This is a genomic window from Pseudomonas sp. BN607 (genome assembly GCF_029871175.1).
Classification (GTDB): domain Bacteria; phylum Pseudomonadota; class Gammaproteobacteria; order Pseudomonadales; family Pseudomonadaceae; genus Aquipseudomonas.
The window spans coordinates 1-57671 of sequence record NZ_SSOE01000029.1 but is presented as its reverse complement, the minus strand read 5'-3'; the positions used below and the strand labels follow the sequence as shown (position 1 = coordinate 57671).

At 62.1% G+C, this 57671-nt stretch carries 43 protein-coding genes and 1 riboswitch (1 of these 44 running past the window's edge); of the genes, 11 read left to right on the top strand and 32 right to left on the bottom strand.

All coding sequences use genetic code 11. The features are described 5' to 3' along the window. Together E8E68_RS07630 and asd are read left to right on the top strand one after the other, a co-directional pair. Positions 1–166: the end of a rhodanese-like domain-containing protein gene (locus E8E68_RS07630; RefSeq protein WP_266032326.1), read on the top strand. It extends 644 nt beyond the left edge of the window; the window shows 166 of its 810 coding nt (coding positions 645–810); the start codon falls outside the window, past its left edge; it ends in the stop codon at positions 164–166. A gap of 9 nt (positions 167–175) precedes the next feature. Then, entirely contained in the window at positions 176–1039 is an 864-nt protein-coding gene (gene asd / locus E8E68_RS07625; protein WP_266032327.1) for an archaetidylserine decarboxylase, read from the top strand. A 108-nt stretch (positions 1040–1147) separates the two neighbouring features. Here asd and serB read toward each other — a convergent pair whose 3' ends face one another. Continuing rightward, positions 1148–2362 carry a phosphoserine phosphatase SerB gene (gene serB / locus E8E68_RS07620; protein ID WP_266032328.1) on the bottom strand — a complete coding sequence of 405 codons (1215 nt, stop codon included), beginning with the start codon at positions 2360–2362 and terminating at the stop codon, positions 1148–1150. A 134-nt stretch (positions 2363–2496) separates the two neighbouring features. Here serB and E8E68_RS07615 point away from each other — a divergent pair, with 134 nt between their 5' ends. Beyond that, positions 2497–3954 (top strand): AhpA/YtjB family protein, encoded by a 1458-nt coding sequence (locus E8E68_RS07615; RefSeq protein WP_266032329.1) that lies wholly within the window; start codon positions 2497–2499, stop codon positions 3952–3954. Between the two features lie 144 nt (positions 3955–4098). Here the strand turns inward: E8E68_RS07615 and E8E68_RS07610 are convergent, their stop codons facing one another. From E8E68_RS07610 to E8E68_RS07570, 9 genes are all read right to left on the bottom strand, one after another. Next, positions 4099–4809, bottom strand: a complete 711-nt coding sequence (locus E8E68_RS07610; RefSeq protein ID WP_266032330.1) for a PqiC family protein — start codon at positions 4807–4809, stop codon at positions 4099–4101. 172 nt (positions 4810–4981) lie between these two features. Then, positions 4982–7240: a DNA topoisomerase IV subunit A gene (parC, locus tag E8E68_RS07605; RefSeq protein WP_280340466.1), complete on the bottom strand. Its 2259-nt coding sequence runs from the start codon at positions 7238–7240 to the stop codon at positions 4982–4984. Between the two features lie 10 nt (positions 7241–7250). Further along, positions 7251–7769, bottom strand: coding sequence for a TIGR02281 family clan AA aspartic protease (locus tag E8E68_RS07600; protein WP_266032332.1), 519 nt, complete (start codon positions 7767–7769; stop codon positions 7251–7253). After that, positions 7766–8752, bottom strand: coding sequence for an esterase-like activity of phytase family protein (locus E8E68_RS07595; RefSeq protein ID WP_266032333.1), 987 nt, complete (start codon positions 8750–8752; stop codon positions 7766–7768). Before E8E68_RS07595 ends, E8E68_RS07600 begins: the two co-directional genes overlap by 4 nt. After that, the gene (parE, locus tag E8E68_RS07590) at positions 8749–10653 is read right to left on the bottom strand and encodes a DNA topoisomerase IV subunit B (RefSeq protein ID WP_280340463.1); all 1905 of its coding nucleotides are present in this window, start codon (positions 10651–10653) and stop codon (positions 8749–8751) included. The genes E8E68_RS07595 and parE overlap by 4 nt, the downstream gene beginning before the upstream one ends. Positions 10654–10688: 35 nt before the next feature. Continuing rightward, positions 10689–11297 carry a YqiA/YcfP family alpha/beta fold hydrolase gene (locus E8E68_RS07585; protein WP_110745959.1) on the bottom strand — a complete coding sequence of 203 codons (609 nt, stop codon included), beginning with the start codon at positions 11295–11297 and terminating at the stop codon, positions 10689–10691. A 136-nt stretch (positions 11298–11433) separates the two neighbouring features. Then, positions 11434–12234 (bottom strand): 3',5'-cyclic-AMP phosphodiesterase, encoded by an 801-nt coding sequence (gene cpdA / locus E8E68_RS07580; protein WP_280340461.1) that lies wholly within the window; start codon positions 12232–12234, stop codon positions 11434–11436. 85 nt (positions 12235–12319) lie between these two features. Continuing rightward, the gene (locus E8E68_RS07575) at positions 12320–12772 is read right to left on the bottom strand and encodes a DUF1249 domain-containing protein (RefSeq protein WP_016501905.1); all 453 of its coding nucleotides are present in this window, start codon (positions 12770–12772) and stop codon (positions 12320–12322) included. Then, the gene (locus E8E68_RS07570; protein WP_280340459.1) at positions 12763–13380 is read right to left on the bottom strand and encodes an NUDIX domain-containing protein; all 618 of its coding nucleotides are present in this window, start codon (positions 13378–13380) and stop codon (positions 12763–12765) included. The genes E8E68_RS07575 and E8E68_RS07570 overlap by 10 nt, the downstream gene beginning before the upstream one ends. Before the next feature lie 185 nt (positions 13381–13565). Between E8E68_RS07570 and E8E68_RS07565 the strand changes: the two genes are divergently transcribed. Continuing rightward, positions 13566–14312 carry an RsiV family protein gene (locus E8E68_RS07565; RefSeq protein WP_266032337.1) on the top strand — a complete coding sequence of 249 codons (747 nt, stop codon included), beginning with the start codon at positions 13566–13568 and terminating at the stop codon, positions 14310–14312. On the opposite strand, the gene cytX is transcribed toward E8E68_RS07565, so the two are convergent. After that, complete coding sequence (gene cytX / locus E8E68_RS07560; protein WP_266032338.1) at positions 14281–15564, bottom strand: putative hydroxymethylpyrimidine transporter CytX; 1284 nt, start codon at positions 15562–15564, stop codon at positions 14281–14283. The two genes, E8E68_RS07565 and cytX, sit on opposite strands and share 32 nt — an antisense overlap. 148 nt (positions 15565–15712) lie before the next feature. Continuing rightward, positions 15713–17593, bottom strand: a complete 1881-nt coding sequence (gene thiC, locus E8E68_RS07555; protein WP_110745964.1) for a phosphomethylpyrimidine synthase ThiC — start codon at positions 17591–17593, stop codon at positions 15713–15715. 155 nt (positions 17594–17748) lie between these two features. Then, a riboswitch (TPP riboswitch) is annotated at positions 17749–17855 on the bottom strand. A gap of 160 nt (positions 17856–18015) precedes the next feature. On the opposite strand from thiC, the gene E8E68_RS07550 reads away from it, so the two are divergent. Further along, entirely contained in the window at positions 18016–19449 is a 1434-nt protein-coding gene (locus E8E68_RS07550) for a TolC family outer membrane protein (protein ID WP_266032339.1), read from the top strand. 134 nt (positions 19450–19583) lie between these two features. Here E8E68_RS07550 and E8E68_RS07545 read toward each other — a convergent pair whose 3' ends face one another. The 8 genes from E8E68_RS07545 to E8E68_RS07510 all read right to left on the bottom strand — a co-directional run bounded on the left by E8E68_RS07545 (position 19584) and on the right by E8E68_RS07510 (position 33001). Next, the gene (locus E8E68_RS07545; protein WP_280340455.1) at positions 19584–25001 is read right to left on the bottom strand and encodes a S8 family serine peptidase; all 5418 of its coding nucleotides are present in this window, start codon (positions 24999–25001) and stop codon (positions 19584–19586) included. Next, entirely contained in the window at positions 24998–25804 is an 807-nt protein-coding gene (locus tag E8E68_RS07540) for a hypothetical protein (RefSeq protein WP_280340453.1), read from the bottom strand. The genes E8E68_RS07545 and E8E68_RS07540 overlap by 4 nt, the downstream gene beginning before the upstream one ends. A gap of 36 nt (positions 25805–25840) precedes the next feature. After that, positions 25841–26173, bottom strand: a complete 333-nt coding sequence (locus E8E68_RS07535) for a hypothetical protein (protein ID WP_280340451.1) — start codon at positions 26171–26173, stop codon at positions 25841–25843. A 61-nt stretch (positions 26174–26234) separates the two neighbouring features. Further along, positions 26235–27002: a hypothetical protein gene (locus tag E8E68_RS07530; RefSeq protein WP_280340450.1), complete on the bottom strand. Its 768-nt coding sequence runs from the start codon at positions 27000–27002 to the stop codon at positions 26235–26237. A 26-nt stretch (positions 27003–27028) separates the two neighbouring features. Continuing rightward, entirely contained in the window at positions 27029–28447 is a 1419-nt protein-coding gene (locus tag E8E68_RS07525) for an HlyD family type I secretion periplasmic adaptor subunit (RefSeq protein WP_280340448.1), read from the bottom strand. Continuing rightward, positions 28444–30588 (bottom strand): type I secretion system permease/ATPase, encoded by a 2145-nt coding sequence (locus tag E8E68_RS07520; RefSeq protein WP_266032343.1) that lies wholly within the window; start codon positions 30586–30588, stop codon positions 28444–28446. Before E8E68_RS07520 ends, E8E68_RS07525 begins: the two co-directional genes overlap by 4 nt. A gap of 236 nt (positions 30589–30824) precedes the next feature. Then, entirely contained in the window at positions 30825–32099 is a 1275-nt protein-coding gene (waaA, locus tag E8E68_RS07515; protein ID WP_266032344.1) for a lipid IV(A) 3-deoxy-D-manno-octulosonic acid transferase, read from the bottom strand. 11 nt (positions 32100–32110) lie between these two features. Then, positions 32111–33001: a LysR family transcriptional regulator gene (locus tag E8E68_RS07510; RefSeq protein ID WP_266032345.1), complete on the bottom strand. Its 891-nt coding sequence runs from the start codon at positions 32999–33001 to the stop codon at positions 32111–32113. Between the two features lie 87 nt (positions 33002–33088). Here E8E68_RS07510 and E8E68_RS07505 point away from each other — a divergent pair, with 87 nt between their 5' ends. The 4 genes from E8E68_RS07505 (at position 33089) to E8E68_RS07490 (ending at position 36608) form a co-directional block, all read left to right on the top strand. Continuing rightward, entirely contained in the window at positions 33089–33421 is a 333-nt protein-coding gene (locus E8E68_RS07505) for a multidrug efflux SMR transporter (protein WP_110745968.1), read from the top strand. A gap of 181 nt (positions 33422–33602) precedes the next feature. Continuing rightward, complete coding sequence (locus tag E8E68_RS07500) at positions 33603–34778, top strand: FAD-dependent oxidoreductase (RefSeq protein WP_266032346.1); 1176 nt, start codon at positions 33603–33605, stop codon at positions 34776–34778. Further along, positions 34775–35587 carry an aldo/keto reductase gene (locus E8E68_RS07495; protein ID WP_266032347.1) on the top strand — a complete coding sequence of 271 codons (813 nt, stop codon included), beginning with the start codon at positions 34775–34777 and terminating at the stop codon, positions 35585–35587. Before E8E68_RS07500 ends, E8E68_RS07495 begins: the two co-directional genes overlap by 4 nt. Before the next feature lie 52 nt (positions 35588–35639). Further along, the gene (locus E8E68_RS07490) at positions 35640–36608 is read left to right on the top strand and encodes a metal ABC transporter ATPase (protein ID WP_266032348.1); all 969 of its coding nucleotides are present in this window, start codon (positions 35640–35642) and stop codon (positions 36606–36608) included. A gap of 133 nt (positions 36609–36741) precedes the next feature. Here the strand turns inward: E8E68_RS07490 and hldE are convergent, their stop codons facing one another. The 3 genes from hldE to E8E68_RS07475 form a co-directional block, all read right to left on the bottom strand. After that, complete coding sequence (hldE, locus tag E8E68_RS07485; protein WP_110745972.1) at positions 36742–38163, bottom strand: bifunctional D-glycero-beta-D-manno-heptose-7-phosphate kinase/D-glycero-beta-D-manno-heptose 1-phosphate adenylyltransferase HldE; 1422 nt, start codon at positions 38161–38163, stop codon at positions 36742–36744. 130 nt (positions 38164–38293) lie between these two features. Beyond that, positions 38294–40102, bottom strand: a complete 1809-nt coding sequence (msbA, locus tag E8E68_RS07480) for a lipid A export permease/ATP-binding protein MsbA (RefSeq protein WP_266032349.1) — start codon at positions 40100–40102, stop codon at positions 38294–38296. A gap of 15 nt (positions 40103–40117) precedes the next feature. Continuing rightward, positions 40118–41293 (bottom strand): O-antigen ligase family protein, encoded by a 1176-nt coding sequence (locus E8E68_RS07475; RefSeq protein WP_280340443.1) that lies wholly within the window; start codon positions 41291–41293, stop codon positions 40118–40120. A gap of 100 nt (positions 41294–41393) precedes the next feature. Here E8E68_RS07475 and E8E68_RS07470 point away from each other — a divergent pair, with 100 nt between their 5' ends. Next, on the top strand, positions 41394–41999 hold the full coding sequence (locus E8E68_RS07470) for a toluene tolerance protein (RefSeq protein ID WP_110745975.1): 606 nt from the start codon (positions 41394–41396) through the stop codon (positions 41997–41999). Between the two features lie 3 nt (positions 42000–42002). Here the strand turns inward: E8E68_RS07470 and E8E68_RS07465 are convergent, their stop codons facing one another. The 9 genes from E8E68_RS07465 to putP all read right to left on the bottom strand — a co-directional run bounded on the left by E8E68_RS07465 (position 42003) and on the right by putP (position 52746). After that, positions 42003–43094 carry a glycosyltransferase gene (locus E8E68_RS07465; RefSeq protein WP_280340441.1) on the bottom strand — a complete coding sequence of 364 codons (1092 nt, stop codon included), beginning with the start codon at positions 43092–43094 and terminating at the stop codon, positions 42003–42005. Positions 43095–43131: 37 nt separating this feature from the next. Further along, complete coding sequence (locus E8E68_RS07460) at positions 43132–43905, bottom strand: glycosyltransferase family 2 protein (RefSeq protein ID WP_266032352.1); 774 nt, start codon at positions 43903–43905, stop codon at positions 43132–43134. Positions 43906–43970: 65 nt separating this feature from the next. Then, a complete protein-coding gene (locus tag E8E68_RS07455; protein ID WP_266032353.1) occupies positions 43971–44927 on the bottom strand; it encodes a glycosyltransferase in 957 nt (318 codons plus the stop codon). A gap of 37 nt (positions 44928–44964) precedes the next feature. After that, a complete protein-coding gene (locus E8E68_RS07450) occupies positions 44965–46368 on the bottom strand; it encodes a PIG-L family deacetylase (protein ID WP_280340440.1) in 1404 nt (467 codons plus the stop codon). Beyond that, complete coding sequence (locus E8E68_RS07445) at positions 46365–47261, bottom strand: antimicrobial resistance protein Mig-14 (RefSeq protein WP_266032355.1); 897 nt, start codon at positions 47259–47261, stop codon at positions 46365–46367. Before E8E68_RS07445 ends, E8E68_RS07450 begins: the two co-directional genes overlap by 4 nt. Beyond that, complete coding sequence (locus E8E68_RS07440; protein WP_266032356.1) at positions 47261–48391, bottom strand: glycosyltransferase; 1131 nt, start codon at positions 48389–48391, stop codon at positions 47261–47263. Before E8E68_RS07440 ends, E8E68_RS07445 begins: the two co-directional genes overlap by 1 nt. Further along, positions 48375–50132: a carbamoyltransferase gene (locus E8E68_RS07435; RefSeq protein WP_110745982.1), complete on the bottom strand. Its 1758-nt coding sequence runs from the start codon at positions 50130–50132 to the stop codon at positions 48375–48377. The genes E8E68_RS07440 and E8E68_RS07435 overlap by 17 nt, the downstream gene beginning before the upstream one ends. Positions 50133–50324: 192 nt before the next feature. Further along, positions 50325–51161 (bottom strand): 23S rRNA (adenine(2030)-N(6))-methyltransferase RlmJ, encoded by an 837-nt coding sequence (rlmJ, locus tag E8E68_RS07430; RefSeq protein WP_280340436.1) that lies wholly within the window; start codon positions 51159–51161, stop codon positions 50325–50327. A 106-nt stretch (positions 51162–51267) separates the two neighbouring features. Next, positions 51268–52746 (bottom strand): sodium/proline symporter PutP, encoded by a 1479-nt coding sequence (gene putP, locus E8E68_RS07425; protein ID WP_110745984.1) that lies wholly within the window; start codon positions 52744–52746, stop codon positions 51268–51270. Positions 52747–53102: 356 nt separating this feature from the next. Here putP and putA point away from each other — a divergent pair, with 356 nt between their 5' ends. Further along, positions 53103–57056, top strand: a complete 3954-nt coding sequence (gene putA, locus E8E68_RS07420; protein WP_280340433.1) for a trifunctional transcriptional regulator/proline dehydrogenase/L-glutamate gamma-semialdehyde dehydrogenase — start codon at positions 53103–53105, stop codon at positions 57054–57056. Positions 57057–57671: the final 615 nt, after the last annotated feature.

Here is a 57671-nt window from a genome sequence, read left to right as displayed (position 1 = left end):
ACTGGGCATCACCCCTGACAAGGAAGTGATCACCCATTGCCAGACCCACCGCCGCTCCGGCTTCACTTATCTGGTGGCCAAGGCCCTCGGCTACCCACGCGTCAAGGCCTACGCCGGCTCGTGGAGCGAATGGGGCAACCACCCGGACACGCCTGTAGAAGTTTAAGGAACCTGCATGAAATCCCGTTTGTTCATCATCAGCCAGTACCTGCTGCCGCACCACCTGCTGTCCCGGCTGGCCGGCTGCATCGCCGAGTGCCGCGTGCGCTGGTTCAAGAATGCCTTTACCGCCTGGTTCGCCAAGCGCTACCAGGTGAACATGTCCGAAGCCTTGGTCGAGGACTTGAGCGCATACGAGCACTTCAATGCGTTCTTTACCCGCGCCCTGAAACCGGGTGCCCGCCCGCTGGACGAAACCCCGGGCGCCATCCTGTGCCCGGCCGACGGCGCCGTCAGCCAGCTCGGCCCGATCGAGCACGGCCGCATCTTCCAGGCCAAGGGCCACGGTTTCAGCGCTCAGGAACTGCTGGGCGGTGATCCGGCCATGGCCGCGCCGTTCATGGGCGGCGAATTTGCCACCATCTACCTGTCCCCCAAGGACTACCACCGCGTGCACATGCCGCTGGCCGGCACCCTGCGCGAAATGGTGTATGTGCCGGGCCGGCTGTTCTCGGTCAACCAGACCACCGCAGAGAACGTCCCCGAGCTGTTCGCTCGTAACGAGCGCGTGGTCTGCCTTTTCGATACGGAGCGCGGGCCGATGGCCGTGGTGCTGGTGGGTGCGATGATCGTCGCCTCGATCGAAACCGTGTGGGCCGGGCTGGTGACGCCGCCAAAGCGCGAGCTGAAGACCTTCCGTTACGACGAAGCCAGCCGTGCGCCGATCCACCTGGAGAAAGGTGCCGAGCTGGGCCGCTTCAAGCTGGGCTCGACCGCCATCGTGCTGTTTGGGCCGGAGCAGGTGAAGTGGGCTGAAAGCCTCGGCGCTGGCTCCGCAGTGCGCATGGGGCAGTCGTTGGCGGCGCCTGCGCAGGCTTGATTACGGTTTTAGCATTGGGGTGCATGTCGGGGTTTATTTTGCGCCTGTAAGATCGAGCGCCACACGGGCGGCGCTCGATTTCACAGGCGCTGCAGATTAGACGGCAAACTAGCCCCGCGCGTCGCGGTCGCGCAGGCCCAGCAGGTACAGCACCCCGTCCAGCCCCAGGGTAGAAATCGCCTGCTTGGCCGACTGGCGCACCAGTGGCTTGGCGCGGAATGCCACGCCCAGGCCGGCCAGCGACAGCATCGGCAGGTCGTTGGCGCCATCACCTACGGCAATGGTCTGCTCCAGCTGCAAGCCTTCCTCGCTCGCCAGTTTCTGCAACAGCTCGGCCTTGCGCTGGGCATCGACGATCGGCTCGACCGCCACGCCAGTCACCTTGCCATCGACCACTTCCAATTCGTTGGCGAATACATAGTCGATACCCAGGCGCGCCTGCACCTGGCGGGCAAAGTAGGTAAAGCCACCGGACAGAATCGCGGTCTTGTAACCCAGGCGCTTGAGCTCGGCGAAAAGGTTCTCGGCGCCCTCGGTCAGGCGCAGCGATGCACCGATCTCGTCCAGCACGCCTACATCCAGGCCTTTGAGCAGTGCCATGCGTTCCTTGAAGCTCGCGCGGAAGTCCAGTTCGCCACGCATGGCGCGCTCGGTGATCGCCGCCACCTGTTCACCCACGCCAGCGGCCTTGGCCAGTTCATCGATGACTTCGGCTTCGATCAGGGTAGAGTCCATGTCGAATACCGCCAGGCGGCGGTTACGGCGGAACAGGTCGTCCTTCTGGAAGGCAATGTCGATGCTCAACTCTTCAGCCAAGGCAAAGAAATCGGCACGCAGGGCCTGGGCGTCGCTCGGCACGCCACGTACGGAAATTTCAACGGCCGCCTTACCCTTGTCGGTGTGGGCATCCAGCGCCACACGGGCCGACAGGCGCTCGATACGCTCGATGGTCAGGCCGTACTGGCTGATGACCGCACTCACCCGCTGCAGTTGCTCGGGGGTGATCTTGCGGCTGAGCAAGGTAACGATGTGGCGCGCCTCGCCATGGCCATCGGCCCAGTGCTGGTAATCCGCCTCGGAAATCGGCGTGTAGCGTGCCTGCAGGTTCAGCTCATGGGCCTTGGCCTGCACGCCTTGCAGCAGTGCGGTCGCCACTTCGTTGTCCGGGATATCGACCAGGATGCCGAATGACAAGGTGCCGTGCATGACCGCCAGGCCGATGTCGAGGATGCTCACACCGCCCTGCAGCAGGACGCCGGTGATAGCGGCAGTGAGACCTGGACGGTCCTCACCGGTGATGTTGATCAGGACGATTTCGCGCACAACCTGGCTCCGGCTTCGATGAAAAATGCGCATTCTACCGATTTTCCATGACCATCGGGCGCCAACGATACTTTGCCGACAAAACCCGGCTCGCTATACTCCCCCCACTTTCAAGCCATAAAGAGCCGAGCTCAGTGAACCGGCCCACGCCCGTCAAACCAGACAACTTCTTCCTGATGATCTATCGTGCCCTGAGTCAACGTCGCGTGCCGCTGGCACTGCGCATCGCCTGCACCAACATCTTCCTGGTGGCGCTGGCACTGGTGATCTACGCCTGTGTGATGGGCCTGCAGTTCAAGCAGGCCATGCATGAGCAGGCCGATGCCTTGGGCCAGAGCCTGACAACGCAGACGGCCACTTCGGCGACCGAACTGCTGGTAGCCAATGACATCCTCAGCCTCAATGTGCTGTTGGGCAACCTGGTGAAGAACCCATTGGTAGCCCATGCAGCGATCTACAGCGTGGACAACCGTATCCTCGCCGAGGCTGGCCAGCGCCCACGCAATGGCCTGCTGGGCGAGGCCGAAGGTGTGTACCAGACCAAAATCAGCTTCCAGGACGTGGCTGCCGGGCAACTGCGCATCAGCCTGGACATGAGCCAGTTCCAGCAACCGATGCTGATCAGCCTGCAGAGCATGGGCATCCTGGCCGCCATTCTGCTGGTGCTGGCACTAACCCTGAGCCTGCGCCAAGGCCGCCACATCACGCTGCCGTTGCTGCAGCTACGGGTGTGGCTGCGCGACCCGCAGCACTACACCCCGGCCACCGACCGCCAGGACGAGATCGGCGACATTGCTCGCCAGCTGCATGCGCGCCTGGCGCCACCACCGCCGCCGGAGCCGGAGCCTGAGGAAGAAGACGACGAGCAGTTCGACGACCTGCAAGACGCGGCCCCGGCGCCCAAGGCTGTGCCGCGCACCCGGGTAACCGCCGTGGAAGACGAAGATGACGATGAGGCCTTCGCCGGCCTGCTGGACGACGACAATGCACCAAAAGCCGCCGTGGTCGAGTCTGACGAGCCTCAATTCAGCGCCGTGCTCGCCGTACAGCTGGGTTCGCAGGAGCAACTGCGCCGCCTGCCACGGACACGCCTGACTGAGCTAACCGAGCGCTACAGCGATTGCCTGGAGCACGCGGCCTCACTCTACGACGGTGAAACCCATACGCTGAACGACGGCAGTACCCTGGTACTGTTCCATAGCCGTGTGTGTGGCGAGGACTACCTGACCAACGCCATTTGCTGCGGCGAACTGTTGCGGGCCCTGGGCCATGCGCTGCAAATCGAGGTGGCTGACAGTGGCATCACCTTGCAACTGCAGCTTGGTCTGGCGCTGGGCAACGACCTGCACGGGCTGGAACTGGTCGACCTGCTGATGGCAGAGAAGGCCCAGGATGCCTTGGCGCTGTCGCAGCACAGCCGCAACCTGTTGCTGGTGGAGCGCCCGATCAGCGATGACACGCTGATTCGCCAGCGCGCGCGTATCCGCCCGATTGCCAGCCCGGAGGGTGCCTGCTGCGTCGAACGCCTGATGGAGCCCTACCCATCGATGCTGGAACGCCAGCTGGCGCGGATGCACGAGCGTAGGGCCTGAGGTAGTCAGCCTGGGGCCGCTTAGCGCCCCATCGTCGGCAAGCCTGGTTCCCGTACAACTGGCGATGGCTGCACAGCAGCCCCGGCACTTTCAGAAAGCCACAAAAAAGCCCGCATCAATGCGGGCTTTTTTGTGGCACTTCGATCAGAACCGATAGACTTCCATGTCGGTACGGATCGGCGAAGCCATCGGAATCTTGGACTTCTCCGGCGCCTTCTTCACCTGCACCGGAGCAGCGGGCTTTTTAGGCGACTCCTCGGCAATGGCCGGCTGGTTGGCCAGCGGCTTCAACGCCGTGCTCAGTTGCTCGGCCAGTTTTTGCAGCAGTTGGCCCTGGGCCTGCACCTGCGACGACTCACTGCCCTCGTGCGGCTGCTCAAGGTGAACGATACGGTTGTCACGCACATGGCCACGACGGTCCAGCAGACGCCACTGGGCGTCGAGGATGGCCGGCTGGTCCTTGCCCGAGTCCAGGCGAGTGATCGACAACAAGACTTGCACGTCGGGGCTAAAACCAGCAGTCGCCGGGGCCAGCACTACCCGCTGGCTGTCCAGTCGCCAAGCCAATTGACGTACCAGCAGCTGGTCGATATCCGACGAAAGGCTGCCAGCCCAACGACCGTCGGTCGCCGCACTGAGGCTGCCATCGGTCTGACGCTGCAGGAACGTCTCGCGCTGCAGGTAGTCGGCCACCGATACCGGGCCAAGCACCACGGCCATGCCGGCACTCTGCGACGGCTGGCCAGGATCACCGCTGTCTAGCTGGTACAGGGCAACCGGCTGGTGCATGGTGCACCCGCCAAGGCCCAGCAGGCCAGTCATCAACAGCGCAAATGGAAGGCGCAGAAATTTCATCATCCCATCCAGGCGGCCGCCTACAGGCACACCGCAGTGATACATATAAATTCAAACGTGCACACGGCCACGCCGGCACCACAGGGGCCATATCATCCGCGAAATAACCGTCCGACTCCAGCATTTCTGCCCGGAACGGCGCTGAAATTGCCGTTCCAGACATTTCTGCCGATTACGCCGGCACTTCCACCTGCAACCCGTCGACACGCTGGAACCCGCGTGGCAGCTTGCTGCCGCGCCGTCCGCGCTCGCCCTTGTAATGCTCCAGGTCGTCCGCTTTCAAAGATAGGGTACGCTTGCCCGCTTGCAATACAAGGGTCGCGCCTTCGGCAATCACGGCCAGATCGGTGACATATTCTTCACGGCTGGCTACCCGGTCGCCCGGCACGCCAATGATCTTGTTGCCCTTGCCCTTGCCCAGCTGCGGCAGGTCGCTGACCTTGAACACCAGCAGGCGGCCTTCGGTGGTCACGGCTGCGAGCCAGTCCTGCTCGCGATTGGCCACCGGGCGCGGAGTCATGACCTTGGCCCCGTTGGGCAGGCTGAGCAGGCCCTTGCCGGCCTTGTTCTTGGCCTGCAGGTCTTCACCCTTGACCACGAAGCCATAGCCGGCATCCGAAGCCACTACGTACAGCGCGTCGTCTTCGGGCAACAACACGCATTCGAACGTGGCCCCCGGTGGCGGCGTCAGGCGGCCGGTGAGCGGCTCGCCCTGGCCACGCGCCGATGGCAAGCTGTGGGCCGCCAGCGAGTAGCTGCGACCGGTGGAGTCGATCAGTACGGCAAACTGGTTGGAACGCCCGGCAGCGGCGGCCTTGAAGCCGTCGCCAGCCTTGTAGGAAAGGCCGGTGGCGTCGATATCATGGCCCTTGGCGCAGCGCACCCAGCCCTTTTCCGACAGCACCACAGTAACCGGCTCGGTCGGCATCAGTTCGTTTTCCGACAAGGCCTTGGCTTCGGCGCGCTCGACGATTGGCGAGCGGCGGTCGTCACCGTAGGTTTCGGCGTCCTTGATCAGTTCGCTGCGCACCAGCTTGCGTAGCTTGGCTTCGCTGCCCAGCAGCGCCTGCAGCTTGGCCTGCTCCTTCAGCAGCTCGTCCTGTTCACCGCGGATCTTCATCTCCTCCAGGCGCGCCAGCTGCCGCAGGCGGGTCTCGAGGATGTAGTCGGCCTGGATTTCGGTCAGGTCGAAGCGCGCGATCAGCGCCTGCTTGGGGTGCTCTTCGGTGCGGATGATATGAATCACTTCATCCAGGTTGAGGAACGCGGTGAGCAAGCCGTCCAACAGGTGCAGGCGCTTCTCGACCTTGTCCAGGCGGTGCTGGAGGCGGCGACGAACGGTGTTGGTGCGGAACTCCAGCCACTCCACCAGGATCGCCCGCAAGTTCTTCAACTGCGGCCGGCCGTCGAGGCCGATGATGTTGACGTTGACCCGGTAGCTGCTTTCCAGGTCGGTAGTCGCGAACAGGTGTTGCATCAGTTCGTCGGCATCCACGCGATTGGAGCGCGGGATGATGACGATGCGGCACGGGTTCTCGTGGTCCGACTCGTCGCGCAGGTCGGCGACCATCGGCAGCTTCTTGGCTTGCATCTGCGCTGCGATCTGCTCCAGCACCTTGGCCCCGGAGACCTGGTGCGGCAGCGCGGTGACGACGACGTCGCCGTCTTCTACGCGGTAGACCGCGCGCATACGGATAGAGCCACGGCCGCTTTCGTACATCTTGAGGATTTCGGCACGCGGCGTGACGATTTCGGCCTCGGTCGGGTAGTCCGGCCCTTGGATGTGCTCGCACAACTGCTCGATGGTGGCTTTGGGCTCGTCGAGCAGGCGTACGCAGGCACTGGCCACTTCACGCAGGTTGTGCGGCGGCACGTCGGTGGCCATGCCCACGGCGATACCGGTGGTGCCGTTGAGCAGGATGTTGGGCAGGCGTGCCGGCAGCACGGCTGGCTCCTGCAAGGTGCCGTCGAAGTTCGGCACCCAGTCGACGGTGCCCTGGCCAACCTCGCTGAGCAGCACTTCGGCGTAGCGCGACAGGCGTGCCTCGGTGTAACGCATGGCGGCGAACGACTTCGGATCGTCCGGCGCACCCCAGTTACCCTGGCCATCGACCAGGGTATAGCGGTAGCTGAACGGCTGCGCCATCAGCACCATGGCCTCGTAGCAGGCCGAGTCGCCGTGGGGGTGGAACTTGCCGAGCACGTCACCGACGGTGCGCGCCGACTTCTTGTGCTTGGCATCGGCATCCAGCCCCAACTCGCTCATGGCGTAGACGATGCGGCGCTGCACCGGCTTCAGGCCATCGCCGATATGCGGCAAGGCACGGTCCATGATCACGTACATGGAGTAGTTGAGGTAGGCCTGTTCGGTGAAGTCAGCCAGCGAGCGGCGTTCGACGCCGTCCAGGCTGAGTTCCAGTGAGTCGCTCATGCGGGCCTCGTCATTTCAGGTTCTGGCGCAGCAGCATGGTGCCACCGCGCTGGGTAAATTCAAGTTGTTGCAGGGCACTCATGCCCAGTAATACGGTGGGCCCATCCAGGCCGGGCACGACGATGGCGCGTACGTCCTGCAGGCGGATATCGCCCAGTTGCAGGCTGGCCAGGCGCGTGCGGTAGCCTTCGGTGCGACCGTTGGCAGTGCTCAGCAGCACCGGGCTGCCGCGCTCCAGGTTCAAATCACGGGCCAGGGCCTCGGGGATCGCAACGTCCGTGGCACCGGTATCGAGCATGAAATGCACTACCTGGCCATTGATCGCCCCATCCACAACGAAGTGGCCCTGGCCATTACCGAGCAGACGCACCTCGATGTAGCCTTGGCCATGCTCGGACTGCACCTGGCTGTTGGGGTTGCGCCGACTGTCTTCCCACTGGCCAAAAAAGCGCGTGGCCAGGAACATGGCTGCCGCCCAGGCAAGCACCATCAGCACCCGCCCCGCGCGCTTGCCCGGCGCCTGGCTCATGGTTTGGCGCTCCAGCCACCTTCCGGCGCGTCGAAGCGCCAGACAATCGGGCGGCTCTCGCCATCGGCGCGGTCGCCGTTGTTGTTGTCCAGACCGATCCAGGCGCCGTGGGCGTCGATCACCAGTGCTTCGGCCAGACCGAACGGCTGATCGTAACGGCGCATGGGCTCCAACGCCTCGGCCGCGAACGACCAGCAACGCTCGACCTTGCCGCTGTCAGCGTCACGCCGGCATACCCGGTAGGCATTGCGCTCAAGGGTGAACAGCTTGCCCTCGAACCAGGCCAGGTCGGCAAAATCGCGCGACAAGGCCCGGGCATTTGGCATTTGCGCCGGCTGCATCTCGACCCCGGCCTCGCTCAGCAGTACGCAACTGCGCCCGCAGGTCCATACCGACTGCTGGCGCTCGATGGCCACCAGGCCACGGCGCTCACGCTCGGCGGCCAGCCACAGGCGATCGCCTGCCGGGTTGATCGCCAAGCCTTCGAACAGGGCATTGAAGTTCAGCAGCATGCCGCTGGCCCTGGCCTGGCGAACCATGGCCTGATCAATTTTCAACCAGTCCGGCTGGCCCTCCTGCGGCAGTTGCAGCACGGCGGCATGGGCCTCGCTGACCAGGTACATGTTGCCCGCCTGGTCGCAGCTGATGCCTTCAAAATCCAGCTCGCCGCCACGTATGTAGGAAGCCGCCCAGTTACGTGACTTCAAGCCCCACGGCAGCCCGCTTTCCGGCGCGGGTGGCGGGGTGAAGGTCAGCGGCTGCGCACGCCAGGTGGCGTTCTGCTGGTCGAAGCGGTAGATGCGGTCGTCATCACGATCGGAAACGCCCCACAGCCCGCCCCGGCATTGGGCCAGCCCAGACAGGTTGCCACCGCGCATACCGTCGATCGGGTGCTCGGCACTCAGCTTCAGCTCCGGCCAATTGCCCGCCAGGCTTGGCAGGGCAACCAGCGCCAGACAGGCCGACAGAAGCAGACGAATCAAACCATGACCTCAGCCAGGTTGCCTTTGGTTTCCAGCCAGCTCTTGCGGTCACCGGCGCGTTTCTTGGCCAGCAGCTTGTCCATCAGCTCGCAGGTCGCCTGTACGTCGTCCAGCGTCAGCTGCACCAGGCGCCGCGTGTTCGGGTCCATGGTGGTTTCACGCAGCTGTGGCGGGTTCATCTCGCCCAGGCCCTTGAAGCGCGTTACCTGAGGCTTGCCGCGCTTCTTCTCGGCAACCAGCCGGTCGAGAATGCCGTCACGCTCGGCTTCGTCGAGGGCGTAGTAGATTTCCTTGCCCAGGTCGATGCGGTACAGCGGCGGCATGGCCACGTATACGTGCCCGGCCTCGACCAGCGCGCGGAAGTGCTGGACGAACAACGCACACAGCAGGGTGGCGATGTGCAAGCCGTCGGAGTCGGCGTCGGCGAGGATGCAGATCTTGCCGTAGCGCAGTTGCGCCAGGTCGGTGGCACCCGGATCGACACCAATGGCCACGGCAATGTTGTGCACTTCCTGGCTGGCGAGGACTTCGCCACCATCCACTTCCCAAGTGTTGAGGATCTTGCCGCGCAGCGGCAGGATGGCCTGGAATTCCTTGTCCCGCGCCTGCTTGGCCGAACCACCGGCCGAGTCACCCTCGACCAGGAACAGCTCGGCGCGCATCGGGTCCTGCCCGGCGCAGTCAGCCAGCTTGCCGGGTAGGGCCGGGCCCTGGGTGACGCGTTTGCGCTCGACCTTCTTGCTGGCCTTGAGGCGACGCCCGGCGTTGCTGATGGCCAGCTCTGCCAGTTGCATGCCCAGATCAGGGTGGCCGTTGAGCCACAGGCTGAAGGCGTCCTTGACCACCCCGGAGACGAACGCCGCCGCCTCACGCGAGGACAGCCGCTCTTTGGTCTGCCCGGAGAACTGCGGGTCCTGCATCTTCATCGACAACACGAAGGTGATGCGTTCCCAGACGTCTTCCGGCGCCAGCTTTACCCCACGCGGCAGCAGATTGCGGAACTCGCAGAACTCGCGCATGGCATCCAGCAAGCCCTGGCGCAGGCCGTTGACGTGGGTACCGCCCTGCGCGGTGGGGATCAGGTTGACGTAGCTTTCCTGGATGCTGTCGCCACCTTCAGGCAGCCACAGCAAGGCCCAGTCCACGGCCTCCTTGTTACCGGCCAGGCTGCCACAGAACGGCTCTTCGGGCAGGCGCTGGAATTCGTTGACCGAATCGACCAGGTAGGAGCGCAGGCCATCCTCATAGTGCCATTCGACCTTCTCACCACTGGCCTTGTCCTCGAAGCTGACCAGCAGGCCCGGGCACAAGACCGCCTTGGCCTTGAGCACGTGTTTGAGGCGGCTGATGGAGAACTTGGGCGAGTCGAAGTACTTCGGGTCTGGGCTGAAGTACACGCTGGTGCCGGTATTGCGCTTGCCGACCGAGCCGACCACTTCCAGCTCGCTGGCCTTGAAGCCGTCAGCGAAGGTCATCTGGTATTCGTTGCCGTCACGCTTTACGCGCACGCGCACCTGGGTCGACAGGGCGTTGACCACCGAAATGCCCACACCGTGCAAACCACCGGAAAACTGGTAGTTCTTGTTGGAGAACTTGCCGCCAGCGTGCAGTTTGGTGAGGATCAGCTCGACCCCGGACACGCCCTCTTCCGGGTGGATGTCCACCGGCATGCCCCGGCCGTCGTCGCTGACCTCCAGCGAATGGTCGGCATGCAGGATGACCTGCACCGAACGGGCGTGGCCGGCCAGGGCTTCGTCGACACTGTTGTCGATGACTTCCTGGGCCAAATGGTTGGGGCGGCTGGTATCGGTGTACATGCCCGGCCGCTTGCGGACCGGGTCAAGGCCCGAGAGGACTTCGATGGCGTCTGCGTTATAGGCGCTAGCGCTGGGATTGGCCATAAGGTCTCGTCGTCAGTCTGGTGAATGCAAAAAAGTCAAAATACAGAAAAATCGAGCGCCGCATACTGCCCGCGGGCAATTCCGGCAAAGGCCAGCAGGGCCGGCAGACGCTCGGCAAAGCCCTGGAAGCTGTGGTCACCGCCGGCCTGGATACGCAGGGCACAGGCACGGTAATAGCGCTCGGCGTGGCGATAGTCCAGGGTTTCATCGGCGGTTTGCAGCCATACCTGATAGCGATTGGCATCTACCGGGGCTGGAACTTCCAGCTCGGCCAGGGCCTGCACGTGATCAAGGGTCAGCTCCCAGGTTTCATCGGTGTAGTGATTGCGCTGGGTACCCAGGTAGCCGTCGAAATGCTTGTGCGGGGTTACCGCCGGGTTGACCAGCAGGGCCTTGAGACCCTGTCGCTCGGCCAGATGGGTGGCATAGTAGCCGCCGAGCGAACTGCCCACCAGCAATGGCGCACCGAGCTCGGCGATGGCTGCTTCGAGCTGGACCATGGCCTGGCGTGGGTGATGGTGCAAGGCGGGCACCCGCAGCTGGTCGGCGAGGCCGAGCTGCTGCATGACGGCTTCGAGTTGGCGCGCCTTGGTTGAAAGCGGCGAGCTGTTGAAGCCATGGATATAGAGGATGGAACCCGACATGCTGCCCCCGGAATCTGTGGCTTCGCGCCTGATGATGCGGGCGCAGGGACGCGCAGTGTAGCGCGTTCGCCGGGTTTTGACGCAGTGTCACGGGTTTCGCAACAATTTCTTCAACAGCGCAGCAGCCCCAAGGTTTTCAATACCCCGGGCTGTCGAAGTCGAGCTTCACTTCAAAGTCTTGGGCCCGCTCCACCCCGGTTTCCAGCCGACCGTCGGCGTGCAGTCGCAGCCAGCGGTAGCCTGGCTGTTCTTCGCTCACCTGAAAGTCCTCGCTGTGCGCCGCGAACTGAATGCAGGTCGACGGCGTAGCCAGCAGCCGCCGGCCATCGCGCTGTTCATCCCACGCTTGATGTACATGCCCCCACAGCAACGCCCGCACCTGCGGATAACGCTCGACTATATCGAACAGGGCCTGGGCATTGCGCAAGCCAATCGGCGCGATCCAGGCACAGCCGATATCCACCGGCTGATGGTGGAAGCACACCAGGCAATGCCGCTCGCCCGCGTCTTTCAAGGCTGCCTCGAGCAGTAGCAGCTGGTCATCTGCCAAAAAGCCATGGGTCGCCCCCTGCACGGCAGTGTTGAGCATGACAATGCGCCAAGCGCCAATATCGGTCACCGCCTGCACCAGCTCCGGCGCGACCTGCGCCATGACCTGGGCCTCGTCGTGATTGCCCGGCAACCAGCGAGTCGGCACGGCAAACGGCGCAGTCAGCTCACGGAACGCCTGGTAAGAAGCAACGCTGGCGTCCTGCGACAGGTCGCCGGTGCACAACAGCACATCGACAAGCGGTTGCTCGCGCCGCGCCTGGGCGACCACATGGCGCAGGCTGTCGCGGGTGTTGAGGCCCAGCATGCTGCCCGCCGGGTCGGCGAACAGGTGGGCATCGGTCAGTTGCACCACATGCACGGGGCGCGATTGGTCTGGCTGCGGCAACGGCCGTCTCCTCGAACGGTTTCAGCAGGAATTATGGCTGGGCAACGGTCGCGAGCAAACACCCGCAAACGACCTGCGTCACACTTCAGCGAACACTCGCCAGTTCGTGGCCGCACGCCAGGCAGTGGCTCAGCCATTCACCGAGGAACAGGTTGAGTTGGGCTTTCTCATCTGGCTGGTGCATGGCTTCGTTCGGGTACGGGTAGATGCTGCGCAGGCGCCGGGTGTGTTCGGCACTGACCACTTCGGCCATGCGCGCATCGTGGTAAACCTGCACTTCCAGGTGCGGCACCGGCAGCCACGGCAAGCTGTGCTCCTGACGCACGTGCAGGGTGGTGGTGTAAGGGCAGGCCAGGACTACGTCGAGCACGAGCACGCCGAGCATCTGGTCGCCCTGGGTCATACCAATGCGGCGCGAGCTCTGGGTAGTGCGCATATCGGGCAGCAGGCGCATCAGCCGGGCGTAGTTGGCCTCGCAGGCCGCCTGCAGCCCGACCAGGTCGACTCGATAGCGCTCGCGCAGCAGGTTCACTTCCACATACCTCGTACTTCGTCACGGTTCAGCGCCAGCCATTGCAGGCCAATGATGGTCGCGGCATTGCAGATGCGTCCATCGCGCACTGCCTGCAAGGCATCCTCGAACGACCACACGCGCACGCGGATGTCTTCGCCCTCTTCTTCAAGACCGTGCAGGCCACCGGCCCCTTCGCTGGTGCAACGACCAAGGAACAGATGGACGTACTCGTCACTGCCGCCGGGCGAAGGGAAGTAGCGGGTCATCGGCCACAGGGCACTGAAGGTCAGGCCGGCTTCTTCCTCGGCTTCGCGGTGGGCAACTTCTTCGGGTTGTTCATCCTTGTCGATCAACCCGGCCACCATTTCGATCAGCCAGGGGTTGTCGGTCTTGCCCATGGCGCCCACGCGGAACTGCTCGATCAGCACCACTTCATCGCGCTGCGGGTCGTAGGGCAGCACGCACACCGCATCATGGCGCACAAACAGCTCACGACTGATCTCGCGGCCCATCCCCCCGGCGAACAGCTCGTGGCGCAGGTGCACCTTGTCGAGCTTGTAGAAGCCCTGGAAGCAATTGGCCCGCTTGACGATCTCGACCGCCTTGGGCACTGAGTTCAACGTGTTTGACATGGAAATCCTCATTACCTCACTTACTGCATCGCGCCATCCTACTCTGCACGCTAGCGGGTTTCACCCCTTTCCAGTAACCGTTCGCGCACTCGGGACAGCGGGTCTTCACTCTGTTAGCTTAGTGGCGAACTGAAGGCCGCGCAGACGGTCAAAGGCCGACTTTTCCCTGTTCTGCAAGGATCATCATGACACTTGTCAAACTGACTTCCGTGGCCGTGCTGGCACTCGCTCTGGGCGCCTGCCAGAGCCTGTTCACACCCAACTACCGGACCCCGCTCGAGGTCAAGCGCGACGCCTGGGAGCATGTCAAACCCGGCTGCAGCGAAAGCGACTGCCCGCTGGTAAACATCGACGTGGTCCACTTCCCGGCCTTGCCCAAGCTCGACGGCATCGTCGAAAAAAGCCTGCTGCAGCTCACCGAAGACAATCAGCATGGCACCGCGCCGGGCACCCTGCAGGCCTACGAGCAGCAATATCTGGCCAGTGCCGACAAACGTAACAGCAGCTACCTGCAAGCCAAGGTACGCGAGCAGCATGACGGGCTGGTGATCATCGAGCTGTCCAGCTACCTGGACAGCGGTGGCGCCCACGGCATGCCCGGGCGTGGCTTCATCAACTATTCGCGCAAACTGGACAAGGTGCTGACCCTGCAGGACATGCTGGTGCCTGGCCAAGAAGAGACGTTCTGGAAAACCGTCGAAGAATCGCACCGTGCCTGGCTGATGAGCGTGGGCATGGACAAGGACGCCGAGTTCGTCAAGACCTGGCCGTTCAAGAAATCGCCGCACATCGCCCTGACGTACGGCGCGGTGGTGGTCAAGTACGAGGTCTATGCCATCGCGCCCTATTCCATGGGCCACGTGGAACTGAAAATCCCCTACCCGCGCCTGAACGGCGTACTCAAGCCTGAACTGTTTCCCGGCCGCGGCTAAGGCTTAACAGCACGTGCAATACACCTGCCAGCAGCAATGCTGGCAGGGTAGCGCCCAGCTCCGGAGCGTTGGCGGCAATCAGGTGATAGGCCGCCACCCCCGCAAACCAGGCCACCAATGCCTGCCAGTGCAAGCCTCCCACCTGTGCCGGCAGGCGACGACGACGGATCACGTAGTGGTCCATCAGCACCACGCCGAACAGCGGCGCGAACACCGAGCCGATCAGCAGCAGGAAGTTTTCGTACTGGGCCAGTGGCGCCAGCAGGGCAATCAGGGTGCACAGCAAGCCAATGGCCAGCGCCAGGTGCTCGACCTTCACAGGTACCAGCACGCCGGTGGACACAGCCGCCGAGTGGATGTCGGCAAACGCCTTTTCCGACTCGTCCAGCAGAATGAGCAGCAGCGGAATACCCATGCCTGCGCCTGCCAGGGCCAGCAGCAAGGCATTGACTTCGCCACTGGCGGCGAACGCCAGCGTGTAGGCCACGCCCAGGCTCATCAGCCAGGTGTTGCCGATGAAATAGCCAAGTACCGTGCCGCCGAACACATGCTTGCCATTGCGGGCGAAACGCGAGTAATCGGCGATCAGCGGCAGCCACGACAGCGGCATGGCAATGACGATGTCGAAACCCACTGCCAGCGACATCGAGCCGTCCCCGGCGCGGTTCCAAAGGTCTGCCAGGTCGGCCTTGGCGAACAGGTTCCAGGTCAGCCAGGCGCATGCGCCCAGCAGCAACCAGATACCCCAGGCGCGCAGCACCTTGCGCACGAAGGCCAGTGGCCCGCTGACGGCCAGCAGGGTGGCCAAGGCACCGAAGCACAGGGTCCACAGCATCGGGCTGTTCCAGGCACTGTCTTCGCCGAATGCCCGGGCGCCCAGCAGGCTGGCAGCATCGCGCATGACAATGATCTCGAAGGCACCCCAGCCCACCAGTTGCAGCAGGTTGAGCAGCGCCGGCAAGCGGGCGCCATGGCTACCCAGGCTGAGCTTCAGGGTGCCCATGGCCGAAAGGCCGGTATCACTGCCGATGACCCCGGCGGCGCCGAGCAGCAGCACACCCACGCCGGTGCCCAGAGCGATGGCCAAGACCGCGCTGGCAAGCCCAAGGCCTGGGGCCAGCATGGCACCGACCTGCAACACCATCAGGCCGATGCCGAGGGAGAACCACAGCGAGAAAAGGTCGCGGGCGCCGAAGATGCGTTGGTGGGTAGGGACCGGGTGGTCGGGGGAGAATTGGCTGGGGGTGGTCATTGTCATGTTCGCCAGAGGAATTAATGGGGCTTGGCCGTCCCATTGTGGGAGCGGGCTCGCCCCGCGAAGGCGTCGGGCCTGCCAAACGCGTTGGCGCAGCTGACGCATTCGCGGGGCAAGCCCGCTCCCACAAAGGAAAATGGCGTGCTTAGACTTTGTGGTACAGCTGGCTGCCTTCCTGGCGGAACCGCTCGGCCTGCTCGCGCATGCCTTGTTCGACCGTCACGTCCACGGCCTCGATCTTGGCGGCGTACTCACGCACTTCCTGGGTGATCTTCATCGAACAGAACTTCGGCCCGCACATCGAGCAGAAGTGCGCGACCTTGGCCGACTCCTTTGGCAGGGTCTCGTCGTGGTAGGCACGGGCAGTGTCCGGGTCCAGGCCGAGGTTGAACTGGTCTTCCCAGCGGAACTCGAAACGTGCCTTGGACAGGGCGTTGTCACGGATCTGGGCGCCCGGGTGACCCTTGGCAAGGTCGGCGGCATGTGCGGCGATCTTGTAGGTGATGATGCCGGTCTTGACGTCATCCTTGTTCGGCAGGCCCAGGTGCTCCTTGGGGGTGACGTAGCAGAGCATGGCGCAACCGAACCAGCCGATCATCGCCGCACCAATGCCCGAAGTGATGTGATCGTAGCCCGGGGCGATATCGGTGGTCAGCGGGCCGAGGGTGTAGAACGGCGCCTCGTCGCAGCACTCCAGCTGCTTATCCATGTTCTCCTTGATCAGCTGCATCGGCACGTGGCCAGGGCCTTCGATCATGCACTGCACATCGTGCTTCCAGGCGATCTTGGTCAGCTCGCCCAAGGTTTCCAGCTCACCGAACTGCGCGGCATCGTTGGCGTCGGCAATCGAGCCAGGGCGTAGGCCGTCACCCAGCGAGAAGCTGACGTCGTAGGCCTTCATGATTTCGCAGATTTCATCGAAGTGGGTGTACAGGAAGTTTTCCTTGTGGTGCGCCAGGCACCACTTGGCCATGATCGAGCCACCACGGCTGACGATGCCGGTGACACGCTTGGCGGTCAGCGGCACATAGCGCAGCAGCACACCAGCGTGGATGGTGAAGTAGTCCACACCCTGCTCGGCCTGCTCGATCAGCGTGTCGCGGAACAGCTCCCAGGTCAGGTCTTCGGCGACGCCATTGACCTTTTCCAGAGCCTGGTAGATCGGCACGGTACCGATCGGCACCGGCGAGTTGCGAATGATCCACTCGCGGGTTTCGTGGATGTGCTTGCCGGTGGACAGGTCCATGACCGTGTCAGAGCCCCAGCGTATCCCCCAGGTCAGCTTGGCCACTTCTTCCTCAATCGAGGAACCCAGGGCGCTGTTGCCGATGTTGCCATTGATCTTCACCAGGAAGTTGCGGCCGATGATCATCGGCTCCAGTTCCGGGTGGTTGATGTTGGCCGGGATGATCGCGCGGCCACGGGCGACTTCTTCGCGGACGAATTCGGGGGTGATTTCTTTGGGGATGTTGGCACCGAAGCTGTGGCCGGCATGCTGCTCGTCGAGCAAGCCGGCGGCACGGGCTTCCTGCAGCTTCATGTTTTCGCGGATGGCCACGTATTCCATCTCGGCGGTGATGATGCCCTGGCGGGCATAGTGCATCTGCGAGACGTTGGCACCGGCCTTGGCACGGCGCGGGTTACGCACGTGGGCAAAACGCAGCTTGGCCAGTTCGGCATCGTTCAGGCGCTGCTGGCCGAAGTCGGAGCTCAGGCCGTCCAGGCGCTCGGTGTCACCGCGGGCTTCGATCCAGGCCGAACGAACATCGCCCAGTCCCTTGCGCACATCGATGATGACATCGGGGTCGGTGTACGGGCCGGAGGTGTCGTAGACCAGCACCGGGGCGTTGGTTTCGCCACCAAAATCGGTCGGGGTATCGTCAAGGCTGATTTCACGCATGGGGACGCGGATATCCGGGCGCGAGCCTTCGACATAGATCTTGCGCGAACGGCGGAAGGGTTGCACGGACTGCTGATCGACTTGTGCCGATTCGCTGAGGTTGATCGCTTTTTCTTGTTTGGTCATCACAGGCTCTCCAGACGGCTTCCTAGCAGTGGAATGTCGGGGTGAACCTGAAAAAGCGCGGACGCACCCTGGATGGGTGCAGTGCCGGATAAGGGGGTGCCTGAAGCTGCATGCAGCTGCGACATTCCCGGACCTGGCACAAGAGACTCCCCGGGAAGGCGAGCAATCTTGTTCCCTACGCAGGCGCTAACCTGATCAGGTTCAACGGGATCCGCACCTCTGCGATCTCAGCCTTTGCTTCAAGGCACCCCGACAAGAACATGCGCAGTCTAGACTGGAGTGGTCGGCAAAGCCAAGCGGGTAAATGCGCGGATGATGAAAGGCACACCGAGCGATTGTTGCCGGGTGCGCATGGCACTACACTGGCGCATCGCTCGATACTCAACAGTTCAGTAATTAAATTTCGTACAAGGATTGCCTCTATGCTGCGCAAACTCTCACTGGCGATAGCCGTGTCTTGTGCGTCCAACGGAATGGTCTGGGCAGCAGAGCTGCCCTCGACAGTCAGAACCGACCTGGTCAGCGTCTATCAGGAAGCGGTAGACAACAACGCCGATCTGGCTGCAGCACGCGCCGATTATGGCGCCCGCCGCGAAGTAGTGCCCCAGGCACGCGCCGGGCTGCTACCGAACCTGTCGGCCGATGCCGAAATGATGAACACCCGCACCAAGCTGGACGAGCCGTCCATCACCTCCAACCGCAGCGGCAACTCCTGGAGCGCGACCTTGGCCCAGCCAATCTTCCGCGCTGATCGCTGGTTCCAGCTGCAGGCAGCTGAAGCGGTCAACGAACAGGCAGCGCTGGAGCTGTCGGCGACTGAACAGAACCTGATCCTGCAAACCGCACAAAACTACTTTGCCGTCCTGCGCGCGCAGGACAACTTGGCCGCGACCAAGGCGGAGGAAGCCGCGTTCAAGCGCCAACTGGACCAGTCCAACGAGCGCTTCGATGTGGGCCTGTCGGACAAGACCGACGTGCTGCAATCCCAAGCCAGTTATGACACTGCACGGGCCAACCGGATTATCGCCGAGCGCCAGGTGCAGGATGCCTTCGAAGCGCTGGTCACCCTGACCAACCGTGAATACACCTCGATTCAAGGCGTGGTGCATACGCTGCCGGTGCAGGTACCCACGCCAAACGACGCCAAAGCCTGGGTCGAAACCGCCGGCCGCCAGAACCTCAACCTGCTGGCCACCAACTATGCGGTGTCTGCTGCCGAAGAGACACTGCGCCAGCGCAAGGCCGGCCATGCGCCGACCCTGGATGCTGTGGCCAAGTACCAGAAGGGTGACAACGACAGCCTCGGTTTTACCAACCCTTCACAACTGGGTGTGCGCTACAGCGGCGATGTCGAACAGACCAGCGTTGGCCTGCAGTTGAATATTCCGATCTACAGCGGCGGCCTGACCAGCTCGCAGGTACGCGAGGCTTACCAGCGTCTGAGCCAGAGCGAGCAACAGCGGGAAAGCCTGCGCCGTCAGGTCGTGGAAAACACCCGTAACCTGCACCGCGCGGTAAACACCGACGTGGAACAGGTACAGGCGCGCAAGCAGTCGATCATCTCCAACCAAAGCGCGCTGGAAGCTACCGAAATCGGTTACCAGGTTGGTACCCGCAACATCGTTGACGTGCTCGATGCCCAGCGTCAGCTGTACACCTCGGTGCGCGACTACAACAACAGCCGTTACGACTACATCCTCGACAACCTGAGCCTGAAGCAGGCAGCCGGCACCCTGAGCCCGCAAGACCTGCAGGACCTGAAGCGCTACCTGAAACCTGACTACAACCCGGACAAGGACTTCCTGCCGCCTGACCTGGCGGCAGCAGCGGCCAAAAACTTCGAGCGCAGGCCTTGAGGTAGGGGCTGGACCGTTCGCGGGCAAGCCCACTCCCACACGTGCCGTGCCAGGCCTGAAGGCATGATGCACCTGTGAGAGCTGGCTTGCTGGCGATAGGCCGCCAATATCACTCCAAGCATGTACGACAACGCCTAGGCGGCTACGGCAATCGTCGAGTCAATGCGTTGAGCCGACATATCACCGATAAGCACAGGCCCCGCAGGTTCAGGGGCGAACGCGGCCATTGCGTCAACAAGATTCCCCAGGCTCGGTAGCGAGTGCTCGACAGCAACCAGCGATGACCCTGCTGAAAGGGCTGAAACCTCTGGCACGGCAACCGGTTCAGATGTGACCATTGCCGGCTGCGCAAAGATAAAGTCCTCCGCTGTCACCTGCGCAACTTCGAGCGCATCCAGGTACAACATCTTCACAATACCTTCCTGCCCCGGCACTGCCTGGGTATCAACGGCTACACCGTGAATCTGCGCAAAGTCATTGAGTTTGAAGCGCTGGACTTTGCTGACGTGCAGATCCTCGAAGCGACTGATGCCTACCTGGGTCAGGTCAATCTTGTCGATACCGTGTCGGAACCCCCGAAGGGTGTTCTTGTAATCGCTCACACCTTCTTGTTTTGTCACCAGAAACACGCTGGGCGCAACCGTCGGCGGGGAATATACCGTGCCTGCCAACGAAGCCACCAACTGCCCGGATGCGTCACTGGCAAGCGACACGCCACCTGCACCACCGGTAAGCAGAACATTCGCGCTGACAGGCGAGGTCGTCTGCTCTTCAGGGCTACCCTCGAAATAACCTGGCGCAGCGGTGAAAGCGTCAAGGAAACGGAAGTTCGCTGACCGCAGTTCAGCAATCGTAGTGTCCGCAAGCGTCAGCTTCTGCCCACTGCCAAGGTCGAGCACAGTCGAATTGCCGTCCTGTTGCATCTGCAAGTCAGCAAACCCTGAACCACCAAAGCCGACCAGGTCGATCACCTCACGCGAAGTCTCGAACTGCTTGAGTACATCGTTACCCCCTGCACGCCTGTGGATGACAAAGCGGTCGGTACCCTCCCCCCCCTTGAGGAGATTGTACCCACGGCCACCATCCAGTAATGCCCCGGCGGGCCCGGCGATCAAGGTATCGTCGCCATCACCACTGATAAGGTTTTGCACCGAGCCAGGGGCTATGGTGAGCGCCGCACCGGCAATACTGGCGCTGCCGCTGGCCAGATCCACCGAGATACTGCGACTTACTGCAGCCGCATTCAACGTATTGCGCCCGCCAGCGGTGCCGCTGATGGCATCGTCAAGCTTCGCGCGCCCTGGGTTTTCTGCCACCAGGTTCGCGTAGTCGTCGGTGAAGTAATAGACATCATCGGTGGTGCCGGGGCTGCCGACGAGGCGCAGCGTCCAGCGATCAAGCGTTAACGGTAAGCCAGCAACAGCATTACGCACCTCGAGTCTCCACTCCCCAGCCGAGCGCTCTGCGCGATGATGGGTCGACATGAACCCATATTTGAACGCCCCTGAACGCGAATCGCCCAGATCGTCATCACCAGAGCCCGGCGCCTTGCCTGTGCGATCGAGCAGTACGCTGCGCGTGCCGCCAGGCGACACCAGCGTGAGCGTCATGTCACCAAGGCGGCCGACCATCGAGTGGACATCGACCTCCACATGCTCCACCAGCAAATCAGCCGGCTGGGTCAAAGACAAAGTCGCAACCTGTCCCGCCGCAACCTGTTGAGCCACTGGTGCACTGCTGGCTGTCAGCAGCCGTTCATTGGCCTTGGTCGCCCGGCTTCCCCAGGACTCGGCAAGGCGCACCGCGGCGCGGGCGTCGATCATGCCAAAGCCATAGTCGTGGCTGGCGTGCATGCCACCGCCATTCCAATTGCGCCCTGCGTTGTAAGCCCATTGGGTTGATGCGTCATCCACTTTGCGCGCAGACAGTGCGAGGATCTGCTGAACATCCCGGTAACCCAACCCCGGGTTGGCCTGCAACATCAACGCCACCACGCCTGAGACGATCGGCGCGGCGAAGCTGGTGCCCTGAGTCGTGCTGTAGGCGCTGCCGACCGACGCACCGCGCTCCGCTTCAAGGCTGACGCCACTGGATAGAACATGGCTCCCCGGTGCAGCCACCAGCAAGCTGGAGCCTGGATTGGAAAAGGGTGCCGTGGCAGCTTGCAGTACCGAGAGGTCTGCCTTTGCGTTGATGGCCGCCACTTCAATGGCGTGGCGGTTGTTGTTGGTCAGCGAGCCCTGTGCATTACCGCCTTTATGGCGCTGGTTGCCACCAGAGGCGACGACGATGGTGCCTAGCCCGCCACGGCCGTTGGTGGCGGCAAGCGTAGTGCTGAATGCCAGCGCCAGAGCAGTATCGACTTTTCCTTCTGGAACATTTGTGAGCCCGAAGTCCGTTTTGAAACCCCAACTGTTGTTGGCTATGTCGTAGTTGACCATTTGCCCCAGATTGGTCAGGTCATCGCCTTTGTTGGCCAGGTAGTGCCCGCCGATCTTCGCCTCATATGCGATGCCGATCCCTCCTTGATCATTGCGCGCGCCAACCATGACCCCAGCCACTTGAGTGGCATGATTGGACGCCAGGTCGGGCAGCGTGCCATTGGTGCGTTGGGTTTGCAGCCAGATGGGATCGATATTCGGCTTGAGATCGGGGTGCCCGATGTCGAAGATTTCCGGCGCCACGGCAAACTCCCCACCCGGCTCGAACTGCCCTATCCTCACCCCCTTGCCCGTGAAGTCACGCCATACCGGCGCGACATTGATCTCGTCCAGATACCACTGCCGCCCCGACAGCGGGTCAGCGGGGGATTGTTCATGGCGCAACGTTACCGTTGCCCGCAAGGGTGCTGATGCAGCACTGCCCACCTCGGTCACACTCATGGACGCGTTGCCGGCAGCATCGACCAAGTCGTAGCGGAAACTGACATCACCGTCATGGCCTGGCAACGGCGTGACCTCCACATCACCCTGCTCGTTCAGCCGCACTGTTGCACCCTTGCCAGCGCTGACTGAGGCGATGCGCAATGGCCCGCTGCTGCCAAGTGGCTGGTCATTACCCAGCAGCGCCGTTGCAGGGACTATCAGCGCCGTGTCAGTGGTGGCGAATGTAGCCAGTTGCTCAGGCGAGAGCCTGTCGCCGATTGGCATGGCGCCCCCGCCAAGAAGATCGACGGCAGCAATGTCGGCGAAGCTGAGTTTCTGGATGTTGCTCAGGCTCAGACGGCCATCTCGTCCCGCCACGGTGTCGGTGATCAGGTGGCCCGATTCGGTACGTGTGATCAGGTACTCGTCGTGAGCACCATGCAAACTGACCAGGTTGGTGCCCGCGCCTCCGTCGATCGTGGCATCGCCGCGTCCAGCCTCGATCACGTCATCGGCAGCACCGCCCGTAATCCGATCAGCGCCACCACCGGCGTAAATGATACTTCCGCCCGCCGAGGCCTGAATGCGATCCCCCTTGGGGCCCGCATAGATCACCGACTTGCCGGTACCGCCAATGATGTCGTTACGGCCTGTACCACCCACAAGCACATCGTTGCCGCCCCCGCCAATCAGCAAGCTGTCGCCCGAGCCGCCCTTGATGAATACTCCGCGTTGACCGCCGCTGGCGATGATGTCCTTACCCCGCCCGCCTTGCGCGATGGTCAGCCCGGCATTGGCCATGTTCAGCCCAACGCCATGCTCCCCCACGATCAGTGCCGTGTCGCGCCCACCATTGCCCTGCATGTTCGCCCAATCGTCGCTGGCACTGATCACGAATACATCGTCGCCCGCCCCGCCGTGATAGGTGTTGCTGCCACCGCCACCAACCAGCCAACTGCCCTCTGGAGCCGCGGTCAAGACATCATCGCCCGCGCTGCCGTACAGCGTCTGTACGCCGAGCGCTGCGGCGTCCAGCGTGCTGCCTTGAGCACTCTGGCTGATGTAGGCCCTTCGGGAAGTGGGCCCGCTTGACGAAGTCAGTAGAGTGCCACCCTCCTGGGCCTCGATCCGATTACCGACGGTATCGGCGAGAAACCTCACCGCCAGTACTTCCCGGTCCTCACCATTGACAGTGAAAGCGCCTCGGGAAATGACCTCGTTACCCTGACGCACCTCTCCTACCGGCTCGACCTGGCCGAGCTTGATCTGGCTAATGCCATGCTCCTGCAATGCCCTTAGCTCACCGGCATCGGCACGCCCGTCGTGGTTGCCATCGACCCACACCTTCAATTGCGCCCAGACGGCGTCTTCAACGTTGATGACGCCATCGGCGTTGGCGTCAACACTTGCCAGGGCGGCGAAGCCATCCTTGAACAGCGTTTCACCGGAGTTGCCGTCGCTGCCTGCCTTGCCGCCGTAGTATTCGGAGAACAGCTGGCTGACGTTGCTCACCTGGCCGGTACCATTATCATGCACCAGCATGCCCGTCAGCCGGTCTGCCCAGCCGGTGCGGCGCAGTGAACCACTGTTATCGATATCGAACAGTACGCCTTCCTCGATACCCGTCAGGCCAACGCCCTTGCCGCTCAGGTCGAGCAAGAGCGGGTCGACAAACGTGTTCACCGTGGACATTGCTGCCAACCCGTTGAGTACCACGGCATTGCGCAGGCTGAAATCCGGTTGTTCATTGCCATCACGATAGAACTGAGCCAGGTGCTGATTGGGTCGCACGTTGGGGTCGATCTGGAGCTCGCCGGGGCGAACACCACCGGTGGCCAAACTGCCCAACTGAGCGGAGGTGAAGTCGGTGTTGTCGAGGGTGCTGTCGGTGAATGCGATACTGTGGGTCAGGCGACGATCGACGTAGCCGTTGGAGACGTCATTGCGGATATCGTCCTGGCCTTGGAGGTCGCGGCGGGATTCGGTTGTGGGGGTGATTTCGATCTGCAGTGTTTGATCAGTTGCATTATCAAAGTGACTAGCGGCTTTAAAGGCATTATCGATGGAATTGAAAAGCGAAGCTGCGGCAGCACTGATAAGGTCAGGAACACCCGTGGGTGACTCGACCTTGGATATCCACTCCTTAGCAATTAAACGGTTTTCGGCGGAAGAAACTACTGATGCCATTGCCATCATGCGGTGAGTGTGAAAGGAAAGTGTAAATTCATCCGTTAGATTCCCCGCTGAGGAAAGCACATGCCGCCAGTAGTCCTCTCGATTTTCGACAGCAATCACATCAAACACCGGACTCAACGTCCATGCCCTCTCAGGATATTCAAGGCTTTCGAAAGTTTCCTTATGAAATGCCGCGACCTCTTTTTGGCTTACCTGACCGACAATAGGACCTTTACTAATCTTATTTAGCAACACCTCCATATATTTATTTGCCATTTCAACCCTCACCTTATCCACATCGATTTCTTGCATCGGACGACCGACACCTGCCGCTACCGACTTCATATAATTTATTGCCGCAACACCTGACAAAGAGTCCCCGCGCGCAACGCCATTTGCAAGGACAGCGTATTTGTCTCCTTTTTTTGCCAGAACATCATACATTGCATCCGGCCCCTTATCACGCAAAGCCTGACGTGCCTCATCCACATCGGACAGCTCTATCCTAATCATTTATCGACTCCATATTTTACAGCATTCAAGAAAAACTCACCCACCGTCAAAACAATGTTATGCCACTCCCCTAGCCGCCCCCATAAAAACTCCACATTTACAATGGCGTTGTCTCCGGGCATCAAAAACTCCAAATAGCAACGCGAGTAATTGGCCTTATGCTCGACCCAGTTGCAATAACCGATGTATTGCATGCGCCCCTTGGCCTCCAGCCAGAAAAAGCCCTTGCGCTGATTAGGAAATGCACTATCAACTCCCTCGAGAAAATTTAGACCGAGATCTTCGTTCAGCTTGCTAGCCTGAACTAGAGGCGCAGGTGTTTCACGAAGGTAATGCTGGAGCTGTTTTCTCAACCCCGCTTCCCCATGCGGCCAAGGCTCAATTGCGACCGATATTCCATCAAAACTAAAAGACGTCGCCTCACCGTAAGAGACGGGCTGCATCTCCGGCCAACTCATTGCCATATAGAGCGACACCAAGTTTGCACCACAGCCTTTTTTGTTATTTGTAAATCCCGGCTCCCAAGAACTCTTACCCTCATACTCAGGCCAATAGATCACATACTTCCTAGGGAGCTCATAAACAACACCCGAGATCTTTCCACACACCATTGGATTAGGGGTCTTCAGCTTCTTCGGCGCCCAAGTCGGAGTAATAACAATGGCGACCAATAACCACACCACACTTAGCAACAACAACAACTTGCTAAAACCCCACAGCACCAAACCAAATCTTCTACACAGCGCAATTAGCTTTCCGAACAGCACCTTCCCAAAGAGAAAGATATACCTATAACTAATCATCACCCCTCCCTAGAGCCAGTCTGCACATATCAGCCACTAAGCAAACTTCGCTTCAGACAATGCATGAACTTTTCCAAAATTTCTTTCGCACAACACGGAAATGCTGCCTCCAGCCCCAAACGCATCTGAACCACCGTGCCGCTGCAGGGGGTTCAAGAAGAAACTGATAAGCCTGCGCCTATCCACAATCACTTCTGCACGCACAGTCATACTTATCGTCAGCGGCACGTCTTTATCCCCTACGCGTAAAATCTCCTTGGCCAGTTCTATTCGAGCGCTATACATCAGGCCGCGCCGCTCATCTTCAATATCGTCATCAGAATACTCTCCACCCCCTTGGACACCCCCGTACCTGGTAAACGTTAACAACTTTAACTTCCACTTACTGCCCCTGATCAGAAGAGGTTAACTTCATCATTAAAAACCACCCTTACATCCCATTAGATTCCAAGAAGTTCTTGACACGCGACACCATCTCACCCCACTCGCTTAATTCGTCCCATCCAAACTCAATCTTTACAATAGTCTTACTGTCCTCCAGCAAATATCTAAAATGACACCGATGGTATTTAGACCTATACTTACTCCAACTACATCTTCCAATTTGCTCCATGTACCCATTTCTTTCAGACCAGAAAATCATCCGTGGTGAATTGGGAAAAACGCTATCAACACCCTCCACTCGATTCAAACCTAATTGTCTATCAAACACCTTGGCCTCTCGTTGCTTATAAGTTGCCTCGGAAATGAAAAAATCAAAGGTTTCGCGCAGCCCCCTCTCACCAGCGGGCCATGGTTCAAGCGTCACTACGATTCCACTAAACGCCTCTGAGAAATAGCTTCCCGGCGTTAACTCAGGCCAGTTCATGGCCAGACTTAAAGAATATAAATTTGATTCACACCCTCTATCAACGCCGACAGAACCTCTCTTATAATTTCCTTCACCCTCATATTCCGGCCAGAAAGGAACATATTCGCTTGAAAACTCATACATAACACCGGACACCACACCACATACTTTCGGCGCAGGGGGTGCGACCGGCTTCGATTTCTCGCTTAAAGCAACAGTCGCCACTGCTAAAGCAACACAGCTCGCGGGAACACACAACGCGACCGCTGCGCTAACCCTCAGTGCATTCCATATAATTTCGTACAGCATTCTCCAGCCGCTTTTTTCCCGTAGCCGATTCGCGTCCATCTGTTATCACCCTCACAAGTAATCACTTAGCGCTCCGTTAAACTTTCCTGCACATGTCGCCGCAAAGGCCTTAGAAAATAACTTATAACCTTGCGCTTATCCGTAATAACCTCCGCACGCACTGACATACCCGCCGTCAACGGAACATCCTGTTTTCCTACACGCATTATTTCCTTACCCAGGCGGACTCGAGCGCTATAAACCAACCCTCGCCTCTCATCTTCAATGGCATCGTCAGAAATACTCTCCACTACCCCCGGGACAACCCCGTACTGGGTAAACGTGAACGTCTCAACTTTCACTTCCACTGGCTGCCCCGGATATACAAAGCCGATATCTTTGTTCTCGACTTTCACTTCCACTTCCACCGGCTCGCCCGTCGGCACAATGACCATCAGTGTCTGCGCGGGTGTAACCACCCCGCCCTGTGTATGGATCGCCAACTGCTGGACGGTGCCGTCAACGGGGGATGTCAGTACCTTGAGGCGATGCCGCTGCTCGGCCTTGTTCAACTCCTGCTCAAGGGTTGCAATGCGCCGTTGCGCCTCACCGTGAAGGTCGAGCATGGCTCTGCGAAGTTGGGCAATGGCACCGCTACGGCGGTGCTGAGCAGCAAGCCGTGCAGCGTTCAGTTCGTCTATGCGCGAGCGCTGGAGTGCCAGTTCGCGTTCCTGCTCCAGGCGGGCCTGCTCCTTTTCCAGGTAGGTGTGCTTGGCCACGGCCGATTCGCTGAACAACAGCTTGTAATCCGCCGTCAGTTGGCGGGTGATCACCAACAGTTGCCGGAGCGCGTCAGCCCGGCCCTGGGCGGAACGGATTTCGGCAGCGCGTTGACCGATTTCGGCATCGGCCTGTTCCAGCGTGGCCTGTAACTCCAGGTATTGCCCCTCCAGCCAGCGCTGCGCGCCTGCCTGCTGCGCGGCCGTGGCCTGCGGTATCAGTGGTGCCAGGGAGGCAGGTGCCACATCGCCGTCCAGCGCACTCAGCAGTGTGCTGGCGCGGGCCTGGTCGATCTGCGCAGCCAGCAGTTCGCTGCCTAGGCGCTTGATATCAGCCTCGGTCAACTGCCCTTCCAGCTCGACCAGCACATCGCCTTTGCGCACCGGCTGGCCATCGACGACGTGGATCGACTGCACCACCGCGACTTCGCTGGCCTGTATCAACTTGCTCCTGCCACTGGGCACGATCTTGCCTTCGGCACTGGCGATGACATCGATCTCACCGATGCAAGCCCAGGCAAGCGCCAGCCCGATGAACATCAGCAGGCTCCACTGCAGGTAGCGCGGCAAGGGATGCACTGGCGTTTCCTGCAAGGACAGTGCCGCAGGTAAAAAGGCCAGTTCGTCGGGTTCACGTACGGGGCCGTCCATGCACCGGCGCTTTCGCCATGCCGTCCTCCACGCATCCCGGTAGCGCTCGGCAAGGTCCTTGAACTCCGCACTCATACGGCGGCCCCGAGCTGCAGTTGATGCAGGTAGGCATAGGTGCCCTGTGGATAACCCAGCAGCTCATCATGAGTCCCTTGCTCGATGATCTGCCCACGCTCCATGACCACGATGCGGTCGGCATGGCGTACTGCCGAAAGCCGATGGGCAATGATGATGACCGTGCGCTGCGCGCAAATCCGCGCCATGTTCTGCTGGATGATCCGTTCGGACTCATAGTCCAGCGCACTGGTGGCTTCGTCGAAAATGAGGATGCGTGGGTTGCCGAACAGCGCTCGGGCGATGGCTATGCGCTGTCGCTGCCCACCCGACAGGCTGGCGCCGTGCTCACCAATCAGGGTTTCGTAACCATCCGGTAATTCGAGGATGAACTCGTGAGCACCCGCCAGCGTCGCTGCGGCGATTACTTCTTCAAGGGGTGCCGCTGGGTTGCAGAGGGCAATGTTCTCGCGCACGGTGCGCCGAAAAAGCACGTTGTCCTGCAACACCACGCCGATCTGCCGACGCAGTGACGCCACATCGGCTACCGCCAGGTCAGCACCGTCGAGCAATACCCGCCCCCGCTCGGGTGAGTACAGCCGCTGAATCAAGCGTGTCAGCGTGCTCTTGCCTGACCCCGAGCGACCTACAACGCCTATCACTTCTCCGGCGGCGATCTTCAGGCTGACATCGCGCACCACTTCGCCCCCGTCCGGCCGATAGCGAAAACACACACGATCGAGCTCGATCTGCCCGACAAGTGTGGGCAGCACCGTGCCCTTGCCTTGGTTGACCTCGGTACGGGTGTTGAGAATGTCACCTAGGCGTTGGATCGATACCCCTGTCTGCTGGAAGCTGGTCCAGAGTTGAGCCAGGCGGATGATGGGCTGCGACACGCGCCCTGCGAGCATGTTGAAGGCGATCAGCTCGCCCACCGTGAGTGCGCCTTCGATGACCAGCCGGGCCCCCAGCCATAAGGTGGCTACCGTGACCAGCTTGCCGATCAGGCCGACGCTTTCATTGGCCAGACTGGAAAGGTTCTGGGTCTTGAAACTGGCAGATACATAAGCAGCCAACTGATCATTCCAGCGCCGGGTCACCTGAGGTTCCACGGCCATCGACTTCAGTGTGTCGATGCCGTTGACCGCCTCGACCAAAAAAGCCTGGTTCTCGGCGCCGCGCTGGAAGCTTTGATCAATCAACGCCCGCAGTAGCGGCGTAACGACCAGGGATACGAGAAAGTAGAAAGGCAGCGAGCCAACGACGACCAGCGTCAACCATCCGCTATAGAGGAACATGACAGCGATGAAGACCACCGAGAACAGCACATCCAGCACTAGCGTGATGCTGTTGTTGGTCAAGAAACTTCTGATGTTCTCCAGTTCTCGCACTCGGGCAACCGAGTCACCGACTCGCCTGGCGTGAAAGTAGGCGGTGGGAAGATCGATCAAATGCCTGAACAGTTTTGCACCCAGTTCGACATCGATTCTTGACGCTGTATGAGCTGCCACATAGGTACGCAACCCACTCAGCAATGTTTCAAACAGAACGACGACCAATAGAGCCAAGGCGATAACATCCAGCGTGGTCAAACCGCGATGCACCAGGACTTTGTCCATTACCACCTGAAAGAACAAAGGCGTCAGCAAAGCCAGTATCTGAATGACTAGGGAAACCACGAGCACTTCGCCAAATAGCCGCCTGTACTTCACCAGGGCAGGAATGAACCAGGTAAAGTCGAAGCGTGACAGCCCTAGGGGCAACTGGGCATCCGAGCGAACCAGAATGAGTTCTCCCGACCAGCGCACCACCAGTTCCGCGATGGTCAGCGCTTGCGGCGCGCAGGCATGCGGGTCCTGCACCAGAACCTGATCGCCCTCCACGCGCGCGATGATGAAGTATCCACCACGGGTATCCACTGCAATAGCGGGCAAGGGCGTATGCCGCAGCCGGCCCGGACTGATGCTGCGGTGTTTCGCCTTGAGGCCCAGTTGCCGAAATACCCGAAGTAGTGAGCAGGTCGAGAAACGCTCACCCGCTGCTGCATGATCGTGCCGCAACTGCTCAGCAGAGACGGCAACACCATGGTAACGCGCCAGCGTGATAAGACACACCAGCCCACTTCCAATAGTGTTAGCATTGCCATCAGATAAATCAGCCATCACACCACCTCTTATGAAAACCGAATATGAGGTGATACTAGCCCGAAGCAATAGGAAAAATGTCCTACAAGCTTCCGACGCAACTCGTGTGACACTTCTGACTTTTAAAGTCTATTCGTAGGAAGTTTCCTAACGACGAGAAATCCAGCGTAGGAATTTATAACTTACGCCGTAGGAATGGATAACCAGAATCAGACATACCCACTCTAGAGCAGTTCTTTGAGTGGATATGCAGCTTATAAGCGGATCAAGGCCCCCAGGCCCTCTAGCAATCGCTGCAGCGCCCCCTGATTGGCCCGCATCACCGCCCTGCCCGCCTCGCCCATGCGCTGGGCGTCCTGCGGCAGTTCCACCAGACGGCGCACCGCACCGGCCAGCCCGTCAGCATCATCCACCTGCTGCAAAGCCCCTGCCTCGCGTAGCATCGCGCTGATTTCGAGGAAGTTGAACACATGCGGCCCCATGAGCACTGGCAAGGCCAGCGCCGCAGGCTCCAACGGGTTGTGCCCACCGGTCGGCACCAGGCTGCCGCCGACAAAGGCAATATCGGCCAGCGCATAGAGGAACAGCAGCTCACCCATGGTGTCGCCCAGCAACACGCGGGTTTGCGCATTGACCGGCGCTGCAGAAGAACGGCGCACGGTGGTGAATTGCTCGCTGCACAGCGTATGCACTGCAGCGAACCGCTCAGGGTGACGCGGCACCAGGATCAGCAAGGCATCGCCATGCACCTGCAACAACTGCCGATGGGCCTGCAGAATCAGCGCATCTTCACCATCATGGGTACTGGCGGCAATCCACACCGGGCGCTGTTCTGCCCCCCACTGTTCACGCAAAGCCCTGGCACGCGGCTGCAGTTGCTCATCGATCTTGAGGTCGAATTTGATCGAGCCGGTGACCTGCACGCACTCCGGGCGGGCGCCCAGGCCACGGAAGCGTTGCGCCTCGGTTTCGGTCTGCACGGCGATCAGGCTCATTTCCGCCAGCATCGGCCTGGTCAGCCCGGCAAAGCGCCCGTAACCGCGTGCCGAGCGCTCGGACAAACGCGCATTGGCAAGCGCCACCGGAATGCCGCGTTTGGCACACTGGTGAATGTGATTGGGCCACAACTCGGTTTCCATGATGATGCCCAGTTTCGGCCGCACATGATCGAGAAAACGCCCGGCCGCCCATGGCAGGTCATACGGCAGGTAGCAATGCTGCACGCGGGGTTCGTCGGCGAACATGGCGCGGATACGCTCGGAACCGGTGGGGGTCATGCAGGTGAGCGTGATCGGCAGTTCCGGATAGGCCTTCAGCAGGGCGCGGACCATGGGTGCTGCGGCAATGCTCTCGCCCACCGACACCGCATGCACCCAGAGGCCACCTTGGCGCATGGCCGGCAGCTTGAAGGCAAAGCGCTCGCCGATGCGCTGGCCATAGGCTGGCGCCTTGCGCGCGCGCAGATACAGGCGCAGCGCAACCAGCGGCAGGCCTAAGTGAAACAGCAAGGTATAGAGTGTTCTGTTCATGGCGGCGAAGTTTACCCGATCGCGCGCAGGTGCACTGCAAAGCGCTCGGCCAGCCACTGCGCAGCAGGGCCCAGGGGTTGATCACGGCGCCAGGCCAATTCCGCCACCAAGGCCGGTGGTCGCCAATCGCTGTCCAGTTCGACCATGTGCGCTTGGTAGGTCGGGTACTGCACCACATGCCGTGGTAACCAGGCCCAGCCCAGGCCGCGCATCAGCAGTTCCGCCATGGCGTAGAAGCTGTCGGCCCGCCATACCTGCGGGCTTATCGCTTCGCCGCCGGGGTACCCGCTTTGTTGTGGCGTGATCAGCAACTGCCGGTGGCGGGCCAATTGTTGTCGGGTGACACGGCCTTCACCCGCCAGCGGGTGCCCGACCGCGCACACCGTGACCATCTCCACGCTGCCCAAGGCACGGCGCTCCAAGGAAGCCGGGATGCTTTCGTGGAGGAAGAACAGGCCCAGGTCGGCGCGCCGCTCCACCAGCTTGCGCGCCACATCGCCCTGGGCTCCGCTAGCCAATTGCACCTCCAGGAACGGGTAGCGACTAGCCAGTTCGTCAAGGCTGTCGATCACCGGCTGATACGGCATGGCTTCGTCCTGAGCGACCCGCAGCAGGGCCTCCTGCCCTCGCATCAGGGCCAGGGCGCGGCCATCCAGGCGTTCGCACTGGCGGAGCAATTCGCGGGCATCTTCCAGCAAGGCGCTGCCGTTTTCGGTCAATTTCGGTTGCCGGCCGCTGCTGCGCTCGAACAGAGTGACCCCAAGGTCGGTTTCGAGCAGAGCGATGGCACTGCTGATCGCCGACTGGGCTTTGTGCTGTTCGCGGGCCACCGCAGAGAACGAGCGCAGTTCCGCAACGCGCAGAAAGGTACGCAGTTGTTCAAGGTTCCACTGCTCGGCCATCTACCTATCTCCAACATTGATAGGTAATGACTTTACCCCATCCTGGCGAAGTCTAGAATGCCCGCTCAGTAACCGGAGGATCCTGCCATGAATGCCTATACCTACCTCGCCATCGCCATCTGCGCCGAAGTCATCGCCACTGCTTCGATGAAAGCGGTGAAAGGCCTGAGCACGCCGTTGCCACTGGTGTTGATGGTGGTCGGCTATGGCATCGCGTTCTGGATGCTGACCTTGGTGGTACGCAGCATTCCGGTGGGGATCGCCTATGCCATCTGGTCGGGGTTGGGGATTGTGCTGATCAGCGTGGCGGCGCTGGTGATCTATGGGCAGAAGCTGGATGTGCCGGCGATGCTTGGCATGGCCATGATCGTGGGTGGAGTGGTGGTGATTCAGCTGTTTTCGAAGACGGCTGGGCATTGATTTTTGCCCTGTGTCTGGCTGGCGGTCGCGCCAGGGCTACCTAGTGCTTGCCGTGATTTTGGGGGTGTCGGGTAGATCGAGCGCAAAAAACCTCAAGGCGGGCCTCTGTTAGCCCTCACACGATCCCCCTCGTGCCCGACCCTGTATACTTGCCAGCTGTCCCAGTCTTCGAGGTACCGCCATGCCATCTGCCATTTCCACTGACGTGCTGATCGTCGGCGCCGGGGTCGCAGGCCTTTGGCTGAATGCCCGCCTGCAACGCCTGGGCTACTCGACAGTACTGGTGGAGCGCGCCAGCCTCGGCGGCGAGCAGACCATCAAGTCGCAGGGCATCATCCACGGCGGCACCAAATACGCCCTGCACGGCGCCCTGACCGGCGCCTCGGAAGCCATCGCCGACATGCCGCGCCGCTGGCGCGAGGCCTTGGCCGGCAGCGGCGAACTGGACCTCGGGCGCACCCGCCTGCTCTCCGATGCCCACTACCTGTGGTCGCCGGGCACCTTGGCCGGCAACCTCACAAGCTTCTTCGCCAGCAAGGCCGTGCGCGGCCGGGTTGACCAGGTCAAGGGGGACCAACTGCCACCGGCACTGCAGGACCGCGCGTTCAAGGGCAAGGTGTACCGCCTGGCGGAACTGGTGATCGATGTCCCGAGCCTGCTGGCCAACCTGGCAGAGCTGGGCGGCGACTCCTTGCTGGCCGGTGAACGCATCGAACCCTTGCGTGAAGGTCATGCATTGGTCGGCCTGCGCGTGGACGACCGGGAAATCCGTGCCCAGCGCATCGTGTTGAGCGCCGGGGCAGGCACCGAAGGCTTGCTGCAGGCGCTGGGCCTGGACCAGCCAGCCATGCAAACCCGCCCGCTGCACATGGTCATGGCCAAGGGCCCGAACCTCAAACCTTTGTACGCCCACTGCCTCGGCGGCGGGCCCAAGCCGCGCGTTACCGTGACCACCCACCCGGCAGCCGATGGCCAGTGGGTGTGGTACCTCGGTGGGGACCTGGCCGAAGCCGAAGGTGTTGCGCGAGAACCCGCGGCGCAGATTGCTGCGGCGCAGAAGGAAATCGCCAACCTGTTGCCATGGGTCGACCAGGGCCAAGTGCGCTGGGCCACCCTGCGGGTAGACCGTGCAGAACCCGCACAATCGGGCCTGGTACGCCCGGACAACGCCTTCCTCGCCGACCAGCAGCGCCTGCTGGTCGGCTGGCCGACCAAGCTGGCGCTGGCACCGGACTTCAGCGACCGGGTCATCAGCCACCTGGAACGCGACGGCATTCGCCCACAAGCGCATGCCGACCTGGCCGACCTCCCACGCCCTCCGCTGGGTGTACCGGCCTGGGAGCAACTGCTGCCATGAGCCTGCCAACCCTGCACGAATTTCATCGCCCGCTGGGCAGCACCGGCCTCAAGGTCTCCCCACTGGGCCTCGGCACGGTCAAGCTTGGCCGCGATCAGGGCGTGAAGTATCCCTCCGGGTTCACCATTCCCAACGATGACGAAGCCCGTCTGCTGCTGGCACAGGCCCGCGAGCTGGGGATCAACCTGATCGACACCGCCCCGGCTTACGGCCGCAGCGAGGAACGCCTGGGGCCACTGCTGCGTGGGCAACGCGATGAGTGGGTAATCGTCAGCAAGGTCGGTGAAGAGTTCGAGGAAGGCCTCTCGCATTTCGACTTCAGCGCCGCCCACACCCGCCGGTCGGTGGAGCGCAGCCTGCACCGGCTCAAGACCGACCGTATCGAACTGGTCCTGGTGCATTCCGACGGCAACGACTTGGCGATACTCGAGCAGCAGGAGGTCTATCAGACCCTGGCCGAGCTCAAGCAGGAAGGCAAGATCCTCGGCTTCGGCCTGTCCGGCAAGACCGTCGAAGGCGGCCTGAAGGCGCTGGAGGAAGGTGACTGCGCCATGGTCACCTACAACCTCAACGAGCAGGCAGAACGCCCGGTGCTGGACTACGCTGCGGAACACGGCAAGGCCATCCTGGTGAAAAAGGCCCTGGCTAGCGGGCATATCTGCCTGGCCCCGGGCGTTGACCCGGTGCAGGCCAGCTTCGAGCTGCTATTCGCCCACCCGGGCGTCAGCAGTGCTATCGTCGGCACCATCAACCCGCTGCACCTGGCTCATAACGTGGCCACCGTCGCCCGTATCCTGGGCCAGCACTGAGTGACGCCTGGCCCACGGGCCAGGAAACTGACCCGACGCAAGGAGGAGCCTCGTGGCGCGAACGCTGATCCGCAAGAACCCGAGCAACTTCAAGACATTGCCCCTTCATGTCGAGGCCACGCCCGAAGGGCTGATCTATCAGGGCATCGGCATGCCGCTGAATTTTGCCCAGACCCAGCAACGGCGCAAGGCCATCCAGTTACCCGACGCGCAACGCTTCGCGGTCGAACTGGCCAACCTGGGCGTGTCGGTGCGACTGACCCTGCACTGGCAGAACCGTGATTACTGGGTGCTGGTGCGCCAACGCCGGCAAGACCGTGGCGATGTAGTGCTGAAACTGATTTCAGGTTACGTGCCGGCACAGGAGCTGAACCTGCCGCTGCACACCGCCGTTCAGGAAGTGGCCGAGGAATGCCTGCTGGAAACCACGGAAGGCTGGCTGGGCGGGCGTTTCAACGATACTTGGCTGCCCGTGCCCTATGCCGCCGCTTTGCACTACCGCGAAACACCACACTTCATACTGACCCCGGAATCGGGTGCTGCGCGCCCGGTGCACTGTGGCAACCTGATGCTGCTCGAGCGACCACGCGCCTACGTGCACCTGCCCACGGCTTCGCTACAGCTTATCTATGACATGCGCCTGCAAGTGCCCCGGGAGGCCAAGAAGCTCAGCCTGTTTCACGTGGACGAGCGGCTGGAGGGCGACCAACTGGTGGCGCGGCTCAACCGCAAGCGCCCAGACCTTTACCTGATGCCATTGAAAGACGGCCAGCCGCTGGCAGAGCTGTATACCCTGAAGAAGGACGAACTGGTGCCGGTGAGTACGCGTGGGCTGTACCTGGCAGAGAGCTTTGCCAAGCGCGAAGGCTGGGTAGTGACGGATGAGCGGGTGCGCTGGAAGGACTGGGTGAAACAGCAAGGGCTGGTGGAGAGTAAGCCGGCGCGGGCATCGCACCTTCAGCGCTTTGGCGACAAGGCGCGGGCGCTGCTGGAGCGGGCACGCACCTCACTGCACAAATAGGATGGCGGGTGCCACTGCCGTAGGCTGCTGTTCAGGTCGCCACCCTCTCCTGTAGGAGCAGCAAGGCTGCTCCTACAGGCATGGCGTAAGCTCGAAGCCTACACAGCACCTGGAAAAGCAGCCTGGGGCATGATCAGTTCTTGCGGATTTTCTCGACAATCGCCGTGGTCGAGCTGTTTTCCACCAGCCCCAGCACCTTCACGGTACCGCCATAAGCCTTGACGATATCGGCGCCGACCACCTGATCGATGCCATAGTCCCCACCCTTGACCAGCACATCTGGCTTTACCTGACTCAGCAGGTTTTCCGGGGTGCCTTCAGGGAAGCTGATGACCCAGTCCACGGCGCCCAGGCCGGCCAGCACGGCCATGCGCCGGTCGACGCTGTTGATTGGCCGGCCCGGCCCTTTCAGGCGGCTGACCGAAGCGTCGTCATTGACTGCGACGATCAACCGGTCGCCTTGAGCGCGTGCCTGTTCCAGGTAGGTGACGTGCCCGGCATGCAGGATGTCGAAGCAACCGTTGGTGAAGACGATCTTTTCCTTGTGCGCCCGCGCGTCATCAATGGCCAGCAGCAGTTGCTCCAGGCCCAGCACGCCACGCTCGGAGCCTTCCTCACGCTGAATGGCCCGGCGCAGTTCAGGGGCACTGATGGCCGCGGTACCCAGCTTGCCGACCACGATACCCGCCGCCAGGTTGGCCAGGGCCACCGCGTGAGGCAGGTCCTCGCCTGCTGCAATGGCTGCGGCAAGCGTGGAGATGACGGTATCGCCGGCACCGGTCACATCGAACACTTCGCGTGCCCGCGCCGGCAGGTGCAGCGCCGGCTGGCCGACCCGCAGCAGGGTCATGCCATGCTCGCCACGGGTGACCAGCAAAGCACCGAGGTCCAGGTCCTGCAGCAGCTGCAGGCCCTTGGCAACCAGGTCGGCCTCATCGGCGCAACGGCCGACGATGGTCTCGAACTCGCTGAGGTTCGGGGTGATCAGGCTGGCGCCGCGGTAGATGGAAAAATCCTTGCCCTTGGGGTCGGCCAGCACTGGAATACCCTTGGCCCGCGCGGCCTGGATCAGGCTTTGGTGATTCCTCAATGCGCCCTTGCCGTAGTCGGACAGGACCAGCACCTTGACCCCTTCGAGCAGGCTGTCGACCTCGGTGGCCAGCGACAGCGGGTCGGTGGCGAACGGTTCTTCGAAATCGATACGCAGCAACTGCTGATGACGGCTCATGACCCGCAGCTTGACGATGGTCGGCTGGTGCGCAATGCGCTGGAACACCGAACGCACGCCGGCCGCCTGCAGGCTGTTGGCAAGGCTGTCGGCGGCTTCGTCTTGCCCGGTGACACCGACCAGCGAAGCCGGGGCGCCCAGGGCGGCGATGTTCAAGGCAACGTTGGCCGCGCCGCCGGGGCGATCCTCAATCTGATCGACCTTGACCACCGGCACTGGCGCTTCAGGCGAGATACGCGAAGTACCGCCATGCCAGTAGCGGTCGAGCATGACATCGCCGACCACCAGTACCGGGGCTTGATCGAAACGCGGCATGGACAACTTCATGGGCAACCCATATGGAAATAATGAACAGGGGCAGGATATTAGCACAGGGTAGACGACGGCTTTACGGCCAGATCGTCCCCGGAAAATTCCCGTGACAATCGGGGCCATGACGGCCCCGATCAAGGAGGGTTCAGGTGATATCGGCCTTGGCCGGCTCATCCAGGCCCATGGCATGCAAGCGGGCATAATGGCCATTTGCTGCAAGTAGCTCGGCGTGGGTGCCGCGCTCGACCAGACGGCCCTGGTCCATGACCAGAATCTGGTCGGCCTTCTCGATGGTCGACAGACGGTGGGCGATCACCAACGTGGTACGGCCTTGCATGACATGGTCCAGGGCCGCCTGGATATGCCGCTCGGACTCGGTATCCAGCGCCGAGGTGGCTTCGTCGAGGATCAGCAGCGGCGCGTTCTTCAGCAGCGCGCGGGCAATTGCCAGGCGCTGGCGCTGGCCACCGGAGAGCAGCACACCGTTTTCACCCACCTCGGTATCGAAGCCCTTGGGCAGGCGATCGACGAACTCCTTGGCGTAGGCATCGGCCGCAGCCGCTTCGATGTCGGCACGCGGGGCGCCAGCCAGGTCGCCATAGGCGATGTTGTTGGCGACGGTGTCGTTGAACAGGGTAACGTGCTGGGTCACCTGGGAAACGTGGCGACGCAGGTTGCGCAGGCGGTAGTTCTCGATCTCCACACCATCGAGCAGGATCTGCCCCTGGTCGTGGTGATAGAAACGCGGAATCAGCGCCGCCAGGGTTGACTTGCCACTGCCGGAACGGCCCACCAGGGCAATCATCTGCCCAGGCTCGGCGGTAAAGCTGATGTCGCTCAGCACTTCCCGCTCGGTCCCCGGGTAGGTGAAGCTCAGGTTGCGCACTTCCAGACGCCCTTCGACCCGCTCCTTCTCGACGGTGCCGGTGTCCACTTCAGGTGCTTCGTCCAGTTGTTCGAAGATGCTTTCGGCACCTGCGAGGCCTTTCTGGATGGTCGAGCTGACCTCCGAAAGCTGGCGAATCGGCTTGGGCAACAGGCCGGCGGCGGTGATGTAGGCCACCAGGTCACCGGCGGTGGACTCACCACGCAGGAACAGCACCAGGAACATCAGCGCGGCCATGGCACTGTAGATCACCAGCTGCAGCATCGGCGTATACAGCGAGCCAGTCTTGGTCATGCGCAGCTGTTTGTCGGTGTTGCTCTGGCTGGCCTTGCCGAAGCGTCGTTGTTCGTAGGCTTCACCGCCGAAGCTGCGGACCACGCGATAACCCTGGATGGTTTCCGAGGCAACGTGGGTGACGTCGCCCATGGCCACCTGGATCTTCTTGCTCTGCTTGCGGAATTTCTTGCTGGCGATGCTGACCATTACCGCGATCACCGGCAGGATGGCAACCATCACCAGGGTCAGGTGCCAGTTCATCCACAACAGGTAGGCGAACAGGAACACCACGGTCAGGCCTTCGCGGATCACCACCTTGATGGCGTCAGTGGCCGCACCGGTCACCATGGTCACGTTGAAGGTGATGCGCGAAATCAGGTGCCCGGAGTTGTGGTTGTCGAAGTAGCGGTTAGGCAACACCAGCAGCTTGTTGAACAATTCCACACGCAGGTCGTGCACCAGGCACAGGGAAACCTTGGCCAGGAAATAGTTGCCGAGGAACGAGCCCAGGCCCTGCCATGCGGCGATCAGTATGATCAGCAGCGGTACCGCCTGCAGCAATTGCAGGTCACGCAAGTAGGGAACGTTGGGGAACAACACCGCTTCGGGGTTGCTCAGCCCATCGACAAAATACTTGAGGATGCCGGCCAGCATCGGCTGGGTGGAGGCAAAGATCACAAAACCGACAATGCTCAGCAGGAAAATGCCGACATAGGGTTTCACATAGCCCAGCAGCCGGAAGTAGATCTTCAGGCTGGAGGTGTGCTCCGCCGGTCGCGGTGTTTCGGCCATTATCGAGCTCGCTGTTCAGGTTGAACCGGAAATTTTACCACAGGCGTCATTTTCGGCACGCCCCCATGGCAGCATCATGGCAAGGCCCACCGGCAGCCAGCTGATGAACCACTCGGCACGTGGCGTACCTGTGAGGCTGGCAGCATCGAATTGCATGGCCAGCGTCGAATACACCCAGAAGCCCAGCAGCACCTTGCCGAACAGGGTACCCCGCGCGCGAATGATCTCCGCCAGGGTATACAGCCAAACCATTACCCACAGCAGCATGCCTGGCAGCCCCATCTCTACCGCGATGTGGGTGAACATGTTGTGGGTATGGTCGAAATGTCTGCCGACTGCACTCACGTCGTAGGCCGAGCCCAGGCCAAGACCGGCCCATGGATGCATGGCAATCATGTCCACCACGGCTTGGAAGATCTCTGGCCGGTAGGACGAGCCACGCATGGCGATCACGTCGTATACAAAGTAGAAGGCCAGGCCAGTGGCAACCGCTGCCAGGATGGAGAACACCCGGCTATGACGGTCACGGAACCATAGCGGCGCCATGATCACGGTAATTACCAAGGCCAGGACTGCCCCACGGCTCTGGCTAAGCATGGCGAACGCCCCCAGGCACACCAGTGCCCCCAGCCATAACAGCTGCAAGCCACGCTGCCGGGGCGGTTGGTAAAGCAGTAACAGCACGGCCGAGCCGATGACATAGGCACCGAGGATCGGGTGCGATATCTCGCCGATACCCTGCAGGCGCGCCAGCACTGGCATGTGCCGCACGCCGTAGAAATGAATGATCGAAACCAGTGCAGCAATCGCCAGCAGCCCGCTACCGACCAGCAAAAGCTGGCGAATGCGCGCCTGGCCAAGCTGGGCTAGCAGCGGGAACGCCAGCAGGAACACCAATATGTAGAGCAGCCGCTTGATCTCGCGCCCGGTGTCCTCTGCGGCCGACCAGAACAAGCTGACCCCACTCCATCCCAGTAGCAACAGCACACTCGCCCAAAGCGCCGGCTGACGCCGGCAGGCTTGCAGCAGTACGCCTCGGGCCGACCAGGCCAGTATCAGCGTCGGCAGCCACAGGAACAGTACCAGGCCCTGCTGATAAACCTTGTTGCTCGGTGCCAGGGCAATCGCCGCGAGGAACCAGACCAGACCCACTCCTAACCAGGCTCGTGCCCAGTTTTTTTGATACAACATCCTTTCCCCCGATGAATCAAAGACACCATCCATGGTGCTACAGCATTATTTTCGGCATTATTGCCGGTCATTTTGCTCGCCAGACGACAAGGCTCTATTCATGCAATGTTCCCGGCTCACCCAGGTCGACTTCGATCAGCTGACACTCGGCGCACAGGTGCTTGAGGCAGACAGCCATGGCGCCAAAGTCTACCTGCTCGCGGATGGTAATTTCCTCAAGGTTTTTCGTAGGAAGCGGCTGATTTCATCTGCACTGTTGCGCCCCTACTCCCAGCGCTTCGTCGACAATGCTGCGCGCCTGGCCCAACTGGGCATCCCCACCCTTGAGGTGATCAGCCAGCACAAGCTCGACCTGCCAGGCCGCACCGCAGTCCTGTACCGCCCACTGCCCGGCCGCACCCTGCTGCAGATGTCACGCGATGCCGGCTTCAGCTGGGATATCTACCTGCCGCGCCTGATCGACCTGATCCGCCAGCTGCACCGCAGCGGGGTGTACTTCCGCTCGCTGCACCTGGGGAATGTGGTGGTCACCCCCGACCAGCGTCTGGGCCTGATCGACGTGGCTGACATGCGTTTCCTGCGCCCGCCACTGTCGGCACGCATGATCCGGCGCAATGTGCAGCACATGGTGCGCTACATCGAGCGGGAGAACCTGGGTGACCGGTTCCCCCTCGCCGCCTTCGAGGCAGCCCTGCTGGCGCGCTGAACGTCAGCTACGCAGCAGGCTCTGCGAGCCCGCGCAGAACGCTTGCCAGGCCTGCTCCGGGGCCAGAGCATGGCGTTGCTGCGCCGCTACTGCCGAGGGGCTGAGTGCCGTGCACCGCTCAATTGCTTCGGCCCAGGCAGCCTGGTCGGCAATCGGCAGATAGCCACCGGTATCACGCAACTGCTCGCGGAACACCTGCAGGTCGCTGCACACCACGGGCACATCGGCCATCACCGCCTCTTGCACCACCAGCCCAAGGCCTTCGGAACGGGACGGCACCAATAACCAGTCGAACGCCCGATACAGCTGCTGCATGTCCTCGCGGTAGCCGCGCAGGTGGACGCGTCCCGCCAGGCCCAGCGCACCGATACGACGCTGCAGCGCGGCATGCTGCGGCCCCTCACCAATGATCGCCAATTGCAGGCCCGGCTGCAGGGCGCTTGCCTTGGCGAATGCTTCGACCAACATTTCGAACCCCTTGCTCTCGACCAACCGCCCCACCGCACCCAGCATCATTCCGGGTGCCTGCGGCAGCTGCAGCGCCTGCCGGGCCGCATCCCGGCTCAGCAAGGGCGCGGCGAATGCCAGCGGGTCGAGCGCCATGCGCAGGGTCTGCACTGGCCTGTCCAGGTCACGTTCGAGCGATTCGGCCAATGTGTTCGAAACCGCCGCGATGCTCAGGCGCTCCGCCGGCAGCATGCGCAGCAGGCGGATATCGCTGCCGTTCAGCCGTGTCTTGCCGTGGAACAGCACCTTGGCTCGCACGCCGGGAATGCTCTGCAACAGCGGCAGCACCAGGCGCGCAACGCCAATTCCGTCGAGCAGCACGACTTCCGCCCTGGCCTCAGCCAGCGCCTTGCGCAAACGCATGCGCAGCCACGGCCGCAGCAGGCGCCACAAGTGACGCCCCTTCAGGGCACGTGCCGGCATGTGCCACTCCCGGGTCGAACCAAGCCCACAACAGAGCCCGCTGCCCAGCAGCAACCAGTTACTGATCCGGGCATCGGCACCCGCGTTCGACAGTACTTGCCGATGCACCTTGTGGATGGACATGTAAGGCGTTCCACCCGCCCACATCATATTGACGATGTTCATGGGCCCTCTCCCGCTCATGTCAGATGGGACAGCGACTTCATTGAACAAAAATGGTGATACCCATGCCGATCAAGGCACCCGCCACCAGCGTCAATGCCAGTTTCATCCGATCACGTTGACGACGCTTGGCCTTGCGCTCCACTTCTATGGGCAAGGTCACGTGATTACCGAATCCAGTGTGCAATACTGCATCACCCTCCAGCGTGACCGCTGTCAGATTTAACTCAGCGTAGCGACGGGAAAGCGCCTTTTCTCCAGCATAGGCGGCAAATGGCGCGCAGCGTTGGTAATCGCTCAAGCGACGCAACCCAGGGTTGAGCGAAAACGCCTGCCATTCGGCCTTGTCCGATAGCAACGGGTAGCAAGGCACGCCTGCAATGACCTGGCGGTCGCCCAAGTGTATGTATGGGCTGTGGATGGCCAGGTCGTGGGCATGGCTGCGCAGCCACACCTGCAACAGGTTAGGGCTGGCGTCCAGAATGGCCCGCGAGTCTTCGACAAAACCCTGCCGGTAGAAATGCCAGTCATCCTCGCAGTGGAAGATGTATGGGGTCTTGACGTGGCTGTAGGCCAGGTCGATTGACGGCAACTGGCCGAGCTTGGGCCGGTTGACGAACACCTTGCAGTGCGGTTTCCAGTGCTCCGGCACAGCGCCATGCACGGCATCGTCACCGGAATCTTCGGTGATGAAAACTTCGCGGATCGGCGCAGTGTTGCAGCGATCGAAACTCTCAAGGGTGTCTTTGAGCAGATCGAACCGCCCACAACTGGTCACGACGAGCGTGACGTCACTCTCATTTGAAAAGCGCACCGGACTCCCTCCGCATTGCGACTAGCGGCTTTCAACACCCGCTCCTGGGCGCGAAAGCTCTTATGTTAGATGCCCAGCTTCAGGCGCAGCCGCTGCCATGCAGTCAGTGGCGGGTGGGGCCTGAGCGCCGGGCGCATGTGGTCGACGATGCTACGTCCAACTGCGCCGAAACTGAAACGGGAAACTGCCAGCTGGCGGCCGTTTTCTGCAATCTGACGCGCCAGTTCAGGCTCCGCACGCAAGCGCCGGAGCTTTTCCTGAAGGGTCGGAATGGTGTCATAGAACACCACGTTGTGCATGTCCTGCAGGCCTAGCGCGCGGTTTTCTTCCTCGCCTTGGTCATACGCCAGCAGCACACAGCCACAGGCCATGGCTTCGAAGTTCTTGATCATGTATTCGCCCATGCCCACATCAGCGCTGACGAAGAAGCGAATACGGTTGAGCGTGTTGCAGTAGTCCTCGCCCGACTTGGTGCGGGTAACCACCAGGTTTTCGACCTGGCCCAGCTCGTCCAGCAACGCCTTGCGGCCGCTGTACGCCACGCTGTTGGTGCTGCCGACGAAGGCCAGTTCGATATCGCGATCGCGCCCTTGGTCGGCCAGCAATTGCTCGTCGTAGCCCTTGGGCACGAACACCGCGTCGAAACCTTCCTGGCGCAGGCGCTCGCTGACCATGTAGCCGGAACTGATCACCCGCGCCCAAGGCAGCTGCCGGTAATGGGCGCTGAACTTGCCGGTGTACTTGCACGGGATGTAGTTCTGGTAGGCGTCGTGTTCGAGGATGACCAGGTTCGGGATGGTGCGAATGAAACCCACCTGGCGGATCTCCTGCTTGAAACGCAGGAAAAACACAATGCGGTCATAGCGCTCAACCTGCACCTCGCGCTTGAAGTAGCGGCGCAGGTTGCGCTGCTCATCGCTGGTCAGCCAGCGAAGGTCGCACTCGCAGTTGGCCGCGACGCCGTCGTACAGGCGGTCGAGAATCGCCCGCTGCTCCTTCTGTACCAGAAATAGGACTTTCATTACGTTCCTTGGGCGCTCTGCGCCATCGCGGTCAGGTTTACAGCTCACGCCGCCAGAACAACTCATGCCGGCGCACGGCCTTGCGGAAGAACTCGTTCTCCCCGTAAGGCGACGGGCGGCGCGCGGCCAGCCAGCGTTGCAACAACCGGCGCAGGCGGCGCTTGAACGGCGCCCGCGGCTGCAGGTCGTGCATCATACCCAAGGCCATGGCCTTGTCGCGCTGAGTGGCCAGGTCCAGCACCAGGCTGCACGGTGCCCAGGCCTGGGCTGCGTTCAATTGCGGCGGCAACGCCACGCCATCGCCACTGTCGCCCATCGGCCAGCGGTCGTTGTCGTGCAGGTGATTGGCGTAGCACAGCAGGGTTTGCGGCTGCCAGGCCAGGCCTTGCAGGGCTTCGAGCACGGCGGCCTGGGCGCAGATGTGGTCCGGGTGCGGATCGAGCTGCGGGTGCGGCATCACCAGTACCTCGGGCCTGGCCAGCTCCAGCAGGGCGCGCAGGTCGGCCAGCAGATTGTGCCAGGTGGGGGCGCCATCCTGATCGGCAGGCAGCGGGAATGGGTTGAACTGGCGAAACGGCCGTATATCGGCCATGGCGGCTTCGCGAGATGCCGCAGGCCGGTCGGGAGCCGCCTGCATTGCAGGCAACTGCAGGCAGAAGTAGCCCAGCTGTACGCAACGCGATTCCGGCACCCCGGCCCAACGCGGCACGGCGATGCTGTCCCAGGCACGCAGGCGACCCTTGAGGCGTGCGGCCTCGGCCTGGTCCATGCCCATCTGTTGATAATGCTCGGCCTCGATTTCACCGGCAGTCAGGGTCACCACCCAGGTTTCGTCGGCCTGGCTGTACAGGCCATAGGCGGCCAGCTCGGCGTCGTCAGCGTGGGGGGCAATCACCATCACCCGGCGCCGTTGCAGCTCTACCGCCGGGGTTACCCACAGCCGCGGCTGACCATGCAATCGACAATGCCGACCACGCAGGCGCAGCGTGCCGGCCTGAAGTGGCGCCGCCAGGCCGGTAAGGTTGAGGAAACGAAGGCCATCGACACCACGCTCGAAGGTTTGCCGGTCGGCCTGCTCGCCAGCCACCAGTTCGACTCGCGGATCGAGAAAGCGCCCTAGCCAGCTGCTTTTTACCTGCAGTTCGAGTACCAGGGTCTCATCGCCCTGCAGCGTGCAGTCGACCTTGAGCTGACCAGCATGCAGGCTGGCAGCAATCTGCTGCGCCTGCTTGCCGAAGTCGTAGGCATAGTCCTCGCCAGGCGCGTAGAACAGATGGTCCGCGAACCAGGCCTCGTGGGCGGCCCAGAGCAGCGGCAGCAATAACAGTGGCAACCACCACCAGCTGAATACACCCAAGGCGACCAGCGCAACCAGCCCGGCCAGCAAGCCCAGGCGTTTGTTGCGCCGATGGCGCTTGAGCAACTGCTGCTTGCGACTCACGCCTGATACACCGGCACAGGGTTGCACCAGCGGTCCTTGTACTCGCGGTCGGCACGGCCGAACGAGAACCGCAGCGGCTTGTTCCGCGCATGGGCGTCTTCCCAGGCCGCCTGGGTATTGAGGAAGCTCAGCACGCTGCCTGGGCTGAAGGCCTTGGTTTCCGGGTCGACACCGCCATTGATGTATTCGACGCTGATCCACGCCGGGGCTTCGACGCGATACACCAGCTGGATGGCAATCGGCTTGCCCTCCAGCAGCAGCACCGAACCGATCAGCAGCTCGCGCAAGCGCTGCAGCACATCAGCCATGCGCTCGGCGCCAGTGGCCGGGAAGCCCCAGCGGCGCTGGAACAGGTCGCAGTAAATGCTGGCGATTTCCTGCGCACTGAAGTCGCTGATGGGGCGTACGACCCCGCCCGCCTCTTCCAGCAGGCGTAGTTCACGGCGCTGGTTGTAGCGGAACTTCTTCGACAGGTCTTCATGTGCGCGGGCCATGGCCAGCTGTTCCTTCTGTGCCTTGAGGCCGCTGAAACGGCCCAGGTTCAGTTCGGACAGATAACGCACGGTATGGCGCAGCGGGGCAGCAGCATCAGCCGCCGCCGGCAGGATGATTTCGGCGTTGCCGAGGTCGAACAGGGCTTTCTTGCCGGCGCGCTTGAGCACGTCCTTGGACAATGCCAGGTGGCGCCCCCAGGTCGGAACAGCAGCTTTCAACTCGCCCGCCTGGTGCCAGCCCAGATATCGCACCGGAATTTGCGCCAGGTCGGCCAGTTGCTCGATCACCAGCGGGTGGGTGGCGACACTGCCACCAAAGCGGGCCCATGCCTCGGCATAGGCCTTGGCATCGATAACTTGCCAACCGCGTTCGCGGAAGGCCTGAATACGATTGAGCATCAGGCCTGCCCCGCCAGCGCACGCACCTGCGGCAGTTGCCAGAAGGCTTCGCGCACCGCTTGGTCGGAGAACCGCTCACGCAGGCGCTGCAGCATATGATCGGCACAGGCGTGACGCTGCCCGGCATCCAGCACAGCCATGTGCTTCAGGCCCTGAGCCAGCTGCTCCGCATCGCCCAACGGGAATAGCACACCAACACCCTCGACCACTTCGCGGGCACCGCCACAAGCCGTAGCCAACACCGGCACACCGGCAACCATGGCTTCAAGCAAGACCATGCCGAATGGCTCATGGTCTGAGCTCAAGGCGAACACATCGAAGGCCTGGAAGTAGCGGCGGGCATCCGGTACCTGCCCAAGGAAATCCACTTGTCCGGCGACCCCCAGCTCGGCTGCCAAGGCCTTGAGCTTGTCTTCCAGGCGGCCCTTGCCGAGGATGGCAAGGCGGGCTCCCGCTGGCAGCCCCGGTAGCGCCTGGGCGAAGCCACGCAACAGGGTGGCCTGGTCCTTGTCCGGGTGCAGGCGCCCGACATTGCCGACCACCCACGCCTGCGCATCCAGGCCCAGCGCCCGGCGCGCCTCGGCGCGCGGCACCAGGGCGGCTTGCAGGGCGTCGATATCGATGCGGTTGTAAAGTGTCTGGATGCGCTCGGCCGGCCACTGCGGCAGGCAGCGACGCATATCGTCACGTACTGCATCCGACACACCCAGCAGGCTCAGACGCTTGCTGAACAGGTTGGCAAAGAGGCGTCGGCCCTTGCGCTGGTAGTCACCAAATGCATGGTGCACGCCAATCACCGGCAGACCGGTGCCCAGCAATGCCACATAGATCGGCTTGAAGCGGTGGGCAATGCAGAAGGCAAAATTGCGCTCGGCCGCGATCCCGCGCAACGCGCGGATCGCGCCAAGCTTGAGGCCGCGCACAGCCTTGGAGCTGAACTCCAGGAACAGCACCTCGTCCGACGCACAGCCGGCCGCTACCTGCGGGTCGGCGGCGCCGGTGAGGAACACCGTGGTGACCTGGTAGCCGCGCCCCTGGAACAGGCTGGCATACTGACGGGCGCAGTCCAGGAACGGCCCGTCATAGCCATGGCAGAACTGCAGGATGCGCGGTTCAGAGCGGCTGGTCATAGGCGGCGGCGCCGTCCTTCACGACCAGGATGTCTTCCATGATCAGGTACTGCAGGTCCGAGCCGAAGAACATGTTCAGGGCGTCGGTCGGCGAACAGATCATCGGTTCGCCACGGCGGTTCAGCGAGGTGTTCAGCGATACGCCGTTGCCGGTCAGGTCTTCCAGCGCCTTCATCATGTCGTAGTAGCGCGGGTTGTACTCGCGCTTGAGCACCTGGGCACGCGACGTACCGTCCTCGTGGACAACTTCCGGCACGCGGGTCTTCCACTCTTCAGCCACTTCGAAGGTGAAGGTCATGAACGGCGCCGGGTGGTCGACCTTGATCATCTGCGGGGCGACGGTGTCGAGCATCGACGGGCAGAAAGGTCTCCAGCGTTCGCGGAACTTGATCTGATGGTTGATGCGGTCGGCTACGCCCTCGACGCTTGGGCAGCCAATGATCGAGCGGCCGCCCAGCGCACGCGGGCCGAACTCCATGCGCCCCTGGAACCAGGCCACCGGGTTGCCGTCGACCATGATCTTGGCGATCTGCTCGGGCATGTTGTCGAGCTTGCGCCACTTCGGCGCATCCGGGTGGCGGGCACAGGCGGCGATCACGTCTTCGTTGGAATACGACGGGCCGAGGTAGACGTGCTCCATCTTCTCGACCGGCACACCACGGGCGTGGGAAACATAGGCCGCAGCACCAACCGCAGTACCGGCGTCACCGGAAGCCGGCTGGACGAACAGTTCCTTCACATCGGAGCGGGCGATGATCTTCTGGTTGAGCTTGACGTTAAGCGCACAGCCGCCAGCGAAGGCCAGCTTGCCGGTTTCGCGCAGGGTGTCGCCCAGGTAGTGGTCGATCATCTGCAGCGCCAGCTTCTCGAACAGCGCCTGCATGCTGGCCGCGTAATGGATGTACGGCTCGTCGGCGATGTCGCCTTCGCGCTTGGGACCCAGCCATTCGATCAGCTTCGGCGAGAAGTAGAACCCCTTGCCCTTCTCTTTATAACGGCGCAGGCCAATGACGTTGGCGTATTCGGTGTTGATCACCAGTTCGCCGTTTTCAAAGCTGGCCAGACGCGAGAAGTCATATTTGCTGGCATCGCCGTACGGCGCCATGCCCATGACCTTGAATTCGCCGTCGAGCATTTCGAAGCCGAGGAACTCAGTGATTGCACCGTACAGGCCGCCCAGCGAATCTGGATCGAAGAATTCCTTGATCTTGTGGATCTTGCCGTTTTCGCCGTAGCCAAAGAAGGTGGTGGCGTACTCGCCTTTACCGTCGATGCCGAGGATCGCGGTTTTTTCCTTGAAACCGGAGCAGTGGTAGGCGCTGGACGCGTGGGCCAGGTGGTGCTCGACCGGCTCGATCTTGACCTTTTTCGGGTCGAAGCCCAGTTGCTCCAGGCACCAGACGATCTTCTTGCGGTAGCGCTTGTAACGACGGTTGCCCATCAGGATGGCGTCGAGGGCGCGGTCCGGGGCGTACCAGTAGCGTTTGGCATAGTGCCAGCGCGCCTTGCCGAACAGGCTGATCGGGGCGAACGGGATGGCTACCACGTCGACGTCGGAAGGCTTGATGCCCGCCTGCTCCAGGCAGAACTTCGCCGACTCGTAGGGCATGCGGTTCTTCGCATGCTTGTCACGCACGAAGCGCTCTTCTTCGGCGGCGGCAATCAGCTTGCCGTCAATGTACAGGGCCGCGGAAGGGTCATGGCTAAGGGCGCCGGACAGGCCAAGAATCGTCAATGCCAAGGGATTAGCCTCTTCATTCGGTAGAAATGCGCCAGCAGCCGCTTGGGCGGGTGGCGACTAAAGGGCGGGATTATAACGCAAACATTGGAGGCACACCGCCCCCTTGTGGGAGCGGGTTCACCCGCGAAGCAGGCAACGCGGTGGATGGCACCGGCGCTGCCGGTGTTCGCGGGTAAAGCCGCTCCTACAGGTTTACTCGGCGATCAGCCAGTCCATGCGGTAGCTACCAGCAGTCTGTGCCAATTCCTTGGCCAGCCATGGCAACAGCGCCTTGAGCTCATCCTCCAGCCCCCACGGCGGGTTGGCGATGGCCAGGCCCGAACCATTAAGGCCCTGCGGGCTGTCCTGGTGGTGTACATACAGCTCGACCCGCAGCAGCTTTGGCGCGCCAGTGCTTGTCAGGTCCTGGTAGTAGCGGGTCAGCGAGCGCTGGTCCTTGATCGGGTACCAGATGGCCGCAACGGTCTGGCGCATGCGGCCGATCGCCTCTTTCATGGCGGTGGTGCAGCGCTTGAGCTCATCGGCCTGCTCGAACGGCGGGTCGATCAGCATGATGGCGCGCTTTTCCTGCACCGGCAGCAAGGCCCGCGGCACATGCCAGCCCTCACCCAGGTGCACGGTTACGCGCGGGTCTTTTTTCATGTTTTCTTTGAGCAGCGGCCCGTCTTCGGGGTGCTTCTCATTAAGCAGCGCGCGGTCCTGCTGGCGCATCAGGCGGCGGGCGAGTTCGGGCGAACCCGGGTAGTAGCGCAGCTCGCCATCGGCATTCAGGCGCTTGATGATGCGCAGGTAGTCGTCGGCCATGGCCGGCAGGTCATCGCGATTCCACAGGCGGGCCACGCCTTCCAGGTATTCGCCGGTACGGCTTGCCTGGTCGCCCTGCAGGTCATACAAGCCGAGCCCGGCGTGGGTATCTATATAGGCGAACGGCTGCTCCTTGCGCGACATCAGGGCGATGAGGCGGGTCAGCACGATGTGTTTGAGGACGTCGGCGTGGTTGCCGGCGTGGAAGGCGTGACGATAGTTCATGGCAACTCCTGCGAAGGCGGCAAGTTTACCTTGCCTTGCAGGCGGAGTCAGGCCTGGCTGCTGATTGGCGGCACCCGCAAAGCAGGTGCCGCCAATTCAACGGGTATTACTTGTCGGCGTGATACGCCGCGTCAGCAGCCTCGAAGCGCTGCACCATCGCTTTGGAAGGGCTGCCCAGCTTGCTCACCAGAACGATGGCGATGCTCGCCAGCAGGAAGCCTGGGATGATTTCGTACAGGCCCCAGGTATCGATCTGCTTCCACAGGATCACGGTCAGTGCACCGACCACGATACCGGCCAGCGCGCCGTTACGGGTCATGCCTTTCCACAGCACCGAAATCAGCACCACCGGGCCGAAGGCGGCACCGAAGCCTGCCCAGGCATATGCCACAAGGCCGAGCACGCGGTTTTCAGGGTTGGCAGCCATGGCGATGGCAATCAGCGCCACGGCCAGCACCATCAGGCGGCCGACCCACACCAGCTCTAGCTGCGAAGCGTTCTTGCGCAGGAAAGCCTTGTAGAAGTCTTCGGTCAAGGCACTGGAGCACACCAGCAACTGGCAGCTCAGGGTACTCATGACCGCAGCCAGGATGGCCGACAGCAGCACGCCCGCAACCCATGGGTTGAACAGGATCTTGGCCAGTTCGATGAACACACGCTCGTGGTTCTCGGTAACCGGGCCGGCCAGGTCAGGGTTGGCCGAGAAGTAGGCGATGCCGAAGAAGCCCACCGCGCAGGTACCGGCCAGGCACAGGATCATCCAGGTCATGGAGATACGGCGCGCCTTGGCGATCGACTTCACCGAATCGGCTGCCATGAAGCGCGCCAGGATGTGCGGCTGGCCGAAGTAGCCCAGGCCCCAGCCCATCAGCGAGATGATGCCGATGAAAGTAGCGCCCTTGAGCATGTCGAAGTTGGCTGGGTTAACCGCTTCGATGGCAGCGAAGGTGGTGTCGAAGCCGCCCGTGGAGATCAGCACGATCACCGGGGTCAGGATCAGCGCGAAGATCATCAGCGAAGCCTGCACCGTATCGGTCCAGCTCACCGCAAGGAAACCACCGATGAAGGTGTAGGCGATGGTCGCTGCTGCACCTGCCCACAGGGCGGTCTCGTACGACATGCCGAAGGTGCTCTCGAACAAGCGGGCGCCGGCAACGATGCCGGAAGCGCAATAGATGGTGAAGAACACCAGGATGACGATCGCGGAAATGATACGCAGCAGGCCGCTGTTGTCGTCGAAGCGGCTGGAGAAGTAGTCCGGCAGGGTCAGTGCGTCACCGTTGTGCTCGGTTTGCACACGCAGGCGCCCGGCAACGAACAGCCAGTTCAGGTAGGCACCGACGGTAAGACCGATGGCGATCCAGGCTTCGGAAAGACCAGAGAAATAGATGGCGCCCGGCAGGCCCATCAGCAACCAGCCACTCATGTCGGAGGCGCCGGCAGACAGCGCGGTAACCACGCTACCCAGGCTGCGACCGCCCAGAATGTAATCGGAAAGGTTCTTGGTGGAGCGATAGGCGGCGAAGCCGATCAGCACCATTACCGCGATGTAGATCACGAAGGTGATCGTTAGTGGATTGCCCATGCGTGTGCCCTGGCGTTTGTTTTTATGTCATGCACAACCGCGGCATGGCGGTTGCACCCAGGCGGCGAATGCTATGCAACAACCCAAAGCAGGTGCAACCATTTTTCATGTCCAAGTTGCACCTCTTGGCGCAATTTTTGTAAAAGCCGCTTTTTTGCTCCCTTTTGGAGCAACACGCCCAGTTTTCAGAACAAAACGCACCGAAAACATCCTTTTCCGATATACGGAAATGTCTGTCAGACGAGTTGCACCATCTACACGAAATTTTCAGGTTGCACCTGGTTGCACCCGAATTGTCCTACAGCTAATCTTGGCGCCAGCTTAGGCCACAACCGTGGCAATAACGAGGATAAGAAATGGCGACTACCACCCTTGGGGTCAAGCTCGACGACCCTACCCGTGAGCGACTCAAAGCAGCTGCGCAGTCGATTGACCGCACGCCGCACTGGTTGATCAAGCAAGCGATCTTCAATTACCTGGAGAAGCTCGAGGGTGGTGCCACCCTGACCGAACTCAACGGTCATGTCAGCAACCTGGCCGACGACGCTGGCGAGGTGCAAGCCGATCACAGCCACCAGTGCTTCCTCGAGTTCGCCGAGAGCATCCTGCCGCAGTCGGTACTGCGCTCGGCGATCACCGCCGCCTACCGCCGCCCCGAGCAGGAAGTGGTGCCTATGCTGCTGGAGCAGGCCCGCCTGAGCGCGCCGCTGGCCGAAGCCACCAACAAGCTGGCGGCCGGCATCGCCGAAAAGCTGCGCAACCAGAAGAGCGCTGGCGGCCGCGCCGGCATCGTCCAGGGCCTGCTGCAGGAGTTTTCGCTGTCGTCGCAGGAAGGCGTGGCGCTGATGTGCCTGGCCGAAGCCCTGCTGCGCATCCCCGACAAGGGTACCCGCGATGCGCTGATCCGCGACAAAATCAGCACCGGCAACTGGCAGCCGCACCTGGGCAACAGCCCGTCGCTGTTCGTCAACGCCGCCACTTGGGGCCTGCTGCTGACCGGCAAGCTGGTCAGCACCCACAACGAATCCGGCCTGACCTCCTCGCTGACCCGCATCATTGGCAAGAGCGGCGAACCGATGATCCGCAAGGGCGTCGACATGGCCATGCGCCTGATGGGCGAGCAGTTCGTCACCGGTGAGACCATTGCCGAAGCCCTGGCCAACGCCAGCCGTTTCGAAGCCAAGGGTTTCCGCTATTCCTACGACATGCTCGGCGAAGCCGCACTGACCGAGCACGACGCGCAAAAGTACCTGGCGTCCTACGAGCAGGCCATCCACTCGATTGGCAAGGCTTCCCATGGCCGTGGCATCTATGAAGGCCCGGGCATCTCGATCAAGCTGTCGGCGCTGCACCCGCGCTACAGCCGCGCCCAGTACGAACGCGTGATGGAAGAGCTGTACCCGCGCCTGTTGTCACTGACCTTGCTGGCCAAGCAGTACGACATCGGCCTGAACATCGACGCCGAAGAAGCCGACCGCCTGGAGCTGTCGCTCGACCTGCTCGAGCGCCTGTGCTTCGAACCGTCGCTGGCGGGCTGGAACGGCATCGGCTTTGTCATCCAGGCCTACCAGAAGCGCTGCCCGTACGTGATCGACTACGTCATCGACCTGGCCAAGCGCAGCCGTCACCGCTTGATGATCCGCCTGGTGAAAGGCGCCTACTGGGACAGCGAGATCAAGCGCGCCCAGGTCGAAGGCCTGGAAGGCTACCCCGTCTACACCCGCAAGGTGTACACCGACGTGTCCTACGTGGCCTGCGCCCGCAAGCTGCTGGCCGTGCCGGAAGCCATCTACCCGCAGTTCGCCACCCACAATGCCCACACCCTGTCGGCTATCTACCACATTGCCGGGCAGAACTATTACCCCGGCCAGTACGAGTTCCAGTGCCTGCACGGCATGGGCGAGCCGTTGTACGAGCAAGTGGTCGGCAAGATTGCCGATGGCAAGCTGAACCGCCCGTGCCGCGTCTATGCGCCGGTCGGCACCCACGAAACACTGCTGGCCTACCTGGTCCGCCGCCTGCTGGAAAACGGCGCCAACACCTCGTTCGTCAACCGCATCGCCGACCACTCGATCTCCATTCAGGAGCTGGTTGCCGATCCGGTCGCAAGCATCGAGCGCATGGGCACCCAGGAAGGCAGCATCGGTCTGCCGCACCCACGCATCCCACTGCCGCGTGACCTTTATGGCACTGAGCGGGCCAACTCGGCCGGTATCGACATGGCCAACGAACACCGCCTGGCATCGCTGTCGTGCGCCATGCTGGCCACTGCACACAACGACTGGAAGGCCGTTCCGCTGCTGGCTTGCGCCGCCAGTGAGACCACTGCCGTACCCGTGTTGAACCCGGCGGACCATCGCGATGTGGTCGGCCATGTGCAGGAAGCCACCGTCGCCGACGTCGACAATGCCATCCAGTGCGCAATCAACGCAGCACCGATCTGGCAGGCTACCCCGCCGGCGGAGCGCGCTGCGATTCTGGAGCGCACCGCCGACCTGATGGAGGCCGAGATCCAACCGCTGATGGGCCTGCTGATCCGCGAAGCCGGTAAAACCTTCGCCAACGCCATCGCCGAAGTACGCGAAGCCGTGGACTTCCTGCGTTACTACGCAGTGCAGGCACGCAGCGACTTCAGCAACGACGCCCACCGCCCGCTGGGCCCGGTGGTGTGTATCAGCCCGTGGAACTTCCCGCTGGCAATCTTCACCGGCCAGGTGGCCGCAGCCCTGGCCGCGGGCAACCCGGTGCTGGCCAAGCCTGCTGAACAAACTCCGCTGATCGCTGCGCAGGCCGTACGCCTGCTGCTGGAAGCCGGCATTCCGGAAGGCGTATTGCAGCTGCTGCCAGGCCGTGGTGAAACCGTCGGTGCCGGCCTGGTGGGTGACGAGCGCGTCAAAGGCGTGATGTTCACCGGTTCCACCGAAGTGGCCCGCCTGCTGCAACGCAACGTCGCCGGCCGCCTGGACAACCAGGGCCGTCCGATTCCGCTGATCGCCGAAACCGGCGGCCAGAACGCAATGATCGTCGACTCCTCGGCACTGACCGAGCAGGTCGTGATCGACGTGGTGTCGTCGGCCTTCGACAGTGCCGGCCAGCGTTGCTCGGCACTGCGCGTGCTGTGCCTGCAGGAAGACTCCGCCGACCGCGTGATCGAAATGCTCAAGGGCGCCATGGCCGAAAGCCGCCTGGGTTGCCCGGACCGCCTGGCCGTGGACATTGGCCCGGTGATCGACGCCGAAGCCAAGGCCGGTATCGAGAAGCACATCCAGGGCATGCGCGAGAAAGGCCGCTCGGTCTACCAAGTCGCCATTGCCGATGCTGCCGAGATCAAGCGTGGCACCTTCGTCATGCCGACCCTGATCGAGCTGGACAGTTTCGACGAACTGAAGCGCGAGATCTTCGGCCCGGTGCTGCACGTGGTGCGCTACAACCGCCGCGACCTGGACCAGTTGATCGAGCAGATCAACAACTCCGGCTACGGCCTCACCCTCGGCGTGCACACCCGTATCGACGAGACCATCGCCAAGGTGGTGGAAACCGCCAACGCCGGCAACATGTACGTCAACCGCAACATTGTGGGTGCAGTGGTGGGCGTGCAGCCGTTCGGCGGTGAAGGCCTTTCCGGCACCGGCCCGAAAGCCGGCGGCCCGCTGTACCTGTACCGCCTGCTGTCGACCCGCCCGGCCGACGCCATTGGCCGCCACTTCCAGCAGCAGGACGGCGAAGGCAAGCCGGACCGTACCCTGCACGAGCAACTGGTCAAGCCGCTTCACGGCCTGAAGGCCTGGGCCGCGAGCAACCAGATGGCCGACCTCGCTGCGCTGTGCGACCAGTTCGCCAGCCAGTCGCAGAGCGGCATTGCCCGGCTGCTGCCAGGCCCGACCGGCGAGCGCAACAGCTACACCATTCTGCCGCGCGAGCATGTGCTGTGCCTGGCCGACAACGAGGCTGATCTGCTGGCGCAGTTGGCCGCAGTACTGGCCGTCGGCAGCTCGGCGGTGTGGGCAGACGGCGAACCGGGCAAGGCCCTGCGCGCCCGCCTGCCGCGTGAGCTGCAGGCCAAGGTGAAGCTGGTGGCGGACTGGAACAAGGACGAAGTGGCGTTCGACGCCGTGATCCACCATGGCGACTCGGACCAGCTGCGCAGCGTGTGCCAGCAGGTGGCCAAGCGTTCCGGTGCGATCGTGGGTGTGCACGGGCTGTCCAGCGGTGATCACCAGATTGCGCTGGAGCGGTTGGTGATTGAGCGGGCGGTGAGTGTGAACACTGCAGCGGCGGGTGGTAACGCCAGCCTCATGACCATTGGCTGAGGCTGAGGGTTGTTGAAAGGAAAGGGAGAGCTTTGGCTCTCCCTTTTTTATGGGTGCTTGGGTTGGGATTGGGTTTGGGCTGAGAGGTGTTCGGCACAACATTATCGGCGCCTGTGAGACCGAGCGCCGCCCGCGCGGCGCATCGCGAGCTGCGCTCGCTCCTACGCTCGTTTCGGGCCAATTATGCCTGTGGGATTTGCGCGCGAACGCCTTGGCGCATGGCGCAATATCGCGTCGTATGAACAAGGCGGTCGCGCGCGCCTGTCACAGGCCTGACTGGCCCGAAACAAGCGTAGGAGCGAGCGCAGCTCGCTATGCGCCGCGCGGGCGGCGCTCGGTCTCACAGGCGCACCAAAAATCAAGGCAAGCACCTGTATGCCCCACCCTTTCTAAAACCATATCACCCGCTCCTACGGGCCAATTATGCCTGTGGGATTTGCGCGCGCGCCTTGGCGCATGGCGCGATATCGCGTCGTATGAACAAGGCGGTCGCGCGCGCCTGTCACAGGCGTGACTGGCCCGAAACAAGCGTAGGAGCGAGCGCAGCTCGCGATGCGCCGCGCGGGCGGCGCTCGGTCTCACAGGCGCACCAAAAATCAAGGCAAGCACCTGTAT

Excerpts from the sequence above, each read along its gene's own strand:
- E8E68_RS07520 (WP_266032343.1), bottom strand. The coding sequence starts at position 30,588 with ATGGCTGATTTATCTGATGGCAATGCTAACACTATTGGAAGTGGGCTG.
- waaA (WP_266032344.1), bottom strand. The coding sequence starts at position 32,099 with ATGAACAGAACACTCTATACCTTGCTGTTTCACTTAGGCCTGCCGCTG.
- E8E68_RS07570 (WP_280340459.1), bottom strand. The coding sequence starts at position 13,380 with ATGTCAAACACGTTGAACTCAGTGCCCAAGGCGGTCGAGATCGTCAAG.
- asd (WP_266032327.1), top strand. The coding sequence starts at position 176 with ATGAAATCCCGTTTGTTCATCATCAGCCAGTACCTGCTGCCGCACCAC.
- E8E68_RS07525 (WP_280340448.1), bottom strand. The coding sequence starts at position 28,447 with ATGAGTGCGGAGTTCAAGGACCTTGCCGAGCGCTACCGGGATGCGTGG.
- putA (WP_280340433.1), top strand. The coding sequence starts at position 53,103 with ATGGCGACTACCACCCTTGGGGTCAAGCTCGACGACCCTACCCGTGAG.
- E8E68_RS07475 (WP_280340443.1), bottom strand. The coding sequence starts at position 41,293 with ATGTTGTATCAAAAAAACTGGGCACGAGCCTGGTTAGGAGTGGGTCTG.
- E8E68_RS07495 (WP_266032347.1), top strand. The coding sequence starts at position 34,775 with ATGAGCCTGCCAACCCTGCACGAATTTCATCGCCCGCTGGGCAGCACC.
- putP (WP_110745984.1), bottom strand. The coding sequence starts at position 52,746 with ATGGGCAATCCACTAACGATCACCTTCGTGATCTACATCGCGGTAATG.
- parC (WP_280340466.1), bottom strand. The coding sequence starts at position 7,240 with ATGAGCGACTCACTGGAACTCAGCCTGGACGGCGTCGAACGCCGCTCG.
- E8E68_RS07440 (WP_266032356.1), bottom strand. The coding sequence starts at position 48,391 with ATGACCAGCCGCTCTGAACCGCGCATCCTGCAGTTCTGCCATGGCTAT.
- E8E68_RS07550 (WP_266032339.1), top strand. The coding sequence starts at position 18,016 with ATGCTGCGCAAACTCTCACTGGCGATAGCCGTGTCTTGTGCGTCCAAC.
- E8E68_RS07585 (WP_110745959.1), bottom strand. The coding sequence starts at position 11,297 with ATGTCGGGTTCCATCCTCTATATCCATGGCTTCAACAGCTCGCCGCTT.
- E8E68_RS07565 (WP_266032337.1), top strand. The coding sequence starts at position 13,566 with ATGACACTTGTCAAACTGACTTCCGTGGCCGTGCTGGCACTCGCTCTG.
- thiC (WP_110745964.1), bottom strand. The coding sequence starts at position 17,593 with ATGACCAAACAAGAAAAAGCGATCAACCTCAGCGAATCGGCACAAGTC.
- E8E68_RS07500 (WP_266032346.1), top strand. The coding sequence starts at position 33,603 with ATGCCATCTGCCATTTCCACTGACGTGCTGATCGTCGGCGCCGGGGTC.
- rlmJ (WP_280340436.1), bottom strand. The coding sequence starts at position 51,161 with ATGAACTATCGTCACGCCTTCCACGCCGGCAACCACGCCGACGTCCTC.
- msbA (WP_266032349.1), bottom strand. The coding sequence starts at position 40,102 with ATGGCCGAAACACCGCGACCGGCGGAGCACACCTCCAGCCTGAAGATC.
- E8E68_RS07505 (WP_110745968.1), top strand. The coding sequence starts at position 33,089 with ATGAATGCCTATACCTACCTCGCCATCGCCATCTGCGCCGAAGTCATC.
- E8E68_RS07600 (WP_266032332.1), bottom strand. The coding sequence starts at position 7,769 with ATGAGCCAGGCGCCGGGCAAGCGCGCGGGGCGGGTGCTGATGGTGCTT.
- E8E68_RS07445 (WP_266032355.1), bottom strand. The coding sequence starts at position 47,261 with ATGCTCAATCGTATTCAGGCCTTCCGCGAACGCGGTTGGCAAGTTATC.
- E8E68_RS07465 (WP_280340441.1), bottom strand. The coding sequence starts at position 43,094 with ATGAACATCGTCAATATGATGTGGGCGGGTGGAACGCCTTACATGTCC.
- cytX (WP_266032338.1), bottom strand. The coding sequence starts at position 15,564 with ATGACCACCCCCAGCCAATTCTCCCCCGACCACCCGGTCCCTACCCAC.
- E8E68_RS07510 (WP_266032345.1), bottom strand. The coding sequence starts at position 33,001 with ATGGCCGAGCAGTGGAACCTTGAACAACTGCGTACCTTTCTGCGCGTT.
- E8E68_RS07455 (WP_266032353.1), bottom strand. The coding sequence starts at position 44,927 with ATGAAAGTCCTATTTCTGGTACAGAAGGAGCAGCGGGCGATTCTCGAC.
- E8E68_RS07610 (WP_266032330.1), bottom strand. The coding sequence starts at position 4,809 with ATGAAATTTCTGCGCCTTCCATTTGCGCTGTTGATGACTGGCCTGCTG.
- E8E68_RS07545 (WP_280340455.1), bottom strand. The coding sequence starts at position 25,001 with ATGATTAGGATAGAGCTGTCCGATGTGGATGAGGCACGTCAGGCTTTG.
- E8E68_RS07530 (WP_280340450.1), bottom strand. The coding sequence starts at position 27,002 with ATGGACGCGAATCGGCTACGGGAAAAAAGCGGCTGGAGAATGCTGTAC.
- E8E68_RS07470 (WP_110745975.1), top strand. The coding sequence starts at position 41,394 with ATGCAATGTTCCCGGCTCACCCAGGTCGACTTCGATCAGCTGACACTC.
- E8E68_RS07540 (WP_280340453.1), bottom strand. The coding sequence starts at position 25,804 with ATGATTAGTTATAGGTATATCTTTCTCTTTGGGAAGGTGCTGTTCGGA.
- hldE (WP_110745972.1), bottom strand. The coding sequence starts at position 38,163 with ATGAAGTTGTCCATGCCGCGTTTCGATCAAGCCCCGGTACTGGTGGTC.
- parE (WP_280340463.1), bottom strand. The coding sequence starts at position 10,653 with ATGGCCAATCCCAGCGCTAGCGCCTATAACGCAGACGCCATCGAAGTC.